55 protein-coding genes are annotated in these 56,302 nt (G+C 62.5%); 20 read left to right on the top strand and 35 right to left on the bottom strand.

Features of this window, described 5'->3' with window-relative positions; all coding sequences use genetic code 11:
* Positions 1-227, bottom strand: a 227-nt coding sequence (locus Q0X85_RS14615; protein ID WP_297773080.1) for a hypothetical protein, incomplete at its 3' end; no start/stop codon positions are given.
* 256 nt (positions 228-483) lie between these two features.
* On the opposite strand from Q0X85_RS14615, the gene Q0X85_RS14610 reads away from it, so the two are divergent.
* Positions 484-948 (top strand): hypothetical protein, encoded by a 465-nt coding sequence (locus Q0X85_RS14610; RefSeq protein ID WP_297773079.1) that lies wholly within the window; start codon positions 484-486, stop codon positions 946-948.
* A 2-nt stretch (positions 949-950) separates the two neighbouring features.
* Here the strand turns inward: Q0X85_RS14610 and Q0X85_RS14605 are convergent, their stop codons facing one another.
* The 13 genes from Q0X85_RS14605 to Q0X85_RS14545 all read right to left on the bottom strand — a co-directional run bounded on the left by Q0X85_RS14605 (position 951) and on the right by Q0X85_RS14545 (position 8,097).
* Positions 951-1,607: a DUF3164 family protein gene (locus tag Q0X85_RS14605; protein ID WP_297773077.1), complete on the bottom strand. Its 657-nt coding sequence runs from the start codon at positions 1,605-1,607 to the stop codon at positions 951-953.
* Complete coding sequence (locus Q0X85_RS14600) at positions 1,594-1,803, bottom strand: hypothetical protein (protein WP_297773075.1); 210 nt, start codon at positions 1,801-1,803, stop codon at positions 1,594-1,596. Before Q0X85_RS14600 ends, Q0X85_RS14605 begins: the two co-directional genes overlap by 14 nt.
* Positions 1,790-2,152, bottom strand: coding sequence for a helix-turn-helix domain-containing protein (locus tag Q0X85_RS14595; protein WP_297773073.1), 363 nt, complete (start codon positions 2,150-2,152; stop codon positions 1,790-1,792). The genes Q0X85_RS14600 and Q0X85_RS14595 overlap by 14 nt, the downstream gene beginning before the upstream one ends.
* Entirely contained in the window at positions 2,133-2,513 is a 381-nt protein-coding gene (locus Q0X85_RS14590) for a hypothetical protein (RefSeq protein WP_297773072.1), read from the bottom strand. Before Q0X85_RS14590 ends, Q0X85_RS14595 begins: the two co-directional genes overlap by 20 nt.
* On the bottom strand, positions 2,510-3,040 hold the full coding sequence (locus Q0X85_RS14585) for a hypothetical protein (RefSeq protein ID WP_297773071.1): 531 nt from the start codon (positions 3,038-3,040) through the stop codon (positions 2,510-2,512). Before Q0X85_RS14585 ends, Q0X85_RS14590 begins: the two co-directional genes overlap by 4 nt.
* The gene (locus Q0X85_RS14580; RefSeq protein ID WP_297773069.1) at positions 3,037-3,837 is read right to left on the bottom strand and encodes an ATP-binding protein; all 801 of its coding nucleotides are present in this window, start codon (positions 3,835-3,837) and stop codon (positions 3,037-3,039) included. The genes Q0X85_RS14585 and Q0X85_RS14580 overlap by 4 nt, the downstream gene beginning before the upstream one ends.
* A 15-nt stretch (positions 3,838-3,852) precedes the next feature.
* On the bottom strand, positions 3,853-5,967 hold the full coding sequence (locus Q0X85_RS14575) for a transposase domain-containing protein (RefSeq protein WP_297773067.1): 2,115 nt from the start codon (positions 5,965-5,967) through the stop codon (positions 3,853-3,855).
* Positions 5,964-6,842 (bottom strand): ParB/RepB/Spo0J family partition protein, encoded by an 879-nt coding sequence (locus tag Q0X85_RS14570; protein ID WP_297773065.1) that lies wholly within the window; start codon positions 6,840-6,842, stop codon positions 5,964-5,966. The genes Q0X85_RS14575 and Q0X85_RS14570 overlap by 4 nt, the downstream gene beginning before the upstream one ends.
* Complete coding sequence (locus tag Q0X85_RS14565; RefSeq protein WP_297773064.1) at positions 6,835-7,047, bottom strand: hypothetical protein; 213 nt, start codon at positions 7,045-7,047, stop codon at positions 6,835-6,837. The genes Q0X85_RS14570 and Q0X85_RS14565 overlap by 8 nt, the downstream gene beginning before the upstream one ends.
* Complete coding sequence (locus tag Q0X85_RS14560) at positions 7,044-7,268, bottom strand: helix-turn-helix domain-containing protein (protein ID WP_297773062.1); 225 nt, start codon at positions 7,266-7,268, stop codon at positions 7,044-7,046. Before Q0X85_RS14560 ends, Q0X85_RS14565 begins: the two co-directional genes overlap by 4 nt.
* Entirely contained in the window at positions 7,268-7,531 is a 264-nt protein-coding gene (locus Q0X85_RS14555; RefSeq protein WP_297773060.1) for a hypothetical protein, read from the bottom strand. The genes Q0X85_RS14560 and Q0X85_RS14555 overlap by 1 nt, the downstream gene beginning before the upstream one ends.
* Positions 7,532-7,718: 187 nt before the next feature.
* Positions 7,719-7,946: a hypothetical protein gene (locus tag Q0X85_RS14550; protein WP_297773058.1), complete on the bottom strand. Its 228-nt coding sequence runs from the start codon at positions 7,944-7,946 to the stop codon at positions 7,719-7,721.
* The gene (locus Q0X85_RS14545) at positions 7,933-8,097 is read right to left on the bottom strand and encodes a hypothetical protein (RefSeq protein WP_297773057.1); all 165 of its coding nucleotides are present in this window, start codon (positions 8,095-8,097) and stop codon (positions 7,933-7,935) included. Before Q0X85_RS14545 ends, Q0X85_RS14550 begins: the two co-directional genes overlap by 14 nt.
* A gap of 90 nt (positions 8,098-8,187) precedes the next feature.
* Between Q0X85_RS14545 and Q0X85_RS14540 the strand changes: the two genes are divergently transcribed.
* On the top strand, positions 8,188-8,691 hold the full coding sequence (locus Q0X85_RS14540) for a hypothetical protein (RefSeq protein ID WP_297773055.1): 504 nt from the start codon (positions 8,188-8,190) through the stop codon (positions 8,689-8,691).
* Between the two features lie 213 nt (positions 8,692-8,904).
* Here the strand turns inward: Q0X85_RS14540 and Q0X85_RS14535 are convergent, their stop codons facing one another.
* On the bottom strand, positions 8,905-9,165 hold the full coding sequence (locus tag Q0X85_RS14535) for a hypothetical protein (protein WP_297773054.1): 261 nt from the start codon (positions 9,163-9,165) through the stop codon (positions 8,905-8,907).
* 74 nt (positions 9,166-9,239) lie between these two features.
* On the opposite strand from Q0X85_RS14535, the gene Q0X85_RS14530 reads away from it, so the two are divergent.
* The 4 genes from Q0X85_RS14530 to Q0X85_RS14515 all read left to right on the top strand — a co-directional run bounded on the left by Q0X85_RS14530 (position 9,240) and on the right by Q0X85_RS14515 (position 10,843).
* Complete coding sequence (locus tag Q0X85_RS14530) at positions 9,240-9,728, top strand: helix-turn-helix transcriptional regulator (RefSeq protein WP_366130097.1); 489 nt, start codon at positions 9,240-9,242, stop codon at positions 9,726-9,728.
* Between the two features lie 95 nt (positions 9,729-9,823).
* Entirely contained in the window at positions 9,824-10,006 is a 183-nt protein-coding gene (locus Q0X85_RS14525) for a hypothetical protein (protein WP_297773051.1), read from the top strand.
* Positions 10,007-10,010: 4 nt separating this feature from the next.
* On the top strand, positions 10,011-10,523 hold the full coding sequence (locus Q0X85_RS14520) for a hypothetical protein (protein WP_297773049.1): 513 nt from the start codon (positions 10,011-10,013) through the stop codon (positions 10,521-10,523).
* A 29-nt stretch (positions 10,524-10,552) separates the two neighbouring features.
* Complete coding sequence (locus tag Q0X85_RS14515; protein WP_297773047.1) at positions 10,553-10,843, top strand: hypothetical protein; 291 nt, start codon at positions 10,553-10,555, stop codon at positions 10,841-10,843.
* Positions 10,844-11,361: 518 nt separating this feature from the next.
* Here Q0X85_RS14515 and Q0X85_RS14510 read toward each other — a convergent pair.
* The 3 genes from Q0X85_RS14510 to Q0X85_RS14500 form a co-directional block, all read right to left on the bottom strand.
* Positions 11,362-11,913 (bottom strand): L,D-transpeptidase, encoded by a 552-nt coding sequence (locus Q0X85_RS14510; RefSeq protein ID WP_297773045.1) that lies wholly within the window; start codon positions 11,911-11,913, stop codon positions 11,362-11,364.
* Between the two features lie 116 nt (positions 11,914-12,029).
* Positions 12,030-13,163, bottom strand: coding sequence for a carboxylate-amine ligase (locus Q0X85_RS14505; RefSeq protein ID WP_297773043.1), 1,134 nt, complete (start codon positions 13,161-13,163; stop codon positions 12,030-12,032).
* Between the two features lie 257 nt (positions 13,164-13,420).
* Positions 13,421-14,920, bottom strand: a complete 1,500-nt coding sequence (locus Q0X85_RS14500; protein ID WP_297773042.1) for a CoA-acylating methylmalonate-semialdehyde dehydrogenase — start codon at positions 14,918-14,920, stop codon at positions 13,421-13,423.
* A gap of 103 nt (positions 14,921-15,023) precedes the next feature.
* On the opposite strand from Q0X85_RS14500, the gene Q0X85_RS14495 reads away from it, so the two are divergent.
* The 3 genes from Q0X85_RS14495 (at position 15,024) to coaD (ending at position 16,975) form a co-directional block, all read left to right on the top strand.
* Positions 15,024-15,920: a LysR family transcriptional regulator gene (locus Q0X85_RS14495; RefSeq protein WP_297773040.1), complete on the top strand. Its 897-nt coding sequence runs from the start codon at positions 15,024-15,026 to the stop codon at positions 15,918-15,920.
* A gap of 58 nt (positions 15,921-15,978) precedes the next feature.
* Positions 15,979-16,413 (top strand): CBS domain-containing protein, encoded by a 435-nt coding sequence (locus Q0X85_RS14490; protein ID WP_297773039.1) that lies wholly within the window; start codon positions 15,979-15,981, stop codon positions 16,411-16,413.
* 70 nt (positions 16,414-16,483) lie between these two features.
* Positions 16,484-16,975, top strand: coding sequence for a pantetheine-phosphate adenylyltransferase (gene coaD / locus Q0X85_RS14485; protein WP_297773037.1), 492 nt, complete (start codon positions 16,484-16,486; stop codon positions 16,973-16,975).
* A 16-nt stretch (positions 16,976-16,991) separates the two neighbouring features.
* Here coaD and gap (Q0X85_RS14480) read toward each other — a convergent pair whose 3' ends face one another.
* The 4 genes from gap (Q0X85_RS14480) to Q0X85_RS14465 form a co-directional block, all read right to left on the bottom strand.
* Complete coding sequence (gap, locus tag Q0X85_RS14480) at positions 16,992-18,056, bottom strand: type I glyceraldehyde-3-phosphate dehydrogenase (RefSeq protein ID WP_297773035.1); 1,065 nt, start codon at positions 18,054-18,056, stop codon at positions 16,992-16,994.
* A gap of 91 nt (positions 18,057-18,147) precedes the next feature.
* Positions 18,148-18,291, bottom strand: coding sequence for a hypothetical protein (locus tag Q0X85_RS14475; protein ID WP_297773033.1), 144 nt, complete (start codon positions 18,289-18,291; stop codon positions 18,148-18,150).
* A gap of 169 nt (positions 18,292-18,460) precedes the next feature.
* On the bottom strand, positions 18,461-19,462 hold the full coding sequence (gene gap, locus Q0X85_RS14470) for a type I glyceraldehyde-3-phosphate dehydrogenase (RefSeq protein ID WP_297773031.1): 1,002 nt from the start codon (positions 19,460-19,462) through the stop codon (positions 18,461-18,463).
* A gap of 253 nt (positions 19,463-19,715) precedes the next feature.
* Positions 19,716-22,262: a calcium-binding protein gene (locus Q0X85_RS14465; RefSeq protein WP_297773030.1), complete on the bottom strand. Its 2,547-nt coding sequence runs from the start codon at positions 22,260-22,262 to the stop codon at positions 19,716-19,718.
* 551 nt (positions 22,263-22,813) lie between these two features.
* Here Q0X85_RS14465 and gatB point away from each other — a divergent pair.
* A complete protein-coding gene (gatB, locus tag Q0X85_RS14460) occupies positions 22,814-24,328 on the top strand; it encodes an Asp-tRNA(Asn)/Glu-tRNA(Gln) amidotransferase subunit GatB (protein WP_297773028.1) in 1,515 nt (504 codons plus the stop codon).
* Positions 24,329-24,415: 87 nt separating this feature from the next.
* Positions 24,416-26,044, top strand: a complete 1,629-nt coding sequence (locus Q0X85_RS14455; protein ID WP_297773026.1) for an AMP-binding protein — start codon at positions 24,416-24,418, stop codon at positions 26,042-26,044.
* Between the two features lie 2 nt (positions 26,045-26,046).
* Here Q0X85_RS14455 and Q0X85_RS14450 read toward each other — a convergent pair whose 3' ends face one another.
* From Q0X85_RS14450 to Q0X85_RS14430, 5 genes are read right to left on the bottom strand one after another with little or no spacing between them, the layout of a single operon-like run.
* Positions 26,047-27,387 (bottom strand): FAD-binding oxidoreductase, encoded by a 1,341-nt coding sequence (locus tag Q0X85_RS14450; RefSeq protein ID WP_297773024.1) that lies wholly within the window; start codon positions 27,385-27,387, stop codon positions 26,047-26,049.
* The gene (locus tag Q0X85_RS14445) at positions 27,384-28,151 is read right to left on the bottom strand and encodes an NAD(P)-binding domain-containing protein (protein WP_297773023.1); all 768 of its coding nucleotides are present in this window, start codon (positions 28,149-28,151) and stop codon (positions 27,384-27,386) included. Before Q0X85_RS14445 ends, Q0X85_RS14450 begins: the two co-directional genes overlap by 4 nt.
* Positions 28,151-29,647: an aldehyde dehydrogenase gene (locus Q0X85_RS14440; RefSeq protein ID WP_297773022.1), complete on the bottom strand. Its 1,497-nt coding sequence runs from the start codon at positions 29,645-29,647 to the stop codon at positions 28,151-28,153. Before Q0X85_RS14440 ends, Q0X85_RS14445 begins: the two co-directional genes overlap by 1 nt.
* 3 nt (positions 29,648-29,650) lie before the next feature.
* Complete coding sequence (locus Q0X85_RS14435) at positions 29,651-30,568, bottom strand: dihydrodipicolinate synthase family protein (RefSeq protein WP_297773020.1); 918 nt, start codon at positions 30,566-30,568, stop codon at positions 29,651-29,653.
* An 8-nt stretch (positions 30,569-30,576) separates the two neighbouring features.
* Positions 30,577-31,281, bottom strand: coding sequence for a GntR family transcriptional regulator (locus Q0X85_RS14430; RefSeq protein WP_297773019.1), 705 nt, complete (start codon positions 31,279-31,281; stop codon positions 30,577-30,579).
* Between the two features lie 128 nt (positions 31,282-31,409).
* Between Q0X85_RS14430 and Q0X85_RS14425 the strand changes: the two genes are divergently transcribed.
* Positions 31,410-32,360: a GlxA family transcriptional regulator gene (locus tag Q0X85_RS14425; RefSeq protein WP_297773017.1), complete on the top strand. Its 951-nt coding sequence runs from the start codon at positions 31,410-31,412 to the stop codon at positions 32,358-32,360.
* Positions 32,361-32,410: 50 nt separating this feature from the next.
* Positions 32,411-33,799, top strand: coding sequence for a bifunctional enoyl-CoA hydratase/phosphate acetyltransferase (locus tag Q0X85_RS14420; protein ID WP_297773015.1), 1,389 nt, complete (start codon positions 32,411-32,413; stop codon positions 33,797-33,799).
* 88 nt (positions 33,800-33,887) lie between these two features.
* Here the strand turns inward: Q0X85_RS14420 and Q0X85_RS14415 are convergent, their stop codons facing one another.
* From Q0X85_RS14415 to Q0X85_RS14400, 4 genes are all read right to left on the bottom strand, one after another.
* Positions 33,888-34,448: a polymer-forming cytoskeletal protein gene (locus tag Q0X85_RS14415; RefSeq protein WP_297773013.1), complete on the bottom strand. Its 561-nt coding sequence runs from the start codon at positions 34,446-34,448 to the stop codon at positions 33,888-33,890.
* Complete coding sequence (locus tag Q0X85_RS14410; RefSeq protein WP_297773012.1) at positions 34,438-35,757, bottom strand: M23 family metallopeptidase; 1,320 nt, start codon at positions 35,755-35,757, stop codon at positions 34,438-34,440. The genes Q0X85_RS14415 and Q0X85_RS14410 overlap by 11 nt, the downstream gene beginning before the upstream one ends.
* Before the next feature lie 181 nt (positions 35,758-35,938).
* Entirely contained in the window at positions 35,939-36,736 is a 798-nt protein-coding gene (locus Q0X85_RS14405) for a ferritin-like domain-containing protein (protein WP_297773082.1), read from the bottom strand.
* 20 nt (positions 36,737-36,756) lie between these two features.
* On the bottom strand, positions 36,757-37,218 hold the full coding sequence (locus Q0X85_RS14400; protein ID WP_297773011.1) for a peroxiredoxin: 462 nt from the start codon (positions 37,216-37,218) through the stop codon (positions 36,757-36,759).
* 108 nt (positions 37,219-37,326) lie between these two features.
* Between Q0X85_RS14400 and Q0X85_RS14395 the strand changes: the two genes are divergently transcribed.
* The 6 genes from Q0X85_RS14395 (at position 37,327) to Q0X85_RS14370 (ending at position 46,266) form a co-directional block, all read left to right on the top strand.
* Entirely contained in the window at positions 37,327-40,719 is a 3,393-nt protein-coding gene (locus Q0X85_RS14395; protein WP_297773009.1) for an AsmA-like C-terminal region-containing protein, read from the top strand.
* Positions 40,716-41,804, top strand: coding sequence for a tRNA preQ1(34) S-adenosylmethionine ribosyltransferase-isomerase QueA (gene queA, locus Q0X85_RS14390; RefSeq protein ID WP_297773008.1), 1,089 nt, complete (start codon positions 40,716-40,718; stop codon positions 41,802-41,804). The genes Q0X85_RS14395 and queA overlap by 4 nt, the downstream gene beginning before the upstream one ends.
* Before the next feature lie 68 nt (positions 41,805-41,872).
* The gene (locus Q0X85_RS14385) at positions 41,873-43,126 is read left to right on the top strand and encodes an MFS transporter (protein WP_297773007.1); all 1,254 of its coding nucleotides are present in this window, start codon (positions 41,873-41,875) and stop codon (positions 43,124-43,126) included.
* Positions 43,127-43,227: 101 nt separating this feature from the next.
* Positions 43,228-43,806, top strand: coding sequence for a DUF924 family protein (locus tag Q0X85_RS14380; RefSeq protein ID WP_297773005.1), 579 nt, complete (start codon positions 43,228-43,230; stop codon positions 43,804-43,806).
* 119 nt (positions 43,807-43,925) lie between these two features.
* A complete protein-coding gene (gene lpdA / locus Q0X85_RS14375) occupies positions 43,926-45,320 on the top strand; it encodes a dihydrolipoyl dehydrogenase (protein ID WP_297773003.1) in 1,395 nt (464 codons plus the stop codon).
* A 160-nt stretch (positions 45,321-45,480) separates the two neighbouring features.
* Complete coding sequence (locus tag Q0X85_RS14370) at positions 45,481-46,266, top strand: DUF2189 domain-containing protein (protein ID WP_297773002.1); 786 nt, start codon at positions 45,481-45,483, stop codon at positions 46,264-46,266.
* A gap of 153 nt (positions 46,267-46,419) precedes the next feature.
* On the opposite strand, the gene Q0X85_RS14365 is transcribed toward Q0X85_RS14370, so the two are convergent.
* From Q0X85_RS14365 to Q0X85_RS14355, 3 genes are all read right to left on the bottom strand, one after another.
* Positions 46,420-49,062, bottom strand: coding sequence for a TRAP transporter large permease subunit (locus Q0X85_RS14365; RefSeq protein WP_297773001.1), 2,643 nt, complete (start codon positions 49,060-49,062; stop codon positions 46,420-46,422).
* 18 nt (positions 49,063-49,080) lie between these two features.
* Entirely contained in the window at positions 49,081-50,049 is a 969-nt protein-coding gene (locus Q0X85_RS14360; RefSeq protein WP_297773000.1) for a TRAP transporter small permease subunit, read from the bottom strand.
* 110 nt (positions 50,050-50,159) lie between these two features.
* Positions 50,160-51,245, bottom strand: coding sequence for a TRAP transporter substrate-binding protein (locus Q0X85_RS14355; RefSeq protein ID WP_297772998.1), 1,086 nt, complete (start codon positions 51,243-51,245; stop codon positions 50,160-50,162).
* A 533-nt stretch (positions 51,246-51,778) separates the two neighbouring features.
* On the opposite strand from Q0X85_RS14355, the gene Q0X85_RS14350 reads away from it, so the two are divergent.
* On the top strand, positions 51,779-53,359 hold the full coding sequence (locus Q0X85_RS14350) for a gamma-glutamyltransferase family protein (RefSeq protein WP_297772996.1): 1,581 nt from the start codon (positions 51,779-51,781) through the stop codon (positions 53,357-53,359).
* Positions 53,360-53,688: 329 nt separating this feature from the next.
* On the opposite strand, the gene Q0X85_RS14345 is transcribed toward Q0X85_RS14350, so the two are convergent.
* Positions 53,689-56,302: Ig-like domain-containing protein (locus tag Q0X85_RS14345; RefSeq protein WP_297772995.1), on the bottom strand; the 2,614-nt coding region annotated here is incomplete at its 5' end.

The raw sequence follows: 56,302 nt of genomic DNA, 5'->3' as shown, positions 1-56,302 counted from the left end.
GCTCGCGGGGTGGGGTGGTGCGACACAATCACGGTGCCCCACGCCCCGTTTTCCGGCGCTGACAGTTTCCGGTGCTGCGGCTGATAGGCAAGGTCGAGAAGCTCGCAGATCGGACGGATCGGAATATAGGCTTCGTGGTCGCGCCACAGCCATTCCAGCGTCTTGCCGTTGAGGTTGAGATAGTCGATCAGATCGCCCTTGAAGGGCAGTGGGGTGACATTGTTCATGTCGGTCTCCATCGGTTACGGGGGACACTTGGTCCCCGGGTGTTAGAAAAACTGCCGATGGACAGTCCCCCCACGTCTTTAGGCCGTAGCCCTGGACATGCACGCGGGGCACCCGGAGGATGATCGTCTCAAGTGGTGAGACGCCATGTCGGGGCGTAACCGCCATCGGTGTTCTTCCAGCTCGGGCGCTTTCTACGGCACTACCGAACGGCACCAAGATGCAGCGGCTCGCGGTAATTGTCAAATCGTTCGACCCATGATCCACTTCAGGGTGATTCTCGGAGGTGGCAGGATGTTCGAAGTTTGGGTGACGAACGGTGTGCAGTGGGTTGATCTCTACCCCTTCGCAGAGGACGTGCTCGACAAGGCTCCGGAGCCTTGCGGGATGGACGCTCAGCGACTTGCAGTGCTGGCACAATCCTTCTTCAAGGGTGATAAGATTTACCCCGAGCATTGCCCTCGTGGTTACGACTTCGAGTACTGCAAGATGCTCGTGAGCCGTGTGACTAGATGGGCGAACTGGGCGCTTAGAGAAAAGCGCATGAAAAAATCCGGCATGGTTTATTGGCAAGTTCGTGCCAGCGGTGACGCCTGCGCAAAGATGAAGGCGCGGGACGGCGAGATCATCCACATAAATGATATCGAGCGCGTCCCGCTTGATGACTGCTGGCAGCAGTGCCACTGCTGGTATGGATTGCACCGACCGAACCGCCATCGCTGACCTCACACCTTCGCCAGGTCGAGCAGAACCGTCTGCCATGGGGCTTCTGTGTTGGGACGGTGCTTGACGCGCACGTAAGTCGCTTTGCCCACCACGCGCATGGCGTCGCGGATAGCGTCCATGGCCCGGTTCCAGCGCGCATCGGAAATGTCGAGCCGCAGCAGCATGAAGATCTCGGCGCGGTTGATCTGGCCTTCCTTGTCGGTGTTGAAGGCACGGGTGACGATGGCCTGTATCTCGGGGCGGCTGTCGGCGGACCATTCGTTGAGGCATTCGTCGATCAGCCCCTTGGCGATCTGCAGCTCGGGGCCGAAATCCACCCGATCCTGAACCTGCACCTGCACCTGGTAGAGCCCGTCATAGGTGGTCAGGGTCTTGTTGCCCTTGGCGCCGCCGACGCGCGTGTCGTATTCCTGCGCAAGGATCGCCTCGAACGCGCTGATATCGTCGAAGGTGTGCTCCTTGAACCGGCGCAGCTGATCGCTCAGCGCCAGCGCATAGCCCGCGATCTTGCGCACCTGTTCGTCCTGAAGCTGATCCTGCGGCTTGACCAGGTCAAGCGGCACCTCGCGGCCCTTGGCATCGACCATCTTGGCGCGGCCGTTCTCCTCGACGATGCCCGAGGGCACCGGGTGGGGGGTGAATTCAGACATGGTCATCTCCTGTTGAAGGGGTGGTTGAAGGGGGCTTTGATCCCACGCCGTGCATCGCGCAGACGCCCGCCATGGCGGCGATCTCGTCCATCGAGCACAGCGTGGTGCCTCGGGGCCCGAGCAGATCGACCTTGGCCACGCCCGAGGCGGCAAGGCGGATCATTTCGGCTGTCGTCCAGCGGGTGATGTCAGGGTCGGTCATTTTGGTCTCCAGTGTCGTCGAGAATGGCGTCAACCAGCCCGTCGCGGATGACGATATCGAGCAGGCGGAGCGCCATTTCCTTGACGCTCATCCCGCGCGCGATGGCGTGAGGCTCGAGCCCCTCGCGCAGATCGGAATTGAGCCGGGTGAGCCGCGCGCCCTGCTTTCGACAGGGCGCGCCGAGGCGCACGGGCGGAAACTCGGCCCCCTGACGGCGCAGGCGCGCCAGCACCGCGTGGATCCGGTTCGGCGTCACGCCCAGCCGCCGCGCGATATCCGAGGCGGGTACGCCCTCCCGCGCCAGCGGGATCACGTCGGCATCGAGGCTGTCATCGGGTCTCACCGGCATCCTCCACCTCCTTGTGCAGCGGGCAGCGGTTACAGGCCCGATACATGGTCACATACTGATGGTTGACGTTCTCGAAGCGGTTGGCCCGACCGCGCCACTTGCGGCAGACCTGCTTGCCGATCGTGCCCATCACGGGGCATTCGACGGTCTGGGCCATGAAATGCCCGCGCACGAGATCCTCCACGACGCCGGTGTCGGCCGGATAGCGGGCGCGCAGGATGTTCGACACCAGGCTGCCGCTGCGCCCGATTTCCTGCGCCACCTTGTTCTGGCTTGTCCGGTCGCAGGCTTGGGCCAGCGCCTCGACCCAGTCCGGGATGCCCTCGCCCCAGAATTCGCGGGCGGTGTCGATCGCACTCATGCCGCACCGCCTTTCGACGGGGCAAAAGCCCCGGTGTTGGGATCGAGGATACCCGCCATCCGCACCGGGCGCGGGGCGCGCGGGCCGCTGTCTTCGAGCAGCTTGTAATGGGCCTCACGGGTGCCGGGGATCGCCTTGCTCAGCGCCTTGATGTGCCCCGAGGCGGTCAACTGACGGCAATAGGCCCGGGCCTTCTCGACCGTCACCTCGATGCCGCCCGCATTGGCATGCGCAGCAACGTCCGTGGGGTTGAACTGGCGCAGGTGCCGCATCGCGCGCCACATGTTGCCCTCGGGCGTGGCCTCACCGCTCACGGGCTGAGGCCCGACAGGCGGCAGATGCGACGGGCTGTACCAGCGCTTGTTGTTGCGCGCCAGGCGCGACACCCGCACCCGGCCGTCCTTCAACCAGTGCCGGATATAACGTGCGGCGGTCTCGGCGCTGCAGCCGCGATCGGAGACGGCCTTCCAGTCGAACTCGGGAAGGTCCTTGACCTCGTCCCACATCTTCTCGAACAGCTCGCTCATGACCGCACCGCCTTCGCGTCGCCAGCAAGCGGCACGACCGTATCGGCGCGCTCTGTCCGTGCCACAGGCCGGAAATCCTCGACCCGCCGCACGGTCGGCGGCTGACCGGTGGTGAAGGGGCGCGTGCCCCAGAGATCGAGATCGGCACTCCTGCGGCCGCGCCCCTTGGCAAGCTCGCGCGCCGACGCGAGATTGGTGGCAACCCGCCGGATCGAGCCCGCCGAGGCATCGACGATCGCGGCCAGAAGGTCATTGGCCACATCAACGCCCTGCGCATAGATCGGCACCAGCTTCTCGGCGTCGGACATGTTGCAGGCCAGCGCCGGCTCCCAGGCAAGCTGGCGGTTGTGGATGTTCTCCCAGCGGGTCAGGTCCTGCGGCAGCTTCTCCTCGCCCACCAGGATCACCGGGGCCTGGCAGCTCTCATAGATGTCGCGGGCCAGCTCGATCATCCGCTTGCGCAAGAGATACTGCGCGTCGTCGATGATCAGGGGCCGATCGCTGCGCGCCAGCTGCGCGCCGATCGCATCGACCATGGCGGCCACGCCGCGCACCGGGGGCAGGCCGATTTCCCGCAGGATCGCCTGCGCGAAATACGTCGGCGTCCAGCAGTCTTTGACCTGCACGACATGCGCCTGGTATTCGTTGGCGGCGACGGTGACGGCGGTGGTCTTGCCCCAGCCCGAGGGGCCGTAGAAGGTGGCCATGCCGGGCAGGCCGAAAGCGCGATCCTGTACCCGCTCGACCAGGCCGATCAGGGCCGCGACGTTGCGCAGGGGCGCGATGGATGGTGTCATGCTGCTCTCCTTTTCTCAGTTGTCCGCGCTGAACCGGCGCTCCATGCGCAGGCCCGCCCGGTATTCCGATGATTGCCGGTAGTCCCCGAGCCACTCGGCTTGCGCCTGTGTCAGCGTCTCGCCCGCCGCCTCGGCGCGCTCCAGCGCCCGGGCCCTGGCGAAACGCTGCTCGGGATCATCCTCTTCGCGCGGAGCGGCGCGGCGCTCCTCGAGCCGCGCGATGGTGGCCGAATGCGCCGCCTCGCGCTCGGTATCCTCCGGAGTGGCCGCGCGGCGTTTGGGGGCGGCCTTGTGTGGGGTCACCAGCTGATGCACCTGCGCCTCGGGCAGGGGCTCGTCGGGGGCTAGATCGCCCGCGGCACGAAGCCGAGCGGCAATCTCCGATGCGCTGAACTCCCGCGCGGCTTTCGCCTCGGTTTTCTGCGCCTTCATCCAGGCGCCGCGCTTGCGATTGTGGTCGCGGGCGTGATCGACGCTCAAGAATGGCGCAGCATCACGGCACTCCGCATGCCCCAGGTAGCGACCCTTGAGGTCATAGACCTCGAGCCCCGCCGCCAGATCATCGGCATCGAACCGCGCGACGACCTTTTCGCCCGCGATCCGGTACATCCATTCCGACCAATATTCAGTGTCATAGAGCCTGAGCGCGCCGTTGCCGCGCTTGGCGCGAACGCCCTCAGCGCGCAAGAGCCAGAGGCGCAGCTGCTCATCAGTGGCGCGCCGGATCGTGGCTCGCGCATATCCCTCGTTGAACACCTCGTTAAACGACCGCCCCATGGCCACTTCGCTGCGGCGGCCGGGCCGGGCGTTGTGATGCGCCAGCTCCTCTTCCAGAACCGCCTTGAAATCCTCCAGCGGGATCGCGCGGCTGCCGTAATCTTCGGGCTTGGCCATGGGGCTGTTGCCGGTATAGGCCCCGTCGAAGGCGGGATGTTTGGCAACCCGGTCACACAGATCGCGGAACGCCCGCTCGATCGGCTTGGACTGGCCGGAATAGGGCGTGGCCCAGTGGATTTCGATGCCCAGCAGCGGCAGTAGTCCGGGGATATCCTCGTCCATGATCTTGAAGGTGTTGCGAGTTTTGTCACCGCCGGTCATCGCCTTGTTTGCGAATTCTTTACCGTTATCCATCAAAACCGACTGCGGTACGCCCCATTCACGGATAAGGTCGCCTGTCACCAGCTGCACCGTATGGCTGTTGGCGGTATCCGACAGACGCCAGGCCAACAGCTTGCCGGAATAGACGTCAGACCACGCCATCAGCTGGGGGCGCACCGGCGTGTCGATGCCCGGCCACTGCACGAATACGTCGAATTTGTGATAGTCGCCCTGGATACACTCCATCGGGACCATGAACGCCTTGGATCGTGTCTGCGCCGGGTAGAACCGTTTGAGTGCCTCCGCCCCCTTGCGCATGAACACCTCGGTCGGCTTTGACACGTTCACCTTCATCCACCGCCGCACCTGGTGGAGTGGCGGCACCGGGCTGTTGCGTTTCTCGCCTAGCCAAACCCGGGCCGCGCGATCATAGCAACTGGTCAGGCTGGGCTGCGACAGGCGCAGCCAGTCGCTCCGGACGAGGGCACAGAATTCATCATCGAGATCGGCGCGCAGGCCGGGGGTCTTGCGCACCGCGCGCCCATCGATCAGATAGGCCAGCCGATCAGCAGCGCTCACGCCCTCGACCATGCGCAGCCAGTTCCAGACCGTATATTCAGAGCAGCCCAGCTGGCGCGCGACCTCGCGCACGGACATGGACCGGGTCAGCCCCGCGCCCTCAAGGGTCTCAATCTGGGTGATGCCATTCAGCCGCCGCTCCGCCTCGGCGCGGGCGGTGTCGCCCGCCGCGTCGAACCGCGCCCAGGCGTCATCAGCGCCCACCTGTGCGGCTTTTGGCTTCGCGTGATCAGAACCCAGCCGCAACCGCGCGCGCAGGGGCAGCACGCTCCAGTGATATTCGACCCCGCCGCCCGCACCGCGCCGCCGCCGCACCTTGCCGGGCAGCGCAGACCAGCCCTCGCGCTTGGCCATCTCGTTGACCTTGCGCTTGGTGCCGGGCAGGTCCGGCAGACCGGATGCCGCCAGCTCGGACGCGCTCCACCATTCCTGTGCCGGGGGCTGGTCGCTCATTCGGCGTCTCCCCCGTCATAGAAGACCTCGCGCAGCAACGCGTCGATCTCGGCGGCGTTGTCCTCGACGAACTTGCGGCGATTGCGCTCTCCGGCCCGCGCCCAGGCGTCGGCAAGCCGCGCCAGCTTCTGATCCCTGTCGCTCGGCGGGGTCGGGGCCTTGCCTTGGGAGGCGGCATAGGTCTTGCGCGCCGCCTTGACCGTATTTGCCTCGCCAGCCGACAGCTTGCCGATAACGAAACCACGTTCCTCGGGCTCCGTGATCTTTCCGATTTCCGCCATATCCTTATAGCCGACCCATCGCGGTGCGTCGCGCAGGGCGGAGATCTCTTCCGGTGACAGAGCGCTTACGGCCCGATATTGGCGGCGTACGGTGGTTTCGTTCTGGCCTGCCATCTCGCCCACGCGCGCCGCGAAGGATGCGACGGGCATAATGCCCGTCGCATCCCAGCGCTTTGCAGCCAGCGCCTCGCCGATAGCCGCGCGGGCCTCGGGATACTTCTTCTCGTAAGCCTCCTTGTAGGCCAGCAAGAACACGGCCCGGTCCACGGGCTTCATCTCGGCGCGCGCGAGGTTGCGCTCGATCTCCATCATCCGGGCATCGGCATCCGTCCCCTCGTAGATCGAAGCACGGATCGTCAATTGGCCCTGCCGCCGCGCCGCCTCGACCCGGTGCATCCCGTCGATCAGCCGGTAGCTGACCACGCCATTGCGCCGCACCCGGCGCACGTCGACCGGGTCACTCGGGGCCTCACCTTCGCGCAGCGTCATCAGGATGGCCCCAAGCCCCATCTCATCCACCGGGCGCAACCGTTCGTGCACCTCGATGTCATCCAGCGCCATTTCGCGCGTCTCGATCAGGCGCATCTCACTCATCGGCGAGCTCCTGCTCGATCAGATCGGCGAGCCTGCGAACGCTCTTAAGATTGTCCCGCATCCGCCCGCGCGCGTATTCGATATTATCGGCATAGAGAGCGTCCCCCGCCCGGATCATCCCGATGATGAACGCGACCTGCGCCGCATCCTTGCGCAGCCATCTCGCCATATCTTCGATCTTTTGGGTTTTATTCTCGTCCATCATTCCGGTGCCTTCGTCATTGTGTACCGGCAGATCAGCCGGTCCTTCCTGCGCTCGCGGGTGCAGAGGATCTCCGCCCCGTTCGCCCTGAGCTCTGAGATGCAGCTGTTGACCGCCACCACATGCGCCCGCCGCACGATCTCGCGCGTGGTGTGGGGCCTGCCATCCTCGAGGACCGCCAGAACCCTTTGCAGGCGCGCAGAGGTGAGCGGCGCGTGATGCATCAGCCGCCCACCATCCGCGCATCGAGGCCCGAGTGACGCCCCCGGCACCCGTCGCACATGCGGTTGCCGTGGCCGGTGCTCCAGAACTCGCCCCCGCAAGTCAGACAGTTGCGGTTGCGCGCCTGCTGGGCGTGGCGTGCCTCGTCCTCTTTCCGGTCCATGGCGCGCAGCGCGATATCACGATTGCTATAAGCACCGGTCAGGCGCTGCTTTCCGTCGAACACGGCATAGCCTTCGCCCCATCTGTCCACATGCAACCCCATGCTCATCCTCCGAAACTAGCAACGCCGAAGAGAAGCACGAACAGCGCCGCCACTCCCAGCACATCACAGGTGAAAGAAAAGACGCCGCGACCGGGGCAAGCAGACCGGGACCGATCGCGGCGCAAGACCCGCGCGCCATACAGGCAAGCACGCACGCGGGATTTCAAACTGGTGTTCAACGGGCCGCTCATCCCTGCACCCGACGCAGTTCATGGTCGCGCACGAACTGCTCACGCCGGATCGCCAGATGCTGATCCTCCGCCAACCGGCTCAGCCGCATCAGCGACAGCGCACAGGCCGGATCGTCGATATCGCGGATAAGCTGCAGCGCCAGCGCCACGCGCTCCACCTGCGGCACAAGCTCGATCTCGGCCTGCAACGGCCCGGCATCGGGAATAAGATCACTGATCCGCATGGGATACCTCCTTTGATGAAACGGGATGATCAGGCGCGGCCGGGATCAGCCAGAACCCGAGCGCCGCCCAGAAGATCAGCCCGGCCATGGAACCGATCACGAACCCGGCCCCATCGGGCAGGCGTCCTTCGGGATCGCGACGGGGGGTCATGACAGCACCCCCGCAACGCGGACGAGGCTCGACACCCCGTCCGCGCGCGCCCTACCATCGTCACTGCCAGAAAACCGATGGAGGGAACCCGTGATTGACCGCGAACCACTGCTGAACCTGAACGCTTCTGACCTTAGCCACCCGCTAAGGGGGTTCATGAGGGCCGAATTGTATGACGAACTGAGCGCACTCGAGGACATGCTGTTCGAGACCCGAAAAGGACCTGCCCGCGAGCCGGATTTCGACGCGGAGGAATTGTATGACTTCATGACCGATTTCCTTGACCAGATACCGGAGAACGAAACCGAAATTGCTCGCGTGGATCTCCATGTGCCACCCGCGTCACGCGGCGCGAGAGCTCTCCACTGGCGCATAGGGCAAGCGCTATCTGTCGTAGGGAACAGGCTACCTCAGGACATACTGGGTCCGTCCGCACCCAATATTCTTCCATCTCACGAAGTTCTTCTCCCGATGCGGCTTCGAGCCAGGCTCGAGCTTGTTCTGGGCTGCGAAACGATCCCCATGGTTTGGGTTCGCAAGATTGATCTTGCGGGGCGCACCCCGTTGAAGGTGCGGCCTGAGCGTCCGGATTAAAGGTTCGCGCCGGGCACACCTCCGGGAGCGCGACATTGACTGTCTCGCCGCACCGCACGCAGTAGGCGTTGCGTCGGCCCGGCCCGTGCTCTTGCATCAGGCAAGGATGCGCCGCACGGCGGGCGGCCATCCTCTCACGCAGGGCACCTGCGTCATAGCTAAGCAGGGGCCGAAGTTCCGGGCAGATCATCAGGGCAAGGCGACGGCGGATACTCATGCCGCGTCCTCCCGGCGCATCCGCTCGGCATAGAGGCGCTGAAACGTCTCCTCGCCCACCTCCGCGATCATCTTTTCGCGCAGGGCGCGGGCCTTGGTCCCGTTCCAGCCGCCGGTCGCGGCGCTCTTGGCATTAGTCGGCGTCACCCCGTGCGGTGCGCACCAATCCTTCAGGTTGGTGCCGATCACCCGCAAATAGCCGAGGAACACATCATAAAAGATCGGCCCCGGCTGGATTGTTCTGACCTTTTCTGTCATATGCTTTACCCCTAATCGGTCACAGAATGACCGTAGTTCACGTTCATTCGTAGTTTTGAACGGATACTACGATCATGTCAACAGGTTTTATCAAGATGTCTGCGAACCCCGGTCAACGTCTTGCGCTGTGGAGGAAGAATAAAGGGCTGTCGCAGCGCGCCCTTGGTTCAGCGATGGATGTAAGCCAAGGATATATTGGGGATATTGAGGGTGGCCGGTGCGAGCCCTCGCGCAATTTCCTGATCCGGCTGCAAGAGCGCTTCGGCCTGCGCGCCGACTACATCCTTTATGGCGCGGGCGATCCCGTAGCACCCGAGACGCCGCCACCGCGCACGCGCGCCGATGACATGGTCCTGATGATCAGCGGGGTAGAGGTCGGTAAGGTCTATGCCGAGTTCGGCCTCAACCTATCCAAAGATGCTCTTTGGAAGGAGGGGACATGGTTCTGCAATGAGCTGGTGGCGCGCATGAAGTACCCCGATGACGGCGATGAGCTGGAGGCATTGCTGCCCGAGGTCCGCGAGCTGCTCAGAACCCGCCTTCACAATCGCAAGCGATCATGAACCGCCTCCGCATCCTCGGCGAGATTGTCCGGTCCGCGCATGCGTGGTGAGCGCCGGACGCACCGTTAACTTCACCTGAAAGGAGACTGTACAATATGGTAGAGCGTAAGACACCACCCAGACCGCCGCGCGAGGATGGCAAACGCCAGACCCCGTCGAACAACGGCGAAAGCATCGACTACGGCGAGGGCAAGCGCGGCAATTTCGAGGTATCCCCAACCCGCCCCGCTCCCGCGCCGCGCAAGCCAGACAGAGGGCAGGGCGAAGACGAAGGATAGGACCATGACTGTCGACGACGAGCGCCACGACCTGAGCTGTCACCTGCAACGCTCGGTGCGCTATCACCGGCTGCGCGAACGCTTCTTTGAGGGATGGTCGAACACGTTCTCCGTGCTCTCTCTTCTGGCGGGTTCGTCTGTCGTGGTGGCCCTTCTGGCCGAGTGGGCCGATTGGGTCCCGCTAGCGGCAGGTGCGGCGGTCGCCGCGATGCAGGCGCTCGACCAGGTTCTGCGCCTCAGCACCAAGGCGCGTCAGCACAACAGCCTCGCCGGGGAGTTTCTCGCGCTCGAACGCATCCTCACCATGCGCGGCGATCCGACGCCCGAAGATCTGCGCGAGCTGCGTGCCGAGGTCTTGTCGATCGAGGCGCGCGAGCCGCCGATCCTGCGCTACCTCGATCTGATCTGCCACAACCAGGTGGCCCGTGCCATCGGCTCCGAGGACATAGAGCACCTCCGTTTCTGGCAGCGTTGGCTTGCCCACTACCTGCCCGGCGACACCGCGCTCCAGCGCTAGGATCAAACACGCGAGGCCAAATGAAAAACTTGAACTTTTCCTCAACGCATCTCGCCCTGGGCGGGGCGGTCACCATTGCCGTCCTGATCGCGGGCGGCTTTTGGTATGTCGAGCATTCGAATAAGATGCGGCTCTACACCGAGGCCGCAGCCGATTGCCGCAATGGCGTGGGGGCTGGAAAGCTGCTGTCGCTCGATCAGATCTATGGCGAAGACGCACGACCCGACCCACTGGCGACGCGGCTCTCCCTGTGCGCCCTAAGCCATAGCGTCGATCGACTGGAGTATCTGCAGCGCTTGCGCAACTCGCTGTCCGACTGATTGTCGTCCGCCCCCCGATCATCCGAAAAAAGGGTCCCACTTCTCTTCCAGGTTCGGGCCGCTGTCAAGTTGGCTATCCGTTTGATATGGCGGGCAGAACCATGGAAGTGGGACCCTGAAAAAGAACTGGGCGGCGAGGGTCCCACTTCTTTTGCCTCCCAACCCTTTTCAGCAGCCCCTCAAATACCGCCCTCACGACCCGTTAAAGCCTTATTTAATAGGGTTTGAGCGTTTCCGCCCGCGCGCCCCCGATAATTGCCTCTGCGGCCCCATTTCGGGCCTCTACGGCGCTTTTATGCAGTCCACTGCAAACTTCGCACCCCTCTGGAATGCGCGCGCCTGATCCCTCTGAACCCCCTTATTTACAAGGCCCATCCGGCAAAGTCCGCCCTCATCTCGAGTAGTCCGGTATCACTGTAATATAGAGTGTCACCTAACAACCCTCCGGCCGGGATGCGACAAAAGAAAACGCCCCGAGGGGTAACCCGGGGCGCGGATGCTTTGCAAGGGCGGTGCGGTCAGAGCAACAGCACCTGCGTGCCGACCTGCGCCATGCCGAACAGCTCTTCGATATGCCGGTTATACAGCCCGATGCAGCCCGAGGACGATTGCCGTCCGATCTTGCGGGTGTCATGGGTGCCATGCACCAAATAGGCGGGCCAGCCGAGATAGAGCGCATGGGTGCCCAGCGGATTGTCCGGGCCGGGCGGCATGTATTCGGGCAGCGAGGGGTCACGCTCGCGCATGGATTGGGTCGGCGTCCAGTCGGGGCCGACACGCTTGCGCACGATCTCGGTATAGCCGCGCCGGGTCAGCTGTTCGGTCATCGGCACCGAGGACGGAAAGAGCGCATAGGTCTCGCCATCCGGGCCCCAGTAATGCACGGCACGGCTGTCGATATCGGCCAGCAGGCAACCCTTGCCGAGACTGTCGAAATGATCGCGCCAGTCGCGTTTGACAAAGGCTGACGCGTTGCGGCGGTTCACGGTTTCGGCGCGCAGCAGGCCCGGCGTGGCCAGGGCGGCGATGCCGGTGGCGATGGCGGTGCGGCGGGTGAATTTCGGTGTCACTGTGCTCGGTCCTCTTGGTCGGGAGTGTCCGATCAATATAGTAAAGATTGGCCGGAATGCGTAGGGGCGGGGCGGCCTTTGGGCTGCGCGCTCACAGGATTGTCATCGGCTCAGGTTCAGAGATCGGCGTGGTATTCCTCGATCAGGTGGCGCACCACCGATTGCAGCGCCTCGGCCTCGGTCTGCCCGGTGTTGCGGGCGGCGGTAAATACCGCGCGCTGCCGCTCGGAACTGGTGCCGCGCGCCAGCATGTCGCGGGCATGTTCGACCTCGGCCATGGCCTCGAAGAATTGAGCATCCTCTTGGATCAATTCAATTATTTCCTCAATCAGCGTGGCCATGTCGACAATCTCGCCGCGCCCGAAGTCGATCAGCCCCTCACTGGTGCCATAGCGTTGCGCGCGCCAGCGGTTTTCCGAGACAAGGAAGCCGTCATAGATGCGCCAGCGCTGATTGTGGATCGCCAGCCGCCACAGCATCCGCGCCAGGGATTGCGTCAGCGCGGCCAGTGTCAGCGCGTCCTCCAGCCGGGGCTGCACGTCGCAGATCCGCGATTCCAGCGTCGGAAAGCGTGACGAGGGGCGCAGATCCCACCAGATCTTGCTGGCATCCTCGATCACCCCCATGTCCACCAGTGCCTGCACCGAGCGGTCGAACTCGCCATAGCTCTCCATCCGGGGCGGCGGGCCGGTGCGCGGCAGGTTGTCGAACACCGTCAGCCGGTAACAGCCGAGCCCGGTATCCTGCCCCTGCCAGAACGGCGAGGAACAGCTGAGCGCCAGCAGATGCGGCAGGAAATAGCTGAGCTGATTCATCAGGTCGATACGGCGGTCAGGCGGCTCTATCCCGACATGCACATGCATACCGCAGATCAGCATCCGCCGCACCACGCCCGCCAGATCGTGCTGCAATTCGTTATAGCGTTTCTTGTCGGTATGGGTCTGGCTGCGCCAGTCGGAAAACGGGTGGCACGAGGCGGCGATCGGGGCGAGGTTATGTTCCCTGGCGTGCCGCGCCACGGTGCTGCGCAGGCGTCTGAGATCCTCGCGCGCCTCGCCGATCGTGCGACAGACGCGGGTGCCGATCTCGATCTGGCAATTGAGGAATTCGGGGCTCACTTGATCCTGCAAGTCCTGCTCGCAGGCCGTCATAAGCGCCTCGGGCGCGGGGCTGAGCGCGAGGCTGTCGAGATCGACGAGAAGATATTCCTCTTCCACGCCGATGGTGAAATCGGGGCTGATATAGGCCATGCGCGTCGCTCTCCCGCCGTGATCGGTGCCGTGGCTGTCAATTCAGCACGGTTTTGCGGGGGCGGGCAAGAAAAAGGGGGCAGTGGGCGAGCTTTGGTTCGCAGCCTTTTGTCGGAGACAGCCACCTTGAGGTGCCTCTGGCGAGCAGGCGCCAAGAAAGTTGAAAACTTTCTTGACCGGAATTTTTTCAAAATTCCGTCCCGGGACGGCTGCTTCACGCCAGGACGGCCCCGGCCCGGAGGCCGGGGCGCAGGCGATCAGTCCATCGCCTTGAAGTTGAACTCACCGCCATCCTTGATCCCCGACGGCCAGCGAGAGGTAATGGTCTTGGTGCGGGTGTAGAACTTGAACGCGTCCGGCCCGTGCTGGTTGAGATCGCCGAAGACCGATTTCTTCCAGCCGCCGAAGGTGTGGTAGGCCAGCGGCACCGGGATCGGCACGTTGATGCCGACCATGCCGATGTTGATCCGGTTGGCGAAATCGCGCGCGGCGTCGCCATCCCGCGTAAAGATCGCGGTGCCGTTGCCCATCTCGTGATCCATCGCCAGCTTGAGCGCCTCTTCATAGCTGCCCGCGCGCACGGTCGAGAGCACGGGGCCAAAAATCTCCTGCTGGTAGATGTCCATATCCGGCGTCACGCGGTCAAAGAGGTGCGGGCCGATAAAGAACCCGTCCTCGTAACCCTGCAAGTTGAAATCGCGGCCATCGACGACCAGGTCCGCGCCCTGATCCAGCCCCGATTGCACCAGCCCGAGGATCTTTTCCTTGGCCGCCGCCGTCACCACGGGGCCGTAATCCACATCATCGCCCGCCGTGTAGGGCCCGACCTTGAGCTTTTCGATACGCGGCACCAGCTTTTCGATCAGCCGGTCGGCGGTCTCGTCGCCCACCGGCACGACCACGGAGATTGCCATGCAGCGTTCGCCTGCCGCGCCATAGCCCGCGCCAATGAGCGCGTCGGCGGCCTGATCCATATCGGCATCGGGCATCACGATCATGTGGTTCTTGGCCCCGCCGAAACACTGCACGCGCTTGCCCTGCGAACAGCCGGTGCCGTAGATATATTCGGCAATCGGGGTCGAGCCGACAAAGCCGATCGACTGGATCACATCATTGTAGAGGATCGCATCGACCGCCACCTTGTCACCGTTCACCACCTGCAACAGGCCCTTGGGCAGCCCGGCCTCTTCCATCAGTTCGGCCAGCATCAGGGGCACCGAGGGGTCACGCTCGGACGGCTTGAGGATAAAGGCGTTGCCGCAGGCCAAGGCGGGCGCGAACATCCACATCGGGATCATTGCCGGAAAGTTGAACGGGGTGATCCCCGCCGTCACACCCAATGGCTGACGCATCGAATACATGTCGATGCCGGGGCCGGCGCTGTCGGTGAATTCCCCCTTGAGCAGTTGCGGCGCGCCGATGCAGTATTCCACCACTTCCAGACCGCGCTGAACATCGCCCTTGGCATCGGGAAAGGTCTTGCCGTGCTCGCGGCTCAGCGTCTCGGCCAGCTTGTCCATGTCGCGGTTGAGCAGATCGACGAATTTCATCATCACCCGCGCGCGGCGCTGCGGGTTGGTGGCGCCCCATTTGGGCTGTGCGGCCTGCGCGGCGGCGACGGCCTGTTCCATCTCCTCGACGCTGGCCAGCGGGCATTTCGCCTGCACGTCGCCGGTGGCGGGGTTGAACACGTCGGAAAACCGGCCGGACGTGCCTTTGACATGTTCGCCGTTGATATAATGGGTCAGTTCTTGCATCTGAGATCCTCCTCTTGGGTTGCGCGCAGGGTAGTCTTGCAAAACTCGGGCGAAAAGAGGCAATATTCCAAAAGCGATTTGCATTTCTGCAAAGGAGAGCGCCGTGCAGCCGCATTGGGACGATATCCGGATTTTCCTGGCGGTGGCCCGCGCCGAGAGCCTGTCGGGGGCAGGGCGCCTGCTGCGGATCGACCCGGCCACGGTGGGCCGCCGCATTGCCCGGCTGGAGGAAGAAACCGGCGCGCCGCTCTTTGCCAAATCCCCGACCGGCTATGCGCTCAGCGAAGCCGGGCAGCGCCTGATGGGCCATGCGATGCGGGTGGAACAGGCGATGCAGGACGCGTCCGAGGAAATGGCAGGGCAGGCGGGCGGCATGAGCGGCCAGATCCGCATCGGTGCGCCCGATGGCTGTGCCAATTTCCTGCTGCCGCAGGTCTGCGCGGCGATTGGGGCCGAAAACCCAGACCTTGAAATTCAGATTGTTGCCTTGCCACGCGTCTTCAACCTGACCCGGCGGGAAGCGGATATGGTGGTCGCGGTGAGCCCGCCCACAGCCGGGCGGCTGACCGTTCAGAAACTCACCGACTACAAGCTGCATCTTGCGGCCTCGGTGCGATACTTGCGCCGGAATGCTCCGATTGCAGGGCTGGCTGATCTGAAAGGGCATCGGATGGTGGGCTATATCCCGGACATGATCTTTGACAAGGAGCTGGACTATCTCAGCGAGGCGGGAGTGGAGCGGGTGAGTCTCGCGTCCAACTCTGTCTCGGTGCAGCTCAACTGGGTGCGGCAGGCCGGTGGCATCGGTGTGCTGCACGATTTCTCACTGCCCTGGGCGCGGGGTGTCCGCCGGATACTGACGGAAAAATTTTCCCTCACTCGGAGTTTTTATCTGGTGCGCCATGCCGATGATCGCAGGCTGGAACGACAGAACCGGTTCTCCGCCGCGCTCGCCGACGGGCTGCGGCAAGAGGTTGCCCGGCTCGAGGCGCGCAGTTGACAAAAATTTTGTTCTGTATCACGCTGATTTGAGCATATTTTATGTCGGAGGGCACGCCATGCTGGTTCAGCAAATCCTGAAATCCAAGGGCGACGGCGCGGTGATCACGATCACCCCCGAGACCAAGGTCTCGGAGGCGGCGCAGACGCTGGCGGAACGCCGGATCGGCGGCCTCATCGTGTCGCGCGATGGCGACACGGTCGATGGCATCCTCTCGGAGCGCGATATCGTGCGCAGCCTTGCGGTGCGCGGTACCTCCTGCATGACCGAAACGGTGTCAGAGATGATGACCCGCAACCCGGTCTGCTGTTCCAAGCAGGACAGCTCTGACGCGGTTCTGACCCGGATGACCGATGGCCGCTTTCGCCACATGCCGGTGGTCGAGGATGGCAAGCTGGTGGGCATCGTCACCATCGGCGACGTGGTCAAGGCGCGGCTCGAAGAGCTGTCGATGGAGAAGAACGCGCTCGAAGGGATGATAATGGGGTATTGAGGCCCACGGGGCTTGCATTCCGCCGCGCGGTATTGTTGCGTATGAGCCAAACATAATAACGGAGTGGCCCATGCGTATCGCCCTCTATCCCGGCACGTTCGATCCGATCACTCTGGGCCATATCGACATTATCCGCAGAGCTGCGGTCCTGGTCGACAGGCTGGTCTTGGGCGTTGCCATAAATCGTGACAAGGGGCCGCTGTTCACTTTGGAAGAGCGCGTCGAGATGATTGAGACGGAGTGCGCCAAGCTGAGCAAGCTGACCGGCACCGAGATCGTCGCGCACCCGTTCGAAAACCTGCTGATCGACTGCGCACATGATGTTGGTGCTCAGTTGATCGTGCGCGGGCTGCGGGCCGTTGCAGATTTCGAATATGAGTTTCAGATGGTTGGTATGAACCGGGCGCTCGACAGCTCGGTCGAGACCGTGTTCCTCATGGCCGATGCAGGGCATCAGGCGATTGCCTCGAAGCTGGTCAAGGAAATCGCCCGGCTTGACGGGGACGTGACCAAATTTGTCACACCTCCGGTGCGCGAGGCGCTGTTGGCCAAGTTCGCCTGAGCGCGTCGCTTTCAGGTCAGTTGCATGGTTCAGTCTGCGCTCTGCTTGATTGCAAAGCTCCGTGACGCGCGCGCGGCGACGTTGTTTCTTGCCCCATTGCGACAGCCGTATCCACCATGCGGTTGGAAAAGCCCCATTCATTGTCATACCAGCTGAGCACGCGGCACATGCGCCCCTCCATGACACGCGTCTGATCGGTCGCGAAGATCGAACTGTGGGGGTTATGATTGAAGTCTGATGAGACCAGCTCGCGTTTTGTGATAGCCAGAACCCCGGCAAGCTGTCCGGCCGCGGCATCGGTCATGGCGGCGTTGATCTCCTCGATGCTGGTGTCCTTTGCCGCTTCGAACGTGAGGTCCACGACGCTGACATTCGGGGTAGGCACGCGAATGGCCGTGCCGTCGAGTCGCCCGTCGAGCGCGGGCAAGACCAACCCGACGGCCCGCGCCGCACCGGTTGTCGTCGGGATGATGTTCAACCCCGCCGCGCGGGCGCGGTAGAGGTCCTTGTGCATCGTGTCGAGGGTTGGTTGATCGCCGGTGTAGCTGTGCACCGTGGTCATGAAACCGCGTGTGATGCCGATGGCCTCGTGCAACACCTTGGCTACGGGCGCGAGACAGTTGGTCGTGCATGAGGCGTTGGACACGATCAGGTCCTGATCGGTCAGATCACCATGATTCACACCGTAGACGACTGTGCGATCGGCGCCTTTCGATGGGGCAGAGACCAGCACGCGGCCCGCGCCATTTTGCAGGTGACGGGCCGCTGCGTCGCGGTCGGTGAACATACCGGTGCATTCCAGAACGATATCGATATCGCCCCATGGCAGTGTTTCGGGATCCTTAATGGCTGTGACGCGCATCGGCCCGCGCCCGGCGTCGATCGTTTCTGCGGTCGTGGTGACAGGCCCGGCAAAGCGGCCATGGACCGTATCAAACTCGAGCAAATGCGCGTTGGTCTCGACCGGACCCAGATCATTGATCGCAACAACCTCGATATCGTGGCGTCCGGACTCGAGGATCGCGCGCAACACATTTCGACCGATCCGGCCAAAGCCGTTAATGGCTACCTTGAGTGTCATATGGCTCTCCGTTGATTTTCGTTAGCGCTAACAATCAAAAGCGAACATAAACGAGTTTCGTAATGAGTCAATCTTTGCGTAAATTTGGGGATTAACGCCAAAAGGCGAGATATTCGATGAAATCAATCAGTTTGCGCCCGACGAAAATCAGTGCGTTGCTGTCATTGAAGATAAGGTCGAGCCCGAGCCCCGCGAGGATGATCGCTCCCAGACTGAGCGCGATGGTGTTGGTCATGGCGCGTGCTTTCGTTACGTACCTCGCGTCGGGTATGCCTCACGCAGCCCCAACGCGCAAGCCGGCGCCCGGCCAAACCATGCGGCGCGATGATCCATGCACGCCAAAGTAGCAAACAGACAGCCCCCGATGCGCGTCCATCAGAGGCTGTGCATTGATGAGCCGGCGCTTATTGCAGGCGGCCCATCGTCACCGCCACATCCGCCATGCGGCACGAAAAGCCCCATTCGTTGTCATACCAGGCCAGCACCCGCACCAGCCGCTTGCCGGTCACCTTGGTCTGGTCGGGAGCAAAGATCGAGCTTTCCTCGGTGTGGTTGAAATCGACGCTGACCTTGGGCTCGGGGTCATAGGCGAGCACGCCCTTCATCGGCCCGGCGGCAGCGGCGGCGACGACCTCGTTGACATCGGCCTTGGTCACGTCCTTTTGCGCCACAAAGGTCAGATCCACCGCCGAGACATTGGGCGTCGGCACCCGGATGGCTGAGCCATCCAGGCGGCCCGCCAGCTCTGGCAGCACCTCGCCAAGCGCCTTGGCGGCCCCGGTTGAGGTGGGGATCATCGACATCGCTGCCGCGCGGGCGCGGTAAAGGTCGTTGTGCCGCCGGTCGAGCGTGGGCTGATCTCCGGTATAGGCGTGGATCGTGGTCATGATGCCGCTCTCGATGCCGATGCCCTCATGCAGGACCTTGGCCAGCGGTGCCAGACAGTTGGTGGTGCAGGAGCCGTTCGATATCATCCGCTCGCTTGGCTGGAGGCTCTCATGGTTGACGCCGTAGACCACGGTGCGGTCGACATTCTTGCCGGGGGCGGACAGCAGCACCTTGCGCGCGCCGCGGTCCAGGTGGGTCCGCGCGGTCAGTCCGTCGTTAAACTTGCCGGTGCATTCCAGAACCACATCAACCCCGTCCCAATCCAGAGCGGTCATGTCGTAGGTCGAAAACATCTCGATCGGCCCGCGGCCCAGATCCATGCTGTTTCCGTCGACTGTGATCGGGTGCGGAAAACGACCATGCACACTGTCATACCGCATCAGGTGGGCTGCCGTCTCGATCGGACCGGTCGCATTGAGCTTGACCACCTTGATGTCGTTGCGCAGGCTCTCGGAGATATGAGCGAGTGTGGCGCGACCGATCCGGCCGAAACCGTTGATCCCTACGGTTATGGTCATGGGGGGACTCCTGACTGATGAATTGGCGCCCGTATAAACGGAGGATAATCCCCCCGAAAGTCGTAAAAATCGTTTTTCGATGGAATTTCAGATTGTTAGCGTTAACCGTTATCGCAAACCGTATTTTATCGGGATGATTGCGCTAACGCGCTACCGGCAGAGGATGAAGCACATAGGGTAGGGAACAACACACGTCGCGATATGCAAGTCGGGGCACCCGAAGGTGCCCCTTGATCGCCGCATTGCTACAGGCTCAGATGAACTGGAAGTCATCCACCGTCAGATCCGCCGCCGCGACGCCCTCGATCAGCACCAGGTGCCCGTCGATGTTCATCTGCGCGCCCAAGGCCGTGTCGGTGATGCCCAAGGCATCGACAAATCCCTGCAAGCCATTGCCGCCGTTTGTGATATTGACCTCTTCAGTGTCGATGTTGACAGTTCGTATCAGGAAGCTGTCCACGCCGTCCTCGTAATCGGTGATCACGTCCTCGTCCTGCTCCTTGAAGAAGTTGAACACAAAGACATCAGCCCCCGCGCCGCCGGTCATGAGGTCATCGCCGTCTCCACCATTGATGGTATCGTCGCCGGTGCCCCCGTCTATGCGGTCGTTGCGGCCGCCACCGGCGAGAAAGTCATTGCCCTCGCCGCCGAGGATGGAATCGTCGCCTTCGCCGCCGCCGACACTGTCATGACCTGCGTCTCCGTTGATGTTGTCCTGACCGGTGCCGCCGCCAAGGCTGTCGTCTCCGGCCTCGCCAAAAATGGTGTCATTGCCAAAACTGCCGCCAATGGTGTCGTTGCCTTCTCCACCAAACAGGAAGTCTCCGCCGGGGCCGCCGCTCAATGCGTCATTGCCGGAGTTTCCGGTCGCATTGTCATTGCCCTGACCGCCGCCGAGGATGTCGTTGCCGGGGCCCGCGTCGAGCGTGTCGTCGCCCAAACCGCCACCGATGCTGTCATTGCCGTCGCCGCCGTCAACCACATCATCGCCGTCAGAGGCCGCGATCGTGTCGTCACCGTCGCCGCCATCGATGCTGTCATCTCCGTCGCCGGAGGCGATCACGTCGTCGCCGAGAGTACCTTCAAGCGTGTCGGGGCCGTCATCGCCGAGAATGGTCTCGCCCTCGAAGAGGTCGCTGGCGCTGACGGTCCCGTCGCTGAACTGGAAGCGTTCGACATCGCGGAAGATGTCGGTGCCCTCGGCACTCACGATCTGGATATCGTCACCGTTCCGTGACGTCACCGCATCGGCGCGTGCGACATTCAGGATGGCGGTGTCCACGCCGTCGCCGCTCTGCAGTGAATCGCTGGAGCCGCCGCCATCGCCCTCGATCGTGTCATCGCCGAGACCGCCTTCGATCGTGTCGTCGCCCAAGCGCCCCTGCAAAAGGTTGTCATCAGCATTGCCGACGATCGCGTCGTCGAACTCGGTCCCGCGCACATATTCGATGCCAGAGACCGTGTCGGTAAAGGCCACGCCACCGGCGCTGCTTGTGATCACGCCGGTGGCGAGATTGGCCACAATGGCGCTGTCGGTATCGCCCTCGTAGCGTATCCGGTCAAAGCCGCCGCCGCCGTCGATCGTGTCGTTGCCGCCGTGCGTGCGGAAAGACTCGGCATTTGACGTGCCGACCATCCGGTCATTGCCGTCATCGCTGCGCAATTCCCAGACCGGTGCATCGCCTTGGATGCTTTCAGCATTGCCGAACCCGTCATTCGAAATGACGCCGGTTTCCAGATTGACATCCACGGCACCGCCACCGCTCAGATCAATCCGCACTGCGCCGACCTCGTCCGATCCATCGGCCCGCTCGGGCGTGTCGCCGTTGATGATATAGGTGTCGACGCCGTCACCGCCCCGAATGCTCATCCATTGCGCGCCTGATGGGCGGACATCGAACACGTCATCACCAATCCCGCCGGTTATATTCAGTCCGCCGGTCGTCCAGCCCGAAAATAGCGGGTTCTCGACGTCGATCAACGTGTCGACATCGCCGCTGCCGGTGTCGCGGATGCTGCCGGTATTGGCCGAGCCGTCAATCGTCACCTCGATGCCTTGATCGAAACCGCTGTAATTCAGCCCCACGAAGCCGATGGCGATGTCGCTGAAATCAATGGTGTCATTGCCGGTGCTGCCCGTGATGCCGTCAAACCCCAGAAAGCCACCGACATTGTCCCCCGGGTTGATCAGGTCGTCGCCGGGGCCGCCATTGAGATTGTCGTTGCCGTCGAGGCCGAGCAGCGTGTCGTCGCCGTCACCTCCGATGAGTTGATTATCGCCATCAGTCCCTTCAAAAAGCTCACCATCGGGCAGGACGCTGACGGTCGTGTTGTCGAAGGTGGTCAGGGCAATATTCTGGTTTGGCGCAAAGGGCCCGGATGTGACCTGGCCGCCGCCCAGAATGGACGCGTCCAGCGCCTCCCACTGGGCGATGGTCGAGGGCTGGTTCAACGGGTCACCGCCGATGGGAAAAATGAAATCCGTGTTGGTCGCCTCGTCGAAGACCACCAGAATGACATGTGTGCCCTGTGGTGTCGTGACTGAGCCGAGTAGCACCTCGCCGTCATTGGATGGATCGGTGATGTCGATCCCGTCGAGCACCGCGCGATTGAGGTCCGCGTCGTTGTTCAACTCGATATTGGGCAAGATTTCGTCCGGGGCAGAAAAGCCCGTGACGCTATAATTGAAGACGTCGTTTTCTATCGCCAGTTCAAACGTTGTGTCCCTGACTTCAACGACGTTGTCCTCCGGGCTGCCGTCTCTGCGGACCGCAAAGCCCGATAGGGAGAACAGGTTCATATGAATTTCCTTTCCAGACGTAAAGTTTCTCGTGGCGAAAACTGTACTCCGAAAGGAATCTCATCTTCAATATTTTTTATATTTATCAATGAGGTTGACATGGGCCTTAAATTTTTTCCGCGACAAGAGTGCCCGATGGCACTCTAGTCATGGCGTCGGCGCGACTGCCTCAGATGAACTGGAAATCCTCCAACCCCAGATCCGCCGCCGCGACGCCCTCGACCAGCACGAGATGCCCGCCGATATCCATCTGCGCGCCGCCTGCAACCATGATCCGACGAGATCCTCCCCAAGAAATTCATCCCGTGGCGCTATAAAATACGGTGTTTCGCCATTGTCAGGTGCGTCAGTCGCTTTGGTAATAATCGCCAATGTTGTTCTCCATGCGCAAAGTACGACCCATAAGTTACGCTCTTAACTTCGCCGAAACACTGCAACCGGGATGGTCTCAATCTTTCGTGATGCCAAGACCCTGCATTCAGTGTCACCGCTCTTGCCCCCTCCGCGCCGCTGTCCTAGAACGCGGTCCATCATTCAGCCGGAGACCTGCCATGCTCGATCTCACCTACGACTCCCCCAAACCCAAGGTCATCGCCGGGGCGAAGCACGATTGGGAACTCGTCATCGGGATGGAGGTGCACGCACAGGTGGCGTCCAACGCCAAGCTGTTCTCGGGGGCCTCCACCCGGTTTGGGGCCGAGCCCAATTCCAATGTTGCCTTTGTCGACGCGGCCATGCCCGGGATGCTGCCGGTGATCAACGAATTCTGTGTTGAACAAGCCGTGCGCACCGGGCTGGGCCTCAAGGCGCAGATCAATCTCTGGTCGGCGTTTGACCGCAAGAACTATTTCTACCCCGACCTGCCGCAGGGCTACCAGATCAGCCAGCTTTATCATCCGCTGGTGGGCGAGGGGGAAATCCTTGTCGACATGGAGCCGGGCATCGCGCGGCTGGTGCGGATCGAACGCATCCACATGGAGCAGGACGCAGGGAAAAGCATCCACGACATGGACCCGGCGATGTCCTTTGTCGATCTGAACCGCACCGGCGTTTGCCTGATGGAGATCGTCAGCCGCCCCGACATTCGCGGGCCCGAAGAGGCCGCCGCCTATGTCACCAAGCTGCGCCAGATCCTGCGCTACCTGGGCACCTGCGACGGCAACATGCAGAACGGCAACCTGCGGGCGGATGTCAACGTGTCGGTCTGCCGTCCGGGGCAGTATGAAAAATACATGGAAAGCGAGGATTTCGCACATCTGGGCACCCGCTGCGAGATCAAGAACATGAACTCCATGCGCTTTATCCAGATGGCGATTGACTATGAGGCGCGCCGCCAGATCGCGATTGTCGAGGCGGGCGGCGAGGTGGTGCAGGAAACCCGGCTCTATGATCCGGACCGCAACGAAACCCGCTCCATGCGCTCCAAGGAAGAGGCGCATGATTACCGCTATTTCCCCGATCCCGACCTGCTGCCGCTGGAGATTGAGCAGGCCTGGGTTGACGATATCGCGGCCAACCTGCCCGAACTGCCCGACGCCAAGAAGGCGCGGTTTGTGCTGGAGTTTGGCCTGTCGGAATATGACGCCAGCGTGCTGACCGCTGACCTCGCCAACGCCGGCTATTTCGAGCAGGTCGCGGCGGGCGCGGGCGACGGCAAGCTGGCGGCGAACTGGGTGATCAACGAGCTGTTTGGACGTCTCAAGAAAGAAGACCATTCCGTCGAGGACAGCCCCGTCAGCCCGGCGCAACTGGCGGGTATCGTGCGGCTCATCAAGTCCGACGCCATTTCCGGCAAGATTGCCAAGGACCTCTTCGAGATCGTCTATACCGAGGGCGGAGACCCTGAGCAGATCGTCGAGGCGCGGGGCATGAAGCAGGTCACGGATACCGGTGCCATCGAGCAGGCGGTAGACGAGATCATCGCCGCCAACCCCGCGCAGGTGGAAAAGGCGCAAGCCAACCCCAAACTCGCGGGCTGGTTCGTGGGGCAGGTGATGAAGGCCACCGGCGGCAAGGCCAACCCCAAAGCGGTGAACGAGATCGTGACGGCCAAGCTGGGGCTGTAACGGGCCCCGCCCGATCTTCCCCATTTGAAAGCGCCCTGAACTTGCCTAATCTCTCCGGACCCGCGAGGGAGAATCAGGGAGGGTTCGATGGGTTGGATGAAGGACGAGACCGGGCTTGGCAAATGTGCGGCGAATTTCGTCGCGCTGACACCGCTGTCGCATCTGCGGCGCGCCGCGCAGCTCTTTCCGAAGCGCGAGGCGCTGGTTTATCATGGCATTCGACGGACCTTCGACGAGTACCACGAACGCTGCACGCGGCTTGCGTCGGCGCTTGTCAATCTGGGTATTGAGCCCGGTGACGTGGTGGCGACCCTTCTGCCCAATATTCCCGCACATTGTGAGGCACATTTCGGTGTCCCGGCCTGCGGGGCGGTTCTCAATGCCATAAACACCCGGCTCGAGGCCGATACGATCGCGTACATCCTCGACCATGGGCAGGCCCGCGTCGTGCTCTGCGATCCGCAATTCCTGCCGGTTCTTGCGCAGGCGTTTGACCTGATGGACGGGCCTGCGCCGGGCGTGATCGAGGTGGCCGATGACGAAGCGGGGGTGCACGCCCACGGACATTACATGGAGTACGAGGAATTTCTGGCCTCTGGCGACCCGGAGTTTGAGTGGATCATGCCGGAAGATGAATGGGAGAGTCTCGCGCTCAATTACACATCCGGCACGACAGGGCGCCCCAAGGGTGTGGTCTACCATCATCGTGGCGCATATCTGATGACCATGGGCACGGTCGTCAGCTGGGATCTGCCGCGGTATCCCCGGTATCTCACGATTGTGCCGCTCTTTCATTGCAACAACTGGAACCATGTCTGGCTCATGCCAATGCTGGGCGGTACGGTGGTGTGCTGTCGCGACATCACCGCCAAGGCGATCTATGATGCCATCGCTGACGAGGGGGTGACACATTTTGGCGGTGCGCCCATCGTGCTCAACATGATTGTCAACGCCAAGGACGAGGAGCGGCGCAGCTTCGATCATATTGTGGATGTGTTCACGGCAGGCGCCCCGCCGCCCGCCGCGACGCTGGCGGCGATCGAGCCCCTGGGTTTTACAGTTACGCAGGTCTATGGCCTGACCGAAACCTATGGTCATGTCACGGAATGCGTCTGGCAGGACGCATGGGATGATCTTCCGGACGAGGAGCGCTATGCCATCAAGGCGCGGACCGGTGTGTTGATGCCGATGATGGAAGACATCACGGCGATGGACCCCGAGAGCATGTCGCAGATCCCGATGGATGGTGAGACACTGGGAGAGATCATGATACGCGGCAATGCCGTGATGAAGGGCTATCTCAAGAACCCGCGCGCGACAGAAGATGCGTTTCGCGGTGGTTATTTCCGGTCCGGCGACATCGCGTTTCAGCATCCGGACGGCTACCTCAAGATTGCCGACAGGGCCAAGGACATCATCATCTCTGGTGGAGAGAACATATCCTCGGTCGAGGTCGAGGGTGTGTTGATGCGCCATCATGCGGTGCTCTTGTGCGCCGTGGTGGCCAAGCCGGATGAGAAATGGGGCGAGGTGCCTTGCGCCTTTGTTGAGTTGAAGGATGGTGCGGATGTGGATGAAGCAGAGCTTCTTGCCTTTGCCCGAGAGCGTCTGGCCGGTTTCAAGACGCCCAAAGCGGTTGTCTTCCAAGAGCTTCCCAAGACCTCTACCGGAAAGATCCAGAAATTCGAGTTGAGGCAGAGCGCGCGGGCGCTCTGATCTCACTCGTCGCCCGCGCGCCATTCCTTGAGACGTAGCACCGCGTTGGCGCCGATCCCGGCAAATGGCGGCGGCGGCAGGCGTTTGGGCGCGGCTTCTGCGGTGAAATGGCGGGTGATGGCGCTGGTCGCGCCGCAGGCAAGCTCCGCCGCGCCCATTCCCGTCAGCGTGCCGCGCGCGGTGCCGAGGCCGTTCTGCACGCAACCCGCGAATAGCCCCGGCTCGATCTCGCGCATGACCGACACGCCGTTGAGGCTCAGGCACAGGTGCCCGGCCCAGGCGTGCTCCATGCGCAGCCCTGCCAGTTGCGGAAAGCGCTGGTCAAACTTGCGCTGCATCACGCGGGCGGCGCGGGTCATGTCGGCACGGGTCGCCTGCATTCCGGGACGCAGCACCGCGCAGGTGCGGGTCACGATGCGGTTGCCGCCCTGCGCGCTGTCGATGCGGCGCATGGTGGTGCCCATCGGGTCCGACGGCGTGACACCCCAGCGGGATTGCCCGCCAAGGCGGGCAAGCGTGTCGGCATCCAGGTCGGGTGTCATGGTGGCGAAGAGGAATAGCTGCATCAGCCGCCCGCGCGCGATGCCGAAGCTTTCGAGGTGGCCGTTGACGGTCAGGATCACGCGGCCCGCGCTCAGCCGCCCCTTGGGTGTCTCGACCTGCCACGCCTCGCCCTGACGGCTGAGGGCGGTGACGGGGCTGCCCTCATGGATCGCCACACCCGCGCGTCGCAGCCCGTCCGCCAGCCCGCGCACATAGCCTGCCGGCTGCAACATCACCGTGCCGGGGGTGTAGAGGCCCGAGCGGTAATGCGCGCTGCCGGTTAATTGCTGCATCGCCTGCGCGTCGAGCATCTCTGACGGCTCCCCGAGGCTCGTGAGGTGGCGTGCGTAGCTTTCGTTATGAGCATGCGCGGCCGCGCTCGCCGCGCCGTTCACCTTGCCCGCCGGATCAAAGAACGCCGGGTCGATGCCGTACTCCGCCACGGCCCCGCGCCCGAAATCCTGCGCCAAACGGTTGAGCGCAATCATCGCCCGATCATCGCCCGCCCCGGCGTAATCCTCGCTGGTCAAGTCATGCGGCAGGTCGATCATGAAGCCCGAGTTGCGCCCCGCAGCCCCCTCGGCCACACGGCCCGCCTCCAGCAGCGCGATGCGCGCGCCCGGGGCAAGCTGGGTCAGCCGCCGCGCCGCCGACAGCCCGGCAAAGCCCGCGCCGATCACCGCGAAATCGGCGGTGGCGTCGCCGTCAAGCGGGGTCGCCGGGTCTTGGGCGGGGAGGATGGCGTTCCACGCCGCTGGCCCAAGGTGCGCTGGCAGCCGTCTGGCGCGGTGCGCGGTCATGCCGGTGGCAATCCCAAACGCTCCCGCAGGCCATCAAGGCCCTCCAGAAGCGCATCGGGGGCACCGGCCTGCGCCATGGTGTTGCACAGGCTGTCGTTCAGGCCGCCTTCGGTGCCCAGATCGGCCATCAGCGTGTCGATGCCGCCGGACCCGTCCTTGCGCATCGCCGCAAAATAGGCCCCGAACATCGCGGTCACGTAAATCTCGGCCCCGGCCCGGTCCCCGGTCTGCGCGGCGAGCCAGTCGACCCCGGTACGCAGCAACGCCATGACGGGAAGCGACACGGCGCAGGCCCCGAAATGCGCGTTGAGCGCCGCCTCGCTCTCGACGGCGATCACCGGGTTGCGGTCTCCGAAGACCGCCCGCACGCTGCCAGTATCCGGCCAGACCGGCAGCGGGCAGCCGCCCGTCGCGATGGACGGCAGGGGGATGGTCAGGCTCAGATCGGCAACATCCGGGATCAGCGCCGCCAGCCTGTCGCGCGGCATGTCTGCCATCACCGAGATCACCTTGTGATCGGCGCGGAACGGCAGCTCGGGTAGCACCCGCTCGGCGATGCCGGACATCAGGCACAGGATCACGATATCCGACTGGGCGACCACCTCATCATTGGTTGCGACGGAGACCCCTGCGAAGTCACGGGCGAGCCGCTGCGCCGTCGCCGCGTTGCGCTCGGACACGAGGATGTCATGTCCTGCACCGTCCAGCCCGCGCACCATCGCCTCGGCGATGGCACCCGTACCAAGAAACCCTATTCGTGCCATCACGATACCTCCTCTTCCACGTCATCGGCCAAATCAAGCCAGATGGTTTTCACTTGGGTATACTGATCATGGGCGTGCAGCCCGTTGTCGCGCCCGCCAAAGCCCGATTGCCTGTAGCCACCAAACGGCGTCGAGATATCACCCTCGCCAAAGCTGTTGACCGTCACCGTGCCTGCCCGCAGCATCCTTGCGCCACGCAGCGCGCGCTTGGCGTTCGCGGTGAAGAGCGCGGCGCAGAGGCCGTAATCGGTGTCATTGGCCACGGAAATGGCCTCGTCAAAGCTGCTGACCTCGATCACGCTGAGGACAGGGCCGAAGATTTCCTCGCGCGCAAGCGGGTGGTCGTTGCCGGGCAGCATCACCACCGTCGGCGCGACAAAGCCCTTTTCCGCCGTGCCGCCGAAGATGACATCTTCCGCCTGATCGAGATAGCCGCAGACCTTGGCAAAATGCCCCTCGCTCACCAGCGCGCCGACGCGCGTTTCGGGATCAAGCGGGTCGCCCACCACCCATTCGCGGGCATGCGCCTCGATCCGTGACAGCAGCGCCTCCTTGACGTCGCGATGCACGATCAGCCGCGAGGTGGCCGAGCAGTTCTCGCCCATGTTCCAGAACGCACCCTGCACGATATGCGACGCGACGCGGTCGAGGTTTTCGGCGTCGTCCATCACGATGGCGGGGTTCTTGCCGCCCATCTCGAGCACGATTTCCTTGGCGTTGCTCTCGCCCGAATAGCCCAGGAACCGCTTGCCGGTTACGGTGGAGCCGGTGAAGCTGACCATGTCCACATCCATGTGGCGGCCCAGTGGCTCGCCCACCTCGGGCCCGCTGCCGGGCAGGACATTGAGCACCCCGCGCGGCAGCCCGGCCTCATGTGCCAGTTCGGCCACGCGCAGGGCCGTGAGCGATGTTTCCTCGGCCGGTTTCACGATCACCGAACAGCCCGCCGCCAGCGCCGGGCCGATCTTCCATGCCAGCATCAGAAGCGGAAAGTTCCACGGCAGCACGAGACCCACCACGCCGATGGGCTCGCGCACAATCATGGCGATGTGATCGTCCGAGGCGGGGGCGACGTGGTCGTAGATTTTGTCGATCGCCTCGGCGTGCCATTTCAGGCAATGGATGGTCTCGGGCACATCCACCGTCTCGCAATCGTAGATGGTCTTGCCCGAATCGAGGCTTTCCAGCACCGCCAGCTCGCGCGCATTGCGGGTCATCAGCTTGGCGAGGCGGATCAGCACCTCCTTGCGCGCGGAGGGGGGCAGGCGCGACCAGCGGCCATCGTCGAACGCCGCGCGGGCCTTGGTCACCGCGAAATCCACGTCCTCGGTGCCGCAGGCGGCAATTTCGGCCAGTGTCTCGCCAGTGGCGGGGTTCAGCGTGGCGAATGTCTTGCCCGAGATCGCCGGGCGATAGCCGCCGTCGATGAACGCCCCCGTCGGCAGGTCGAGCGTCGCGGCGATGGCCGCATATTCGTCGCGTGTCAGCAAGCTCATGTCTCAGCCCTCCGCCGTGATGGTTGCGATGGTGGTTTTCAGCACGCGCACCACCTGGTCCAATGCGCGCTTGTCGTCCTTGTTCAGGCCCTTGAGGGGCGCGCGCACCTCGCCCGCGTCGATGCCGCTCATGGTCACGCCATGCTTGATCGTCTGGATGAACTTGCCGCCCTGCTCCAGCACATGCATCAGGGGCAGCATGGCCGACATGATCCGCCGCCCCTTGGCGAAATCACCCTCGACCACGCAGGCCTGATATAGCGCCACATGCTCGGCGGGCAGAAAGTTGGAGCCGCCGCAGACCCAGAACGGCGCCCCCCAGGCGAAAAACTCCAGCGCCTGATCGTCCATCCCGCAGCCCATCTGGATATGCGGGTAGTCGCGCGCCAGCAGGTGCACCCGGTTGATATCGCCCGAGCTTTCCTTGATGCCGCAGAAATTGCGGCTGCGGCCGACACGGTCGAGAAACTCCTCACCCATCATCGTGCCGGTGCGGCCGGGGTAGTTATAGAGCATCACCGGCAGGTTGGCGGCGCGGTCAATGGCCAGCGCGTTAAGCGCGTTCTCGCGGTCCGTCGGCACGGCATAGGGCGGCGAGGCCAGCAGGATCGCATCGGCACCGATCTCGCGGGCGGCCTGCGCCAATGTGATGGAATCGTCGGTCAGCATCGCGCCCGTGCCCATCACCAGCGGCACACGCCCGCGGATTATCTGATGCGTCAGCCGCGCCAATTCCACCCGCTCAGCCACGGTCTGGGCATAGTTCTCACCGGTGGAGCCGCCGGTGATGATCCCGTGCACGCCGCTGGCGATCAGGTGCTCGATCACCTCGGCCAGGGCGTCACGGTTCACCGTGCCGTCAGGCTGGTAGGGGGTGATGACCGGGGTATAGATCCCGTCAAAGCGAAAGAGTGGGGTCATGGCGGTCCTCATGCGGGGCTGAAGCGGGTGAGGCGGCCCATCGGCACATCAAGGGCCGAGGGCATCACGAAACGTTCGATCTCGTGGCGTGAGAGGTTCCAGTGATCCTCGGCCAGTTGCGCAGCCTGCGCCTCATCACGAGCCGCAATGGCCTCGATGATGGCGTCATGCTGGCGGCTGGCCTCGGCCACGTTGTCGGCCATGGTGGCGTTCTCCGGGCGGTAGAAGGTCATGGAAATGCGCGCATGGTCGATCAGCAGGCGATGGAACGACGGCAGGAGATAGATATTGCCCGCCATTGCGCCGGTGATCTCGTGAAAGCGGTTGTTGGCCAGCGTGCGATCCTGGGTCGATCCTTCGCGCAGGGCGGCGCGGAACGTCTCTTGCGCGGCGCGCAGGGCGGCAATCTGCACCTCGGTGGCGTTGCGCGCGGCAAGCCGCAGGATCGCGCCATAGATCATCGGCGCGGCCAGAAAGAAATCGCGCAGCGTGGTGTGGGTGAGGTCCGTGACGCGCGGCCCGCGATTGTCGCGCAGGTCGATATAGCCAAGACCCGCCAATTCGCGGAACACCTCGCGCACCGGGGTGCGCGACAGGTCGAACTCGGCGCAGAGCGCGGCCTCGTCGAGATCGGCACCGGGCTGTCGCGCCGTGGTGAGAATCGCGTGTCTGAGATGCGTTGCAAGCGTGGTCTTGCGGTCCTTGGCGGCCATGCCCGGGCCTCCTCTGGCGTGAAATTCGTCTTGCCGTTTATAGTATACAAATTGTATACGCAATGGATAATTCTTGTCTTCCGACAAAATCACCGCCAGACAGATCACAGCCCGCCTATGGACATGCCATGACCAAGCCCCAGCACTTCGCCTTCATTCTGGTCGAGGAGTTCTCGCATCTGGCCTTTGCCTGTGCGGTCGAACCTTTGCGTATTGCCAATCTGATCAGTGACGAGACGCTGTATCGCTGGTCGTTCCTGTCCGAGAATGGTGAGACGGCCACTTGCTCGAACGGGTCGGTCACGCTGGTGCATCACGGGCTTGACGCGATCCCGGCATGTGACTGTCTCTTTGTCTTGTCCGGTATCAACATGCGGGCGCATGTCTCGCGCGGGCTGCAAATGGCCTTACGCCGCGAACACCGCCACGGCACGGCGATCGGAGCGCTTTGCTCGGGGGCGTGGATACTGGCCGAAACCGGCATGCTCGACGGCATGAAGACCGCGATCCACTGGGATTTTCACGACGCCTTCATGGAGCGATTTCCAGAGGTGGGCCTCGTGCGTAGCGTCTTTGTCGCGGATGAGCCGCATGTGACCGCCTCGGGAGGGACTGCGACGGCGGATCTGATGCTGCATCTGATCGAGCGGGATCATGGCTATGACCTGTCGGTCGCCGTGGCCGATCAGATGGTCTATGCGTCGGTGCGCGAAGCGAGTGCCGCGCAGCGCGTTTCGCTGCAATCGCGCAACGGTATCCGCAACGTACATCTCAGCAGGGCGATTGCACGCATGCGCGAAACCGTCGAAGACCCGTTGAGCCCGGCGCGGATCGCTGCCGAGATTGGCATTTCGACACGCCAGCTGGAACGGCTTTTTGGCAAGTTTCTCAACACGTCGCCCAAGAAGTTCTTTATGGATTTGCGGCTGGACAGGGCACGGCATCTGCTCATTCAGTCCGAGGCGTCCGTGGTCGAGATCGCCATGGCCTGCGGTTTTGAGAGCTCGGGGCATTTTTCGCGGGTTTACAAATCCGCTTATGGTGTCACTCCTATGCAGCAACGCGCGCGGCTAAGCTGACAAGGTGTAAAAGCAGCACCCGGATGCCGGAGCACGGGAGGGAATGCGACATGAAGATCGAAAACCACATCTTCGAAGAGTTGCAGCCGGGTGACAGCCAGAGCCTGCGGCGGCTTTGTACACAGGATGATTTGCTGGTCTTTGCCAATGTCTCGGGCAATCACAATCCGATGCACCTCTATGATCTGGACGGTGACGGCGACGGCCGTCCCGAGGCTGTGGTGCCGGGCATGTTCCTGGGGTCGCTCATTTCAGCGGTGCTTGGCAATCTTCTGCCCGGGGCGGGCACCCTATACAGGGCGCAAAGCCTTGTGTTTCACAATCACGCCCATGCCGGTGACGAACTGGAAAGCCGGGTGACGGTGACGGACAAGAATGACAGGGACAGTACCCTGACGCTCGCCACAGAGGTGCGGCGGCCACGCGATGACGCGTTGATCCTGTCGGGCGTGGCCGAAGTCGAGGCTCCGCGCCGCAAGATGAGCTATTCAAGTCACGACCTGCCCGGGCTGGTGGTTCAGCGACATCGACATTTCGAGGCCCTGCTCAGGAAGGCTGAGCCGCTGGCGGCGCTGGTCACGGCGGTGATCTGCCCGGAGGACCCCAATTCGTTGGGCGGTGCGCTCCTGGCGCGGGCGCATACATTGATAGAGCCGATCCTGATTGGTGATCCCGTGCGCATCGCAGCAACGGCCAAGGCCATGGGTGCCGATCTGAGCGGTATCGAGGTCGTCCCCGAGACAGGGCCCGATGCTGCGGCACGGCGTGCTGTTGCGCTGGTGCATGAGGGGCGGGCAGGGGCGCTGATGAAGGGCCATCTGCACACAGACACCCTGCTGCGCGCGGTCCTCGACAAGACCATCGGTCTGCGCGCGGGACGTCGGCTGACGCATGTTTTCGTGATGGATGTACCGGGCCTCGCGCATCCGCTGATGGTGACGGATGCCGCCATAAACATTGCGCCGGACCTGCGCACCAAGGTGGATATCGTCCAGAACGCGATTGACCTTGGTCTGAGCCTTGGCATCGCGCAACCCTTGGTCGGCGTTCTTTCGGCTGTGGAAACGGTCAACCCGGACATGCCCTCCTCGATGGACGCGGCGCTGCTATCCAAGATGGCGGAGCGGGGCCAGATCACCGGCGGGCTGGTCGACGGGCCATTGGCAATGGATAACGCGGTGGATATCGCTGCGGCGCGGACCAAGGGGATCACGTCGCCGGTGGCCGGTCGGGCGGATGTGCTCGTGGTTCCAAATCTGGACGCCGGCAACATGCTGGCCAAGCAACTGACCTATCTCAGCCACGCCGAGGCGGCCGGGTTGGTTCTGGGGGCGCGTGTTCCGATCATCCTCAACTCGCGCGCCGATGATGATATGGCGCGGTTGGCATCTTGTGCCGTGGCGGCCCTTCACCATGCCCGGATTACGGGGCTGGGATAGGCCCGATTGAGGTGGCCTGATACGGCGCAAATAGTAAGGGCGGCCACGCGATGCAGGGCCACCCGATTATACACGCTTGGACCGCCGCTCAGCCCTGCGCGGGCTTGGCCGACGGCGTCGCCTCTGCCGGGGCCTTTTCGGCCGGGGCTGCGGGCTTGGCTGCGGCCTGCGGCTTCGGGCCTGACTTGTTTCCCGAAAGCGGATCGTCCTGCCGCTGAACCGAGCCTTCGAAATGCGCGCCGCTTTCGATGGCGATGGTCTTGTGAATGATGTCGCCCTCGACCCGCGCGGTGGACGTCAGGCGGACCTTGAGACCGCGAACGCGGCCCACGATGCGGCCGTTGATGACAACGTCATCGGCGATCACCTCGCCCTTGATTGTCGCACCTTCGCCGATGGTCAGCAAATGCGCCCGGATGTCACCCTCGATAGAGCCCTCGACCTGAATGTCGCCGCTGGTCTTGAGGTTGCCGGTCACGTGCAGATCCGAGGACAACACCGAGGCGGGCGGCTTGGCCTTGGGAGACTGAGCCTTGAATTCCGTGCTCTGCGCGTCGGGGCGCGCCGAATCGAGCCGATTGTCGGACGTGGTCGATTTGGCCTCGTCCGGCTTGTGCGCGGGTTCGTTGATTTTGCTCTTAGAAAACATTGTTTGCAGCCTTGATGTATGTCATGGGATTGACGGACTTGCCGCCGACACGGATTTCATAGTGTAGATGCGTGCCCGTTGAACGTCCAGAGTTGCCCATATCACCAATCCGCTCTCCGCGCGAGACCCTTTGGCCGACCTTGACGCGAATTCTGGACTGGTGGGCGTAGCGCGTCTCGATGCCGAACGGGTGTTTGATCTTGACCAGACGGCCATAGCCGGAGAGCCACCCGGCATGCGTGACGACACCGTCGGCCGTGGCATAGATGGGGGTGCCATGGGGGGCAGCGAAATCGGTGCCCCGATGCATCCGGCCCCACCGCATGCCGTAGCCCGATGTGTAGCGAAACGCGTTCCTGACCGGGAGCGCGAAGGGCGCCTTTTGAGCGGCGATGCGATAGAGATTCAGCTCATCGAGGCGATTGAGAATGCGGTTGGCGCGCTCGGTGTCGGGGGACGGAGCCTCGCCCTTGGTGGAAAACGAGAGCGGTGTGATCGGTCCACCCTGACCTGAATAGCCCCGACGCACCGCATCAAGCAGCGAGTCGGTGCTCAGACCGGCAGCCCGGAACATCTTGTCGAGAGGCTCAACCGAGATCGCCATCGCATCTTCGAGCTGGCTGAATATCTGATCGTTCTGGTCTTTGAGCAGGCGCAGCTGATGGGCCATCTCGTCTGCCTGCAAGAGAGCCTCCTGCGCGTTGGCGATCGTCGTATCGCGCTCTTGTGCGGCATCCGACAGGGCCGCAGTCAGGAAATCGAGCGTCGCGTCGGGGGACGCATCCTGTGGCTGACCCAGGGCCGACGTCTCGCCATCCGCCATCGCGAGGGTAAGCTGCTGCGCCTTATCGCGGGCCGCGTCGCGCTCTGACATGGTGCGGCGCAGCGTGGACTGAATGACCTCGATCCCGGTCTCCAACTCCCGGCGGCGCGTCTCGGACGCGAGCAATTCAGATTGCATTGCCGAGATTTGTTCCAACGCAAAGCTGAACCGTTCCTGTGCCGCCATCGCTTCTGCGGCGCGCATGTCGCGCTCGGATGACAGGGAATTGAGCCGATTTTCATAGGTGCGCTGATCACGCTTGGCTTGTTCGCGGAAATTGCCCGCCCCGATGCTGTCCATGACCAGAATGGACGTCGCGATGATCGCCCATGCGACGATGGCCGAGGCGCCGGAAAAGGCGATTAATTGGGTCGCGGGCCGCAACCGAATGAAACGCGTGTCGGTATCTGATCGCAGAAACACCCGGCGTTCGGGGAAATAACGTTCCAAGAGTGCGTGCAGTTTTATAGCTAGTCTTGTTCTCACGCGGTCTATGCCTTTGTTATTTCTCGTGGACCCTTCGCGCCGTGATGGGGCCGTCCTTAGAGGGAGTGATTATCCAGTAGCGGGCGGTTGGGCAAGATTTTTGACCAAATCGCGTCCTGACTTGGGCCGTTTCCCGCTGTATTGGCGGAAAACCGCCGATCAAGCGGGTCATGTTTCAATCTCAAGTCGAGCCGGTTGTGCTGAGCGGCCAGTAAAAGTCAGGCGGCAATCCGGCTTCGGCCCTCTTTTCCTCGTTGAAAGGCGGCTTGAGTGGGGCGTGAAAATATTTCCGCACAAGATCATGGAACACGTCCTTGGGATCGAGATTGTGGCGACCGCAAAGAAAGTGAAACCATTTGGAGCCATAGGCGACGTGATGCACCTCTTCGGCATAGATGACTTGCATCGCCTCGACGGCGCGGGTCTCGCCGGCCCGTTCGAACACGTCGATCATCCCCGGTGTCACATCGAGGCCGCGCGCCTCCAAAACCATCGGAACGACCGCGAGGCGGCCCATGAAGTCATGGGCGGTATCCTCGGCGGCGCGCCACATGCCAGCATGTGCGGGCAGGGCCCCGTAATGGCTGCCGAGTGCTTCAAGGCAGTCACATATCAGGTTGAAATGGTTGGATTCCTCATCGGCCGATTTGACCCAGTCATCGTAGAATCCGATCGGCATCGGTGTGTCAATGAACCGCGCGACGATGTCCCAATGCAAATCGACCGCGTTAAGCTCGATATGCGCGACCGCATGCAGCATGGCGATGCGGCCTTTTTCCGATCCGGGGCGTCTGCGCGGCACCTGGCGCGGATCGAGCAGTGCGGGATGCTCGGGACGAGCGGGCTGCAACGGCGGGTGGGCGCGGCCGAGCGGAATAGTCTCGCCGGCGGCGCGCGCCTCTCGCCATGTTGCAGCATGGGCACGAGACAGTGCGGTCTTGGCGCGGCCTTCAGGCGTCGTCAGGACCTCGACGGCCATCTCTGACAGGGTCGGGGTTTTCAAAGTGCCTTTACCGCGTCCAGCACCTCTTCTGCGTGGCCGGGTACTTTGACTTTGCGCCAAACCTTGGCAATGCGACCATCCGGGGCGATCAGAAAGGTCGATCGTTCGATGCCAAAGAATTTCTTGCCATACATGTTTTTTTCCTTCCAGACGCCATACGCCTCGCAGGTCTCTGATGCCTCGTCAGACAACAGCGGTACATCCAGCGCATGCTTGTTGCGGAATTTCTCGTGGCTGGCAACGCTGTCTTTGGAAATGCCCATTACAGTGGCCCCGGCAGCGTCGAATTCGGCCTTGAGCCCAGAGAAGGCCACGGCCTCTTTGGTGCATCCCGACGTGTCGTCGCGCGGGTAGAAAAACAGGACCACGGCACCGGAATTCAGCGCGGAGAGCGTAACAGTATTACCGCCATCGCGTGGCAGGGTGAAATCGGGGGCGTTGTCGGAAACGTCGGGCATGGGAGCTCCTGTTGAGGCGAGAAAATGTGAGTTCCATATTAGGCCGCGAAAGGCGAGAATAAAGACACGAGGCAGAAGAGACGCGCCTAACGCGTCCGAACGGATAGGATGAGCACGGATCAGACACAAGAGCGCGCCGCGCAGGACGGGGCCCCGCCGCAGGCCGGGGCACAGCGCCGTGCGCGCCGAACCCGACGCGTCCTGCGGCACGGGGTGCAGTTCTGTTTCAGTTGCGTTGTCCTGGTTCTGCTGCTTGGGGCCCTGGCCGCGCTTGGCGTCGGCGCGACGCTCAGTGCGCCGGAATGGCTCAAGGAGCGCATCGCGGTACGCATCAATGAAAGCGTGACAGATTACGATCTGAGCTTTGGCGGCATGTCGCTCGTTGTCGGTGAGGATTTGACACCGCGGGTCGCATTGCACGATGTAGATGTGGCCGGACTTGACGGCGTGTCGCTTGCGAGCCTGTCGTCGCTGGAGGTTTCGGTCGCTCCGCAGCCGTTGTTGCGCGGCGAGGTGCAGCCCGCCACCGTGCATCTATCTGGCGCGCGGCTGGTCTTGCGACGGCGCGCTTCGGGCGAGTTGTCGATCATCCTCGAGGGGGACGGAGATGCTGGCGACGACACACAGACCTTTACCGAGCAGCTTGAGGCGTTCTTTGCGAGGTCTCAGTTCGCGGCTCTCGATCTGGTTACGGCGGATAACCTCACCCTGCGCTACGAGGACGCGCGTGCCGACCGCGCGTGGAGCGCGGATGGCGGTCGGGTGCAATTGGCCCGCGAAGGGGACGAAATCCGCCTCCGCGGCGATGTGGCGCTTTTGGGCGCACGGGACTACGCCACCACGCTGGAGGTGAATTATACCGGCGAAATCGGGCAGAATGCGGCTGAGTTCGGGGTAAGGTTTGAGGATATGCCATCGGGCGATATCGCTGGCCAATCGCCAGCGCTGGCTTGGCTCGGGGCGCTTGATGCGCCGATTTCGGGCGCGCTGCGGGCAGGGGTTGATGACGACGGCCTTTTGGGGCCGCTCAATGCCACGCTCCAGATTGGTGCGGGGGTGCTGCAACCCACGCCTGCCACAGCGCCCATCCGGTTCAAATCGGCGCGCAGCTATTTCACTTATCAACCAGAGGCGCAGGAAATCCGCTTTACCGAGCTGTCGGTCGATAGTGCTTGGGGTCAGGCGCGCGCCGAGGGGACAGCACGTCTGGTCGGCATGGAGGCGGGCTGGCCGCGTGAATTACAGGCTCAGATCCGCATAAGCGACATCGTGGCTGACCCGCCCGGGATCTATCCCGAGCCGTTGCGCTTCGAGGCGGCGGCCATGGCCATGCGGCTGCAGTTTGAACCGTTCATCGTGACGCTGGGAGAGTTGAGCCTAAGCGACCAAGGCCGCAATCTTTTGGTTCGTGGCGAGGCGCGTGGACGCAACGATGGCTGGGACTTGACGCTTGAGGGCGGCATCGATGGGCTGGCCCCCGAGAGACTTCTGGCGCTCTGGCCGCGCTCGGCCAAACCCAAAACGCGCAAATGGCTTGAGCGCAGTGTGCACAGCGCAGACTTGAGCAACATTCAACTGGCGCTGCGCCTGCGGCCGGACATGCGGCCCGATTTCTTTCTGGGGTTCGATTTTGATGATCTGGAGGCGACCTATGTGCGTGACGTACCGCCGATCACGGCCGCGTCGGGACATGCGTCACTTCGGGACAACCGTTTTGCGATCTATGCGGATCAGGGCCATGTCGATGCCGGGCAGGGCGGGGCTATTGACGTTTCGGGGACCAGTTTTGTCATACCGGATGTGCGTATCAAGGAAAGCCCGGCGCGTGCACGCCTGAAAACGCGAGGTCCCGTCCCCGCCGCGCTGGCGCTGCTGGATGCCCCCCCGTTTCGCTTTCTGGAGAAGGCCGGGCAGCCCGTCGGACTCGCCGATGGGCAGGCCAGGCTGGAGGGCGAGCTGAATTTTCTGCTCAAGGATCGGCTGACGCCCGAGGAAGTGGCGTTCGAGGTCACGGGTGATTTGCGCGATGTGCGCAGCGACATGCTGGTCAAGGGGCGTGTTCTGTCGGCAGAGCGATTGGCCGTTGATGCCAGCAACCGTCATATCGAGATCGGCGGCGAGGCACGGATCGGAGAGGTGCCGGTGCGTGGCCGTTGGGACATGGCCATTGGGCGCAACCCGCAAGGTGAGAGCCGCGTGCGTGGACAAGTCGAGATTTCCGGACGGTTTCTCGATGAGTTCGGGATCGCCCTTCCGCCCGGCAGCCTGACAGGGCAGGGGCAGGCCGATCTTGAGGTCAATTTCGCCAAGGGGCAGCCGGGCCGCTTTACCCTGCAATCGGATCTGGCCGGTGTCGGCCTGGCCCTGCCGCAGCTCAGCTGGCGTTTGGCGGAGGGGCAGACAGGGCGGCTGGATGTGGCCGGAACACTGGGCCAACCACCCGACATAAGCGCGCTGACGCTGACCGGCGCAGGGCTGACTGCCCAAGGGCAGGTGAGCCTCAATCCGGGTGGCGGGCTTGATCGCGCTGAATTTTCGCGCGTCGCGATCGGTGACTGGCTTGATGCGCCCGTTGCGCTGATCGGGCGCGGGGCAGGTGTAGCCCCGGCCATCGAAGTGACAGGTGGCACGGTCGATCTGCGCAAGACGTCGCTCGGCGGCGAAGGCGGTGGTGCGGGCGGCGGCGGGCCGGTTGCATTGGGGCTTGACCGGCTTCAGATATCGGACGGTATCGCGCTGTCGGATTTCCGAGCCGATCTGAACACGGCAGAGGGCACGCGTGGCCGCTTTTCCGGTCGCCTGAACGGGATCACGCCAATCACCGGTGAAGTGGTGCCGCAGGGCGGGCGCAGTGCGTTTCGAATCAAGTCGGACGATGCGGGCGGGCTGATGGCCTCGGCCGGGCTATTGCAGCAGGCACGCAATGGCACGCTGGACCTGGTGCTTACGCCTGCGGCCAAGCCGGGGAGTTACGACGGCGTATTGGGCATCGACAGTTTGCGGGTCAAGGAGGCCCCGGCCCTGGGGGCGCTTCTCAATACGATCAGCGTTGTGGGTCTGTTGGAGCAGTTTTATGGTCAGGGTTTGCATTTCAGTCGGGTCGATGCACGGTTCCGCCTGACGCCACAACGGTTGGTCCTGCTGGAGGGCAGCGCGGTCGGGGCCTCGGTCGGCATTTCGATGGATGGCTATTATACCATGGCAAATCGACGGATGGACATGCAGGGCGTTGTCTCGCCGGTCTATTTGCTCAATGCCATCGGAGGGGCCTTTACCCGACGGGGCGAGGGGCTTATCGGGTTCAATTATACACTGAAGGGGTCTGCGTCGGACCCGGCGGTGTCGGTCAATCCGCTTTCGGCGCTGGCCCCGGGGTTCATGCGTGAGCTGTTCCGGCGGCCTGCACCGACAGTCGATGGCGGGCGGGCCGGCAGCTCGGGACAGACCGAGGACCGGGGGCGTGAGAACGAACCACTTGGATTTCAAAGACAGGACAGATGAAGCTTTCGGATTTCGATTTCGACCTGCCCGAGGCGCTGATCGCCACGCGGCCGGCGCGACCGCGCAGCAGTGCCCGGCTGTTGGTGGCCGTGGATCAGGCAATTCATGACGCCAGCGTTGCGGACCTGGGGCAATGGCTGCGCCCCGGGGACCGGTTGGTGCTTAACGATACGAGGGTGATACCCGCACGCTTGACCGGCACGCGGCACCGGGTGGGCGCGCAGGGCGCCACCGCCGCGAAGATCGAGGTGACGCTGTTGGAGCCGGGGGCGGATGGTAGCTGGTCGGCGCTGATCAAGCCGCTCAAGAAGGTGAACGCAGGCGAAGAGATCGTCTTTTCCGAGGCGCTGTCAGCCGTGCTCGAGGCCAAGGATGCGGGGCAGGGGCGGCTGCGATTCAACCTTGGCGGCGAGGATTTCGATACCGCGCTCGATGCGGCGGGCGCGATGCCCCTGCCGCCCTATATCGCGGCCAAGCGGCCGGCGGATGCGCAGGACCGTGAGGATTACCAAACGGTATGGGCGCGTGCCGCCGGGGCGGTCGCGGCGCCCACGGCGTCCCTGCATTTTGACGAGGCGTTGCTGGGCGGACTGGCTCGGATGGGCGTGACGTTTACGCATGTCACCTTGCATGTCGGCGCAGGCACATTCCTGCCGGTCAAGGTTGAGGACGTCACCAGCCACAAGATGCATGCCGAATGGGGCGAGGTCAGCGCGCAGGCTGCCGCTGAAATCGCCGAGACGCGGGCTGCGGGTGGGCGGATCATCCCGGTGGGTACGACCGCGCTGCGCCTGATCGAGACGGCGGCGCGGGCCACCGGCGAGATCGCGCCGTGGGAGGGCGACACCGATATCTTCATCTATCCCGGTTTCGAGTTTCGTGTGACCGATGCGCTGATGACCAACTTCCACCTGCCAAAATCGACCCTGATGATGTTGGTGGCGGCCCTCATGGGGCAAGACCGAGTCAAGACGATCTACGCACACGCCGTCGCAAGACGATACCGGTTCTTTTCCTATGGCGACGCTTCACTGTTGATACCTGCGCAAAAGCCTGACAGGCGAAGTGAGGGCGCGACAGGTTGAGTCGCGATTGGCGTAGACGCGCGGTCCACCCGCTTGCGAGGTTGGAGGCGGGTTGATGGAGTAACACGATGTTTCAGGTATTGTCTGGAGCCTGGGCTCTGCTTTTGGGCATGATGCTCTTGCAGGTCGGCAATGGCATGCAGGGTACGCTTTTGGGTATTCGTGGTGCGCTCGAAGGCTTTTCGACGCTCGAAATGTCGGTCGTGATGTCGTCTTATTTCCTTGGCTTCCTGTTTGGCTCGAGGATGGCACCCGAAATGATCCGCCGGGTGGGGCATGTGCGGGTGTTTGCCGCGCTGGGCTCGATGATCTCGGCGGTCTTGATCCTTTACCCGACGGTGACAGAGCCCTGGGCCTGGTCCCTCGGTCGTGTCCTGATCGGGTTCTGTTTTTCGGGCGTCTACGTCACGGCGGAAAGCTGGCTCAACAACTCGGCCACCAATGAGACGCGGGGCAAGGCGCTGTCGCTCTACATGATGGTGCAAATGGTCGGTATCGTATCGGCACAGGCGATGATGGTGCTCGCCGATCCGAGCGGCTATGTTCTGTTTGTCATTCCGTCGGTCCTGGTGTCGCTGGCTTTCGCGCCCATCCTGTTGTCGGTCAGCCCGACCCCGGCATTCGATACAACCAAACCGCTCACGCTGCGGCAGATCATGAAAATCTCGCCTCTGGGCTGCGTTGGCATGCTGCTGACCGGTGGCGTCTTTGCTGCGCAATTCGGCATGGCGGCGGTATACGGGTCCGAAGCGGGGCTGAGCGTGGGGCAAATCTCGACCTTTGTTGCGTCCTTTTATGTCGCGGCGGTGGTGGCGCAATATCCGCTCGGCTGGCTGTCGGACCGGATGGACCGGCGCAAGCTTATCGCCGCTGTGTCGCTCGTGACGGGGATCGGGGGCCTTGTCGGCATGTTGCTGGGCGACAATTTCTGGTTTCTGCTCTTGGCTGCATTCATTGTGGGCGGCTCGTCCAATCCGCTCTATTCGCTGCTTATTGCCTATACCAATGACTTTCTCGATCATGACGACATGGCCGCGGCGGCCGGCGGGATGGTCTTCATCAACGGGCTGGGCGCGATTGCCGGACCGCTCATGGTGGGCTGGATGATGGGTGCAATGGGGCCGGGAGGCTACTTTCTCTATATCGCGCTTCTGATGTTCGCGATGGTCGCCTATGCGGTCTACCGGATGACGCAGCGCGCAGCACCGACCATTCAACAGACCGACAGTTATGCGCCGGTTCTGCCCTCATCTTCACCGATGGCAGTGGAATTTGCGCAAGAATACGCCATCGAGACAGCCCAAGAGGCGAAAGAGGATTGAAATATTAACAATATTTCCCTTTGTAGGAATATGTTACTGTGAAGAGGGCGTTAAATCCCGTTAACGTCAAGAAAACATCATAGGCAAATGAGGAGTTCCCTATGGTCTTACCCGATGATGTGTTGCGGTTCTGGCTCGATGAGGTCGGACCGGACGGATGGTACAAGGCGTCTGACGCGCTGGATGCCAAGGTTCGGGAGCGTTTCGGCACGGCATGGGAGAACGTCCGCCAAGGGGCCTACGGCCTCTGGCTGACCTATCCGAGCGGCACGCTGGCTTATATCATTCTCTGCGATCAATTTCCGCGCAATATGTTTCGGGGGGAGAGTCTGGCATTCGCCACGGACAAACCTGCGCTTGCGGCGGCCAAGGTGGCGATCAACCGTGGCTGGGATCTCAAGATTGACGAACCCGCAAGACAGTTCTTTTATCTGCCGCTGATGCATTCGGAGAATCTCTGCGATCAGGAGCGCTGCGTACGTCTGTTGTGTGAGCGCATGCCCGAACACGGGCCTGACAACATGACCCACGCGCGCGCGCATCGCGAGGTCATCAGGCAGTTTGGCCGCTTCCCCTATCGCAATGCCGCGCTGGAGCGTCCCTCGACCGCCTTGGAGCGTGCCTATGAGGCCGAGGGTGGCTACGCGGCCACACTCAGGCAACTGATGGCCGCCGCCTGATCCGTATTGGTGCAAGACCACACCTGCCTGTCGGTTGTTTGCGCAACCGGGGGGCATGCTGCGTTGTGATCGTCAGGAAAATAGTTTAACACCAAACTAAATTGAAAGCGGAGGGCCAGATGGCGACGAACAGCTATGACATGATCGTGATCGGGGCAGGGCCGGGCGGCTATGTCGCCGCGATCCGGGGCGCGCAACTGGGCCTCAAGGTGGCCATTGTCGAGCGTGAGCATATGGGCGGCATCTGCCTCAACTGGGGGTGCATACCGACCAAGGCGATGCTGCGCTCGTCCGAAGTGTTCCACCTGATGCACCGGGCCAAGGAATTCGGGCTGAGCGCGACCGGCATCGGCTATGATCTCGACGCGGTGGTGAAACGCTCGCGCGGGGTGGCCAAGCAACTCAGCGGCGGCGTGGCGCATCTGATGAAGAAGAACAAGATCACGGTGGTGATGGGCGAGGCGACGCTGCCCGCCAAGGGCAAGGTGAGCGTCAAGACCGACAAGGGCACCGAGGAATTGACCGCGAAAAACATCGTGCTTGCCACTGGCGCACGGGCACGCGAATTGCCGGGTCTGGAGGCCGACGGCGAACGCGTCTGGACCTACAAACATGCACTGGTGCCGCCGCATATGCCCAAAAAATTGCTGGTCATCGGCTCGGGTGCCATCGGCATCGAATTCGCCAGCTTCTACAACACGCTCGGGGCTGACACGACCGTGGTCGAGGTGATGGACCGCATTCTGCCCGTCGAGGATGCCGAGATTTCCGCCTTCGCCAAGAAATCCTTTGAAAAGCAGAAGATGAAGATCAAGGTCAAGGCGATGGTCAAGCAGCTGGACCGCGCCAAGGACAAGGTGACCGCGCATATCGAAGTGGGTGGCAAGGTCGAGAAACACGAGTTCGACTCAGTGATTTCCGCCGTCGGCATCGTCGCCAATACCGAAGGTCTGGGGCTGGAAAAGCTGGGCGCGAAGATCGAGAAATCTTTTGTCGTGACCGATGAATTCTGCCGCAGCGGTGTCGAGGGGCTTTTTGTGATCGGGGATGCCACCAACGGGCCTTGGCTGGCGCACAAGGCCAGCCATGAAGGCGTGATGGTCGCTGAGCTGATCGCGGGCGGGCATCCGCATGCGGTCGATCCCGACAGCATCGCGGGCTGCACCTATTGCCATCCGCAGGTCGCCAGTGTGGGTCTGACCGAGGCACAGGCCAAGGACAAGGGCCACAAGATCAAGGTCGGCCGTTTCCCGTTTATCGGCAACGGCAAGGCGATCGCCATGGGCGAGGCCGAGGGCCTGATCAAGACGATCTTTGACGAAAAGACCGGCGAGCTTTTGGGGGCGCATATGATCGGGGCCGAAGTGACCGAGCTTATCCAGGGTTACGTGGTTGGTCGTCAGTTGGAGACCACCGAGGAAGACCTGATGCACGCCGTTTTCCCGCATCCCACGCTCAGCGAGATGATGCACGAGAGCGTCCTTGATGCTTATGATCGGGTGATCCACATCTGAGCCGGGTCGCGGTAAAACCGCTGTCTACGGGCGCGCGTGCCAGGTGGCGGGCGCGCCCGTTTTCCGTTTGCAATGGCACAGAGCGTAAGCTGAGTTTGAGTTAGATCTTTGCGCGGGGCATCAGCTTGGCTAACCTCGGGCCGAACGGGGAGGGCCGGGAATGCCGCATCAAGAGACCAAGCCGCTTGGGCTGCCCGAGATGGGGGATGTGCGCCTCGACATGCTGAGCGAGGCGTTGCGCCGTGGCTGGGCCGATATGCGTCAAGCACCCGGCTACGCGGTTGTCTTTGCGGGCGTCTATGTCGTGATTGGGCTGATCATGACGGCTGTGACGATTGCCACCGGCAAGAGCTACTGGCTGATCTTCGCCGCTGTTGGCTTTCCGCTGATCGGGCCGTTTGCAGCGGTCGGTTTTTACGAAGTGAGCCACCGCCTGAGTGAGAGGCGTGCGCTGGTTGCGTCCGAGATTTTTGGGGTGATCGCGCATCAGCGGCGTCGGCAACTGCCCTCGATTTGCGCGATCATCATCATGGTGTTCCTGTTCTGGTTCTTTCTGGCTCACATGATCTTTGCCCTGTTTCTGGGTCTGTCGACGATGACCAACGTTTCGTCGTCGTTTGAGGTGTACTTCACCTCCGAGGGCTTGAGCATGCTGGCGGTCGGCACGGGGGTGGGCGCGGTCTTTGCGCTTTTGCTCTATAGTTTGACTGTCGTGGCGCTGCCGCTCCTTCTTGACCGGGAGGTGGATTTTGTGACCGCCATGCTTACCAGCCTGCAAGTTGTGACGCAAAATCCGGTGCCGATGCTGATCTGGGCCGCGCTGATCGCGGTGCTGGTATTTCTTGCGATGTTGCCGGCATTTCTTGGCCTGTTTGTCGTGCTGCCCTTGTTGGGGCATGCAACCTGGCACCTCTACAAATTGATCTGCGAGGCCGGGGAGCAGTGAGCCACGGCTGGCGGCCGCAACGCACGGCAAGGGCCCGTTTTGATGCCGATTGGCACTCCTGCGGGACCAAGGTCATGCCAGAGATAACACCACCTTAGCCCCTTTGATCGCTTCCGGGTGCCGGACGCTCCAGCGCCTTGCGTCTGCGCAGACCTAGAAATTCAAAGAGATATCCCGGTGTTCGGCGTTGCAGGAGGCCACGAACAGCGCCTGTTCACGGGGCAATCTCGGCTGTTGGCGCAAACCGATGGTTCCGCTGATCGCCGCCTCGTATGCCTTCAATTCGGGAAGCAGGTCCTCTTTCGCCCGGGTCCGCCATGCGACCTCGGTCTCAAAGAGATCCTGCGCTTCGGCGATATACTCGGCTGCGCGCTCGGGGTCGGGCGACCGGTCGTCGATCTCGCGGCGCGCATCCGAAAGCAGCCCACGGATATCGTTTGCACCGGCGACATCGCCGAGCGCGCGCTCGACCTCTTTGAAGCGTTCATCGGCGGTCTCGCGGTCCATGTCCGGGGCATCCGCCGCGAGCGCAGCGATCTGCCCTTCGAGGGCCGCGAGTCTATCCGCGGCCGAGATCACGCCCATCAACTCTTCGACGGGCTCATACGCCTGATCCACTGTGCGGCGATACAGTCCGCGCGCGCGCCGGTCGGCGGCGGTGATACGTCCATAGGCCGTTTCCGCCTCTTTCCAGTTTTCAGGGACGCGGTCGAGCAGAGCCTGGCGTTCCGCTTCCATGGTGTCGACCCGCGCCTGCAGCGCCGCGGTATCGCCATAGCCACGGTCGACCTGCACGCGCAAGTCTTCCAGTTCGGTCTCGATCCGGCGTGCATCACGTTGCAATGCGCGGACAATCGTGTGCTGAGGGCGATACGCGACCGCTTGCTCCTCGAGTTGCCGCTTGATCTCCTCGATCTCTGCAATCATCGGGAAGGCCTCGCGTGCTTTCGCCACGCTGTCCCTGAAATCATCGCGCGGATCATCCGGCAGGTAAGACAGGTCGAGGGCATCCGCCCTGTCGATGGCGTCTCTGATCGTGTCACTGTTGCGCTCAAATTCCTGCGCGACATAATTTTCGACGCAATATTGCAGTGCCGGATTGATCGGCGGCGGCGCGGTTTCTGCGGTCAGAGAGCTACGCATCGGCAGGTAATTCACCAAGGGTGGATATGATGCGACAATGACAAGCGCGAGGAGTTGCAAGGCGATGAACGGCAGCACGCCGATGTAAATCTGGATCGTCTTGACCGCCTTGGAGGCCACCCCCCGCAGATAGAACAGGGCAAACCCGAAAGGCGGTGTCAGGAACGATGTCTGGATGTTGAGGCCGATCATCACACCCAGCCAGACCGCCGTGACGTTCGCCTCGGGATCAGCCAAAAGGATGGGAGCGACGATAGGCACGACGACGACGGCGATCTCGATGAAATCGAGAAAGAACCCCAGAACAAAGATCACCAGCATTACGATGGCGAATTTGATCCAGAACCCGCCGGGCAAGCCTTCGAGGAAATGCTTGACCAGTTCCTCGCCGCCAAACGCCCGGAACGCGGCCGTCAGCATCGCGGCCCCGAGAAGAATGATGAACACGAGCGACGTTGTCTTGGCTGTTTCCAGCATCACCCCGGTCAGGGCATTATCGTTGACATAGGCGCGATATCCGCTCCAGACGATGGCGATGACGATGGTGACGACGCCAACGATGGCCAGATTGACGCCAAGCGCATCCTCCGCGCTCTGGATGTTCTGGACGTTGGTATCATAATTCGACAGCACGAAGGCGATCAGCCCGAGCCCGGCCAGAGCCATGATCGCCGGCACAAACCGCAGTTTGCCTCCGGGATGCAGCCGGTAGCCGGCCATGACAAGCGCGCCGACGGCACCGATGGCACCGGCCTGATTGACCGTGGCGATCCCCCCGATGATAGAGCCGAGCACCATCATGATAAGCGCGAGGGGCGGCACCATCGCAAGCAGCACCTTTGCCAGAAATCTGAGGTCGAAACTGCCTTCGTGTTTCACGGCGGGCGCAAGACGTGGGCGCAGGATCGCGACTGTCAGGATGAACAGGATGTAGAGGCCGACAAGCACCAGCCCCGGCACCAGCGCACCGAGGAACATGTCACCCGCGCTGGTCGAGCTCACCGCGTATTCCGACGGCATTATCAACTCGCCGGTGACTTCCTTGTAGAGTTCCTGACGTGCCTGACCGGCCTGATCCACCGCCGAGGCCAATTGGTCGGCGAGAATGATCAGCACAATCGACGGCGGGATGATCTGACCCAGAGTGCCCGACGATGCGATGATGCCGGTGGAGAGCGAATTGGAGTAACCGTTGCGCATCATCGCCGGCAGCGAAATGAGGCCCATCGCGACCACGGTGGCCCCGACGATCCCGGTCGTGGCGGCCAGGAGCGCGCCCACGACGACGACCGAAATGCCCAGACCCCCCGGCACCGGGCCAAAGAGCTGCGCCATGGTGACCAGCAGATCCTCGGCAATCTTCGAGCGTTGCAGCATGATGCCCATGAAAATGAACAGAGGGATCGCGATGAGAGTATCCCTCTCAGGCTCCCAGTAGACGCCGCGCAGGTTGGTCACTCCGGCGCTCAGCCATTGTGAGGGGCCGCCGGATTCGAAATACGCGTCAACGCCGCCCCCGAAAAGATAGCCCGCGCCTGCGGCCAGCAGGATCGTGATGATCGCCGATCCGGGCAACGCGAATGCCACCGGATAGCCCGAGCCGAGCGCGGTCGCCATGATCACGATGAGAAGAAGAAGGAAAAACAGCTCCATCAGGTCGGGCCTTATCTCTTACAAAATTTCGGCTTGCGTCTCGCGCGCACCGGGTTCACCGCGCTTGTCGGCGACGGCCTCGAAGAATTGAGCGACGAATTGCACCATCATCGTGACGGCGAAGACCCCGAGAAAGCCGGCCATGAAGTATTTGACATACATGCCAAAGCCGGATTGCGTGACCTCGAAGACAAGGATTGGCCCGACGATGATACTGGACGATGACCCCAAGCCAAGGATGAGTATGGTCCAGCACAGCAGCATCCCAAGCAGGACAGACCCCCAGGCATTGACCCGGCCCTTTTTCTCGCGCCGCATGCTTGCGTAAAAGAGATCGACCCGCACATGCCCGTCCTCCAGCAGCGTGTAGGCGGAGGCGAACAGAAAGAGCGCGCCGTACCAGAAGCGCACCAGATCGGCCATGAAGGCCTGCTCGTAGGAGAATACGAAGCGGCTGAACACGATCAGCAGTTCCGCGATCACCACCAGAAGCGCCAGCCAGATGAAGCCGAGAGAGCGCGTCACCGCCGCGATCAGGACACCGACGACGACAAGTGGTGTATGAAAATAGAGGCCGCGAAACTGGGCCCGCCCGAGATTGCCGGCCAGTTCCTCGCCGACCGTATCGACCAGCATGCTGTTGACGCGCAGGAAAGAGACGATCGCATCGCCCAGCCCCACGAGCAGCACGACCCAGAACGCGGCCCGGACAAGGAATGTATTGATAGCGGTGATGCGCGCCGCCTCTGAGCGCAGGGTCTGGTGGGGCGTTTTCAAGACACTCCAGATCCCGAGCAGAATGGCGACGCCGTAGAGTGCGATTTGAAGAAACGCCAATGGGCCGCCGCCCGAGAAGGCGGATGTGGGCCCCGGAAAATCGAACCAGAATTTCAGGATCGCGTTAAGTAAAAAAGCAACCATGCCGCTGAGCATGGTCCAGCCGAATATTCGAACCAGCGGCGCCGGTGCGCCCTGTGACTCCATCATCCGGTCTCCCCCGTACCTTGTTTACTGCAGCTTTGGTGGATCGGGCCGGATGTATATCCGGCCCGATCGTGATTGACAGGCGAACCGCCAGCGATCCGGCGCGTTTCGCGTCAGATCTTGAGGTAGCGGTTCCGCTTGGCGACATAGGGGGCGTCGGAAAGGTTCGACCAGGCACCCACATTGCTGCGCGCCTCGAGGAAGCTGTCGATGATCTCGGCTGCCAAGGGGCTGTGGTCGCGGGTTTCGTCGATGACTTCTGTCGCCGCGTCGCCAAAGGCTTCGTAGACATCATCATTGAACTCGCGCAATTCCACGCCGTATTCGTTGATCAGACGGTTGAGGTAGACACCGTTGTTGTAGTTGGTCTCGGCGGCCTGCATTGCGTTTTCCTCGGCGCAGGCGGCCCTCATGATGCGCTTGTCGTTATCGGACAACGCCCCCCACCACTCGGCGTTGAAGCCCATGCTCAGCTGGCTGCCCGGTTCGTGCATGCCCGGCCAGTAATAGTACTGTGCCGCCTCGTAGAGCTTGAGGAAGAAGTCGTTCCAGGGACCGACCCACTCGGTTGCGTCGATGGCACCGGAGACAAGGTTCTCGTAAATCTGCCCGCCCGGCAGCGAGACCGGCGAGGCGCCAACCTTGGCCATGACGTCGCCGCCGAGGCCCGGAATACGCATTTTGAGACCCTTGAGGTCTTCGGCCGAATTGATTTCCTTGTTGAACCAGCCGCCCATCTGCACGCCGGTATTGCCGCAGGGCATGCCCAGGATGCCGAACTCCGCACCGAGTTTTTCCAGCAATTCCTGACCGCCGCCGAATTTCATCCAGGCGTCGATCTCGGTATAGGTCAGGCCGAACGGGACGGCGGTGAACGGTGCCCAGCCCGGATGCTTGCCTTTCCAGTAATAGTCGGCACCGATATAGGCATTGGCATTGCCAGACGCGACCTCGTCGAAGCTGTCGAACGCGCCGACACGCTCGCCCGCCGCGAAATATTGAACGGCGATGCGGCCTTCGGTCAGCTCTTCGATGCGGGCGGCCAGCCGTTGGGCGCTTGTTCCCAGGCCTGGAAAATCGCGCCCCCAGGTGGACACGATGACCAGATCAGTGCGCTCTTGCGCGATTGCCGGGGCCGCGAGTGTAACGGATGCGGCCGCACCCCCCGTCGCAACCTTTAGAAACTTGCGTCGTTCCATAAATTTACTCCTCCTGTTGCACCCGTCTTTGATGACCGGCGTTATTTTGGTTGGTTAGTGTGGGTACATGACCATCAAATCGCACAAAATGGAAGCCTCGTTTCTCCTGTTGCGACCGAACATCTCGCCTAAGCATTGCAAATCAGCGACATCGGCTTGCGAACCTCAATGCGGTCGAGAGCCATCGTCGCGTGATCCGAAAAGCTTGCCCGCGAAACAGGCAGAATCCCCGGGTCATGGTTTCCATTTAAGCGTTTGCAAAACGTTTCTTTTCGATTCGACACGTCCCAACGACAATGGCTCGCTTGTCACGATAATGTGACACCAGCGGAGTGCCTCTTGTTCCGCGACCCTGGCACAGAGCTTGGGCTGGAGGCATGGCAAGGGATGCTGGCAGTCTCGGCACGGGCACGCTAAGGATGTGGGCAATCGCAGCCGTGCAGGCCTGCAAGCGCGGACCACATGCCAAGGTCCGAGCGATGATTTGATATCCCAAGGCCCCGAGGGCCCCACAGTCAAACGGAAGAAGAACAATGCTGAATTCTGCTTTGGGTTTCGAAGGCGCGGTGAGCGCGCCACACCGCGCCGCGGCATTGGCCGGGCGGGACGTACTCCGCGAAGGTGGCACGGCGGTCGAGGCAATGGTTGCCGCCGCCGCCACGATTGCTGTGGTTTATCCGCATATGAACGGGATCGGCGGCGATGGGTTCTGGCTGATCAAACGCCCGGGCGAGGCCCCGGTGGGCATTTTTGCGGGCGGGCAGGCGGCGGCACTGGCCACGCCAGACTGGTATGCGGCGCAAGGTCATGCACAGGGCATTCCCGCACGGGGCGGACTGGCGGCGCTGACGGTGCCGGGCACGGTCGGGGGCTGGCAGGCGGCGCTCGATCTGCACGCGACGCGGCTGCCGCTGGCGCGGCTTTTGACGCCAGCGATTGGTTATGCTGAGAATGGCATCGCCGTCACCGGCAACCAGTCGCGTACCACGGCGGAAAAGCTGGACGGGCTGCGCGATGTTCCCGGTTTTGCCGAGACATTCCTGCCGGGCGGCGAGGTGCCCGCGCCCGGTGCGCGGCTGCGTCAGGGCGCGCTTGGCAAGACCTTGCGGCACTTGGCCGAGAACGGGCTGGGCGCGTATTACAACGGTCCGCTGGCCGCGACCCATGCCGCCTATTTACAAGCGCATGGCAGTCCACTGCGTGAAAGCGATTTCGCCGGTTACGCGGCCGAGCGTGTCACGCCTCTGAGTGTGCAGACATCGCACGGGCGGCTCTACAACATGATCCCGCCGACGCAGGGCGTGGCGTCGCTGATGATCCTTGGCCTCTTCGACCGTCTGAACGTGGCGCAGGGCGAAGGGTTCGATCATGTCCATGGACTGATCGAGGCCACCAAGCAGGCCTTTATCAAGCGCAATGCCGAATTGGGCGATCATACCCATATGAGCAGCCCCGCGCAGGACTGGCTGAGCGATGATGGTCTCGACGAAATGGCCACGCGCATTGATATGGCAAAGGCCCTGCCCTGGCCGCATGAGCCCAAGGCGGGCGATACGATCTGGATGGGCGCCTGTGACCGCGACGGGACCGTGGTGAGCTTTATTCAGTCGGTGTTCTGGGAGTTTGGCTCGGGTCTGACCTGCCCGGAAACCGGCGTCTTTTTCCAAAATCGCGGTGCGGGCTTTTCACTTGTACCGGGTCCGAACCAATTGGCACCAGGCAAGCGGCCTTTCCACACGCTCAACCCCGCGATGGCCGAACTGACCGACGGTCGCGTTATGTCTTACGGCACCATGGGGGGTGAGGGACAACCGCAGACGCAATCGGCCATCTTCACGCGGCATGTGCAGTTTGGCATGGAATTGCAGGCGGCTGTCACTGCGCCACGCTGGCTGTTGGGCAAGACATGGGGGCAGGACACAACGACACTGAAACTGGAAGACAGATTCGACCCGGCCCTTGTGGCGCAACTCCGCGACGCCGGTCACGATGTCGAGCTGATCGCGCCCTATTCGGACCTCGCTGGCCATGCCGGGGCGGTCGTGCGTCACCCGTCCGGTCTGATCGAGGCGGCGTCCGACCCGCGCTCGGACGGGGCCGCGATCAGCGATTGAAATTGATCAGATCGCGGCGGTTGCTCGGGCCATGGTGTCGTCGATTGGCCAATCAGGCTTGCCGACGCGTCCTCGGTCGGCCCATTCGGCAAAAGCGTTCTTGCTAAAGCGCCCCGCCCAAAATCAGACTCGTGGGAATCCCCCCGATTCAGGTTTTGGGCGGCGCACTTTTAAAATAGAATCCTGAACAAAGGCGCAAGAAACTCTCAGTCGCCTACAGCGTTTCGACTTTTCGTTGAAACAGTCGTAACGCTGTAATTCGTTGTTTTTGCGCAATTTCGAACCGAAAAAGTCTATCAACTTTTTCTGAAATTGCTTTAGCGTGGATCTTATATCAGGATCGCATCCGGAAGCGCGCCTTCCACCTCCAGTAGGGTCTGCAGAGTCAGGTCCGCGGCTCCATTCCCGTCAGTATCGAAACGTGCCTCGACCCGCAGTTCACTGATCTCTCCAACGCCGGTCGCAAAGCCATTCAGATCCTGCAGGTCTAGCGAAAGGCCGAATGGAGAGGTGTTGAAGTCGAGGCCGGTGAAGCTTTCCTGCTCCACTTGCACTCCCAAAGGATTGAAAACGAAGACATCGGCCGAGATCAGTTCGGCATCCGGCTGCGCGCCTGCCAGCAGGGCGGCATCGAGGTCGGAGAAACTGGTGGTGAAAATCCCGCCACCGGTGTTGTCGACCGCATCCAGCGCGTCCTGGCGCAGCGCGTTGGGGTTGGCGTTGATCCCCACCGCCGCCATCGTCACCCCCGCCGCTGTCAACTGATCTGTGGCCGCCTGGATTGGCGCGAATGAATTGGGGAGTGTGGTGTCGCGGTCGGAAGGATCGCCATCGGTGAGGAAGTACAGAAACTTCGACGAGGAGGCCGCCCCGTTTGCCACTTCGAGCGCGTCGAACGTGGTGCCTGCCGCTTCCAGCGCGGGAATGTATTGCGTACCGCCGCTTGCGGTCAGCGCGCTCAGGGCCGCCTTGAAGGTGTCCGCATCCGTCGGGCCGCTGGCGGGATCATCCGTCGGGTCGAGCGTCACAGTCGTGGACGGCGCCGCAAGAGACGAGAACGGCTGCAGGGTCAGCGTCACCGTTCCCGGCGCATAACCTTCGGCCAAGATCGCATCAACGAGGTTACTGACGGCCAGGATCTCGGCGTCGATGACGGTATCGGAGATAGCGTCGAAGTTCTGGTCTCCGACACCGGGGATCAGCGACGAGCCTGTGAACGTGGTCGAACCGGACCGGTCGACCACGAAGATCACGTCGATGAACCCTTCCAGAGGCTCGCCTATGCCAAGGTCGACGGCCACATCGGTGGTCCCGTCGTTGGTCCGTTCGCCTGCGGTCACCTGCGCTGTCAGGGCCTGCCCGATCAGCCCGGTGTCGCTGTCCGACACGGTCTGACTACCGGGATCGAACGTTGTCGCTCCGGTTATGTTGAACACGGCGGTCGCGGTTTCCGAAAACGTGCCGTCTGTGACAGTATAATCGACGGATACCTGCGCCGTCTGTCCGAGGTCAAGGCCAGCGAACGACCCACCGGGATCGAAAACAAGCTCGTTTGACACGATGGATACGCTTCCCGCGCTGGGTTGCGTGACCGCAGTCAGGATCAGCGGGTCGCCATTTGCGTCGGTGTCGTTCGAAAAAACGTTGTAAGATGCCGGCGCAGCCGTGTTGAACAATGCAAAAAAGTCGTCCTGCAGGACCGGAGCGACCAACGGGTCAGGCGGGAACGGATCGGTAAACTGCGGGTCTTCGCCGGTGATCTCGACCGTCGCGGTGGCCGTGGCGCTGTTCCCGCCCGTATCGGTGACGGTATAGTTGAAGCTGTCGGTAGCGGTTTCGGTGTCGTCCAGATAATTGAACGCCGCATCGGCGGAATAGCTGAACGTGCCGTCGCCGTTGTTCACAACCGTCCCGGCGGTGGCGCTGTCATCGACGGTGAAGGTCAGGTTGCCCAAAGCATCTTCAATATCGGACACATCCGCCGTCAATGTGATCGGCGGCGGCGCCAGGGTGTTGCTCAACTCGCTTTCGAATACAGCGCGGGCGAAAAAACTGTCCGTGGCGCTCGACCCGAGATCAAGCCTGCGGCCATCGACCTGGTAGCTGGTGGTCTTTTCGCCCGGGGCCGACAGATCCCGTACTTCAAAACGCAGATCGAAATTGCTGTCGGCCCCGATTCCGGTCAGCGTGGTGCCGGTGGCGCTGATGGTCCCTGAATAGCCCGAGACCGTCCAGAGCGATGCATCCGCCGCCGCGAGAACGCCATCCACGATTGTGAAAGCCTGTGCCGTGAAGGTGCTATCGCCACCAACGGTGCTGCCCGCATCCAGCAATATAATGTAGCCCTCGCCTGGCTCTCCAAGCGTCTGAAAGATTTCTGTTTCATCCCCAAAGGGCGCAGACCTCTCACCGCCGAAGAAGAAGCCGCCGGCGCCGTCGGTCAGGAAATGGTTGGCGATGTCGATACTGACAGGTCCCGTTGTCGGAGGATAGGGCGAGCCTATGGTCGACTGGCTGCCTTCCTGAACAGTCCCGAAGATTGCGTTCGCCTCGGGAGGGTCGTTCACCGAGTTCACGGTGACGCTGACTGTCGCGGTGCTGTCTTCGCCTTGCCCGTCGGAAACCGTGTAGCTGAATACGTCGTTGCCGGCAAAATCGGTGTCGGGCACGTAGATGATCTGGTCGTTTTGGGGATCTGTATCGCCCAAGTCGTCGATCACGACCGACCCGTTCGCGCCTTGGGTGACAGTCGAGATCGTCAATGTGTCGCCGTCCGGGTCGCCGTCATTGGCCAGCACGTCGATTGTGACGGCCATGTCCTCGTTCGTTGTCGCTGTGTCGTCCAGCGCTGTCGGCGCGTCGTTCTCGGCGGCCACTGTCACCGTCACGGTCCCTGTCGCCCCGGTATTCGTCGTGTAGACCAGCGTTGCCGTTCCCGCGAAG

The sequence above is a fragment of the uncultured Roseovarius sp. genome, assembly GCF_947259555.1.
Taxonomy (GTDB): Bacteria; Pseudomonadota; Alphaproteobacteria; order Rhodobacterales; family Rhodobacteraceae; genus Roseovarius.
The sequence above is the reverse complement of the archived record's forward strand: the minus strand, read 5'-3'. Positions and strand labels throughout refer to the sequence as shown.

Excerpts from the sequence above, each read along its gene's own strand:
- Q0X85_RS14475 (WP_297773033.1), bottom strand. The coding sequence starts at position 18,291 with ATGACCAACACCATCGCGCTCAGTCTGGGAGCGATCATCCTCGCGGGG.
- Q0X85_RS14580 (WP_297773069.1), bottom strand. The coding sequence starts at position 3,837 with ATGACACCATCCATCGCGCCCCTGCGCAACGTCGCGGCCCTGATCGGC.
- Q0X85_RS14490 (WP_297773039.1), top strand. The coding sequence starts at position 15,979 with ATGCTGGTTCAGCAAATCCTGAAATCCAAGGGCGACGGCGCGGTGATC.
- Q0X85_RS14355 (WP_297772998.1), bottom strand. The coding sequence starts at position 51,245 with ATGGAACGACGCAAGTTTCTAAAGGTTGCGACGGGGGGTGCGGCCGCA.
- Q0X85_RS14415 (WP_297773013.1), bottom strand. The coding sequence starts at position 34,448 with ATGTTTTCTAAGAGCAAAATCAACGAACCCGCGCACAAGCCGGACGAG.
- coaD (WP_297773037.1), top strand. The coding sequence starts at position 16,484 with ATGCGTATCGCCCTCTATCCCGGCACGTTCGATCCGATCACTCTGGGC.
- Q0X85_RS14450 (WP_297773024.1), bottom strand. The coding sequence starts at position 27,387 with ATGACCGCGCACCGCGCCAGACGGCTGCCAGCGCACCTTGGGCCAGCG.
- Q0X85_RS14535 (WP_297773054.1), bottom strand. The coding sequence starts at position 9,165 with ATGACAGAAAAGGTCAGAACAATCCAGCCGGGGCCGATCTTTTATGAT.
- Q0X85_RS14555 (WP_297773060.1), bottom strand. The coding sequence starts at position 7,531 with ATGGGGTTGCATGTGGACAGATGGGGCGAAGGCTATGCCGTGTTCGAC.
- Q0X85_RS14600 (WP_297773075.1), bottom strand. The coding sequence starts at position 1,803 with ATGACCGACCCTGACATCACCCGCTGGACGACAGCCGAAATGATCCGC.
- Q0X85_RS14525 (WP_297773051.1), top strand. The coding sequence starts at position 9,824 with ATGGTAGAGCGTAAGACACCACCCAGACCGCCGCGCGAGGATGGCAAA.
- Q0X85_RS14530 (WP_366130097.1), top strand. The coding sequence starts at position 9,240 with ATGTCAACAGGTTTTATCAAGATGTCTGCGAACCCCGGTCAACGTCTT.
- Q0X85_RS14350 (WP_297772996.1), top strand. The coding sequence starts at position 51,779 with ATGCTGAATTCTGCTTTGGGTTTCGAAGGCGCGGTGAGCGCGCCACAC.
- Q0X85_RS14465 (WP_297773030.1), bottom strand. The coding sequence starts at position 22,262 with ATGAACCTGTTCTCCCTATCGGGCTTTGCGGTCCGCAGAGACGGCAGC.
- Q0X85_RS14610 (WP_297773079.1), top strand. The coding sequence starts at position 484 with ATGATCCACTTCAGGGTGATTCTCGGAGGTGGCAGGATGTTCGAAGTT.
- Q0X85_RS14595 (WP_297773073.1), bottom strand. The coding sequence starts at position 2,152 with ATGCCGGTGAGACCCGATGACAGCCTCGATGCCGACGTGATCCCGCTG.
- Q0X85_RS14545 (WP_297773057.1), bottom strand. The coding sequence starts at position 8,097 with ATGACCCCCCGTCGCGATCCCGAAGGACGCCTGCCCGATGGGGCCGGG.
- gatB (WP_297773028.1), top strand. The coding sequence starts at position 22,814 with ATGCTCGATCTCACCTACGACTCCCCCAAACCCAAGGTCATCGCCGGG.
- Q0X85_RS14395 (WP_297773009.1), top strand. The coding sequence starts at position 37,327 with ATGAGCACGGATCAGACACAAGAGCGCGCCGCGCAGGACGGGGCCCCG.
- Q0X85_RS14505 (WP_297773043.1), bottom strand. The coding sequence starts at position 13,163 with ATGGCCTATATCAGCCCCGATTTCACCATCGGCGTGGAAGAGGAATAT.
- Q0X85_RS14575 (WP_297773067.1), bottom strand. The coding sequence starts at position 5,967 with ATGAGCGACCAGCCCCCGGCACAGGAATGGTGGAGCGCGTCCGAGCTG.
- lpdA (WP_297773003.1), top strand. The coding sequence starts at position 43,926 with ATGGCGACGAACAGCTATGACATGATCGTGATCGGGGCAGGGCCGGGC.
- Q0X85_RS14570 (WP_297773065.1), bottom strand. The coding sequence starts at position 6,842 with ATGAGTGAGATGCGCCTGATCGAGACGCGCGAAATGGCGCTGGATGAC.
- Q0X85_RS14400 (WP_297773011.1), bottom strand. The coding sequence starts at position 37,218 with ATGCCCGACGTTTCCGACAACGCCCCCGATTTCACCCTGCCACGCGAT.
- Q0X85_RS14440 (WP_297773022.1), bottom strand. The coding sequence starts at position 29,647 with ATGAGCTTGCTGACACGCGACGAATATGCGGCCATCGCCGCGACGCTC.
- Q0X85_RS14520 (WP_297773049.1), top strand. The coding sequence starts at position 10,011 with ATGACTGTCGACGACGAGCGCCACGACCTGAGCTGTCACCTGCAACGC.
- Q0X85_RS14420 (WP_297773015.1), top strand. The coding sequence starts at position 32,411 with ATGAAGATCGAAAACCACATCTTCGAAGAGTTGCAGCCGGGTGACAGC.
- Q0X85_RS14405 (WP_297773082.1), bottom strand. The coding sequence starts at position 36,736 with ATGGCCGTCGAGGTCCTGACGACGCCTGAAGGCCGCGCCAAGACCGCA.
- Q0X85_RS14605 (WP_297773077.1), bottom strand. The coding sequence starts at position 1,607 with ATGACCATGTCTGAATTCACCCCCCACCCGGTGCCCTCGGGCATCGTC.
- Q0X85_RS14500 (WP_297773042.1), bottom strand. The coding sequence starts at position 14,920 with ATGCAAGAACTGACCCATTATATCAACGGCGAACATGTCAAAGGCACG.
- Q0X85_RS14445 (WP_297773023.1), bottom strand. The coding sequence starts at position 28,151 with ATGGCACGAATAGGGTTTCTTGGTACGGGTGCCATCGCCGAGGCGATG.
- gap (WP_297773035.1), bottom strand. The coding sequence starts at position 18,056 with ATGACACTCAAGGTAGCCATTAACGGCTTTGGCCGGATCGGTCGAAAT.
- Q0X85_RS14560 (WP_297773062.1), bottom strand. The coding sequence starts at position 7,268 with ATGCATCACGCGCCGCTCACCTCTGCGCGCCTGCAAAGGGTTCTGGCG.
- Q0X85_RS14590 (WP_297773072.1), bottom strand. The coding sequence starts at position 2,513 with ATGAGTGCGATCGACACCGCCCGCGAATTCTGGGGCGAGGGCATCCCG.
- Q0X85_RS14565 (WP_297773064.1), bottom strand. The coding sequence starts at position 7,047 with ATGATGGACGAGAATAAAACCCAAAAGATCGAAGATATGGCGAGATGG.
- Q0X85_RS14430 (WP_297773019.1), bottom strand. The coding sequence starts at position 31,281 with ATGGCCGCCAAGGACCGCAAGACCACGCTTGCAACGCATCTCAGACAC.
- Q0X85_RS14360 (WP_297773000.1), bottom strand. The coding sequence starts at position 50,049 with ATGATGGAGTCACAGGGCGCACCGGCGCCGCTGGTTCGAATATTCGGC.
- gap (WP_297773031.1), bottom strand. The coding sequence starts at position 19,462 with ATGACCATAACCGTAGGGATCAACGGTTTCGGCCGGATCGGTCGCGCC.
- Q0X85_RS14380 (WP_297773005.1), top strand. The coding sequence starts at position 43,228 with ATGGTCTTACCCGATGATGTGTTGCGGTTCTGGCTCGATGAGGTCGGA.
- Q0X85_RS14455 (WP_297773026.1), top strand. The coding sequence starts at position 24,416 with ATGGGTTGGATGAAGGACGAGACCGGGCTTGGCAAATGTGCGGCGAAT.
- Q0X85_RS14435 (WP_297773020.1), bottom strand. The coding sequence starts at position 30,568 with ATGACCCCACTCTTTCGCTTTGACGGGATCTATACCCCGGTCATCACC.
- Q0X85_RS14370 (WP_297773002.1), top strand. The coding sequence starts at position 45,481 with ATGCCGCATCAAGAGACCAAGCCGCTTGGGCTGCCCGAGATGGGGGAT.
- Q0X85_RS14385 (WP_297773007.1), top strand. The coding sequence starts at position 41,873 with ATGTTTCAGGTATTGTCTGGAGCCTGGGCTCTGCTTTTGGGCATGATG.
- Q0X85_RS14550 (WP_297773058.1), bottom strand. The coding sequence starts at position 7,946 with ATGCGGATCAGTGATCTTATTCCCGATGCCGGGCCGTTGCAGGCCGAG.
- Q0X85_RS14585 (WP_297773071.1), bottom strand. The coding sequence starts at position 3,040 with ATGAGCGAGCTGTTCGAGAAGATGTGGGACGAGGTCAAGGACCTTCCC.
- queA (WP_297773008.1), top strand. The coding sequence starts at position 40,716 with ATGAAGCTTTCGGATTTCGATTTCGACCTGCCCGAGGCGCTGATCGCC.
- Q0X85_RS14365 (WP_297773001.1), bottom strand. The coding sequence starts at position 49,062 with ATGGAGCTGTTTTTCCTTCTTCTTCTCATCGTGATCATGGCGACCGCG.
- Q0X85_RS14425 (WP_297773017.1), top strand. The coding sequence starts at position 31,410 with ATGACCAAGCCCCAGCACTTCGCCTTCATTCTGGTCGAGGAGTTCTCG.